The 57,671-nt window shown below is 44.8% G+C and carries 48 protein-coding genes and 1 other RNA gene (1 of these 49 cut by a window edge); 39 read left to right on the top strand and 10 right to left on the bottom strand.

Annotation, left to right across the window (positions count from 1 at the left end; translation table 11 throughout):
• The 4 genes from L1D23_RS07440 to sspB all read left to right on the top strand — a co-directional run.
• Nucleotides 1–1,008, top strand: partial view of a cytochrome bc complex cytochrome b subunit gene (locus tag L1D23_RS07440; RefSeq protein WP_239865137.1) — the 3' portion only. The gene continues 258 nt to the left of window position 1, outside the view; the window shows 1,008 of its 1,266 coding nt (coding positions 259–1,266); the start codon falls outside the window, past its left edge; the stop codon is at nucleotides 1,006–1,008.
• Entirely contained in the window at nucleotides 1,005–1,742 is a 738-nt protein-coding gene (locus tag L1D23_RS07435; RefSeq protein WP_239865135.1) for a cytochrome c1, read from the top strand. Before L1D23_RS07440 ends, L1D23_RS07435 begins: the two co-directional genes overlap by 4 nt.
• A gap of 97 nt (nucleotides 1,743–1,839) precedes the next feature.
• The gene (gene sspA, locus L1D23_RS07430; RefSeq protein ID WP_239837723.1) at nucleotides 1,840–2,475 is read left to right on the top strand and encodes a stringent starvation protein SspA; all 636 of its coding nucleotides are present in this window, start codon (nucleotides 1,840–1,842) and stop codon (nucleotides 2,473–2,475) included.
• Between the two features lie 11 nt (nucleotides 2,476–2,486).
• On the top strand, nucleotides 2,487–2,972 hold the full coding sequence (gene sspB, locus L1D23_RS07425; RefSeq protein WP_239865132.1) for a ClpXP protease specificity-enhancing factor: 486 nt from the start codon (nucleotides 2,487–2,489) through the stop codon (nucleotides 2,970–2,972).
• 46 nt (nucleotides 2,973–3,018) lie between these two features.
• Here the strand turns inward: sspB and L1D23_RS07420 are convergent, their stop codons facing one another.
• Genes L1D23_RS07420 through L1D23_RS07405 form a run of 4 tightly spaced genes read right to left on the bottom strand, consistent with a single transcriptional unit; the run spans nucleotide 3,019 to nucleotide 6,352 of the window.
• Nucleotides 3,019–3,588, bottom strand: a complete 570-nt coding sequence (locus L1D23_RS07420; protein ID WP_239865130.1) for a BON domain-containing protein — start codon at nucleotides 3,586–3,588, stop codon at nucleotides 3,019–3,021.
• Nucleotides 3,589–3,591: 3 nt separating this feature from the next.
• On the bottom strand, nucleotides 3,592–4,182 hold the full coding sequence (locus L1D23_RS07415) for a phosphoheptose isomerase (protein WP_045976171.1): 591 nt from the start codon (nucleotides 4,180–4,182) through the stop codon (nucleotides 3,592–3,594).
• Between the two features lie 3 nt (nucleotides 4,183–4,185).
• Nucleotides 4,186–4,554: a YraN family protein gene (locus L1D23_RS07410; RefSeq protein WP_239837720.1), complete on the bottom strand. Its 369-nt coding sequence runs from the start codon at nucleotides 4,552–4,554 to the stop codon at nucleotides 4,186–4,188.
• The gene (locus L1D23_RS07405) at nucleotides 4,538–6,352 is read right to left on the bottom strand and encodes a penicillin-binding protein activator (protein ID WP_239865128.1); all 1,815 of its coding nucleotides are present in this window, start codon (nucleotides 6,350–6,352) and stop codon (nucleotides 4,538–4,540) included. The genes L1D23_RS07410 and L1D23_RS07405 overlap by 17 nt, the downstream gene beginning before the upstream one ends.
• 63 nt (nucleotides 6,353–6,415) lie before the next feature.
• Here L1D23_RS07405 and rsmI point away from each other — a divergent pair, with 63 nt between their 5' ends.
• From rsmI to L1D23_RS07295, 22 genes are all read left to right on the top strand, one after another.
• Nucleotides 6,416–7,279, top strand: a complete 864-nt coding sequence (gene rsmI / locus L1D23_RS07400) for a 16S rRNA (cytidine(1402)-2'-O)-methyltransferase (RefSeq protein ID WP_239865126.1) — start codon at nucleotides 6,416–6,418, stop codon at nucleotides 7,277–7,279.
• Nucleotides 7,280–7,390: 111 nt separating this feature from the next.
• Nucleotides 7,391–7,785, top strand: an RNA gene (gene rnpB, locus L1D23_RS07395) — RNase P RNA component class A.
• 184 nt (nucleotides 7,786–7,969) lie between these two features.
• On the top strand, nucleotides 7,970–8,920 hold the full coding sequence (gene rsmH, locus L1D23_RS07390) for a 16S rRNA (cytosine(1402)-N(4))-methyltransferase RsmH (protein ID WP_239865124.1): 951 nt from the start codon (nucleotides 7,970–7,972) through the stop codon (nucleotides 8,918–8,920).
• Between the two features lie 5 nt (nucleotides 8,921–8,925).
• Nucleotides 8,926–9,243, top strand: a complete 318-nt coding sequence (gene ftsL, locus L1D23_RS07385) for a cell division protein FtsL (RefSeq protein ID WP_239865123.1) — start codon at nucleotides 8,926–8,928, stop codon at nucleotides 9,241–9,243.
• Entirely contained in the window at nucleotides 9,240–10,970 is a 1,731-nt protein-coding gene (locus L1D23_RS07380; RefSeq protein ID WP_239837715.1) for a penicillin-binding transpeptidase domain-containing protein, read from the top strand. The genes ftsL and L1D23_RS07380 overlap by 4 nt, the downstream gene beginning before the upstream one ends.
• Before the next feature lie 12 nt (nucleotides 10,971–10,982).
• On the top strand, nucleotides 10,983–12,461 hold the full coding sequence (gene murE, locus L1D23_RS07375) for a UDP-N-acetylmuramoyl-L-alanyl-D-glutamate--2,6-diaminopimelate ligase (RefSeq protein ID WP_239865122.1): 1,479 nt from the start codon (nucleotides 10,983–10,985) through the stop codon (nucleotides 12,459–12,461).
• A 4-nt stretch (nucleotides 12,462–12,465) separates the two neighbouring features.
• Complete coding sequence (gene murF, locus L1D23_RS07370; protein WP_239865414.1) at nucleotides 12,466–13,824, top strand: UDP-N-acetylmuramoyl-tripeptide--D-alanyl-D-alanine ligase; 1,359 nt, start codon at nucleotides 12,466–12,468, stop codon at nucleotides 13,822–13,824.
• Nucleotides 13,821–14,903, top strand: a complete 1,083-nt coding sequence (mraY, locus tag L1D23_RS07365) for a phospho-N-acetylmuramoyl-pentapeptide-transferase (protein ID WP_239837713.1) — start codon at nucleotides 13,821–13,823, stop codon at nucleotides 14,901–14,903. The genes murF and mraY overlap by 4 nt, the downstream gene beginning before the upstream one ends.
• 17 nt (nucleotides 14,904–14,920) lie before the next feature.
• Nucleotides 14,921–16,240 carry a UDP-N-acetylmuramoyl-L-alanine--D-glutamate ligase gene (murD, locus tag L1D23_RS07360; protein ID WP_239865121.1) on the top strand — a complete coding sequence of 440 codons (1,320 nt, stop codon included), beginning with the start codon at nucleotides 14,921–14,923 and terminating at the stop codon, nucleotides 16,238–16,240.
• 13 nt (nucleotides 16,241–16,253) lie between these two features.
• Nucleotides 16,254–17,453, top strand: coding sequence for a cell division protein FtsW (gene ftsW / locus L1D23_RS07355; RefSeq protein WP_239865120.1), 1,200 nt, complete (start codon nucleotides 16,254–16,256; stop codon nucleotides 17,451–17,453).
• Nucleotides 17,440–18,501: an undecaprenyldiphospho-muramoylpentapeptide beta-N-acetylglucosaminyltransferase gene (gene murG, locus L1D23_RS07350; protein ID WP_239865119.1), complete on the top strand. Its 1,062-nt coding sequence runs from the start codon at nucleotides 17,440–17,442 to the stop codon at nucleotides 18,499–18,501. Before ftsW ends, murG begins: the two co-directional genes overlap by 14 nt.
• Nucleotides 18,502–18,513: 12 nt before the next feature.
• Nucleotides 18,514–19,974 (top strand): UDP-N-acetylmuramate--L-alanine ligase, encoded by a 1,461-nt coding sequence (murC, locus tag L1D23_RS07345; protein WP_239865117.1) that lies wholly within the window; start codon nucleotides 18,514–18,516, stop codon nucleotides 19,972–19,974.
• Nucleotides 19,975–20,156: 182 nt separating this feature from the next.
• On the top strand, nucleotides 20,157–20,939 hold the full coding sequence (locus tag L1D23_RS07340) for a cell division protein FtsQ/DivIB (RefSeq protein ID WP_239865115.1): 783 nt from the start codon (nucleotides 20,157–20,159) through the stop codon (nucleotides 20,937–20,939).
• Complete coding sequence (ftsA, locus tag L1D23_RS07335; protein ID WP_239837707.1) at nucleotides 20,932–22,194, top strand: cell division protein FtsA; 1,263 nt, start codon at nucleotides 20,932–20,934, stop codon at nucleotides 22,192–22,194. Before L1D23_RS07340 ends, ftsA begins: the two co-directional genes overlap by 8 nt.
• A 30-nt stretch (nucleotides 22,195–22,224) precedes the next feature.
• Nucleotides 22,225–23,460 carry a cell division protein FtsZ gene (ftsZ, locus tag L1D23_RS07330; RefSeq protein ID WP_239865113.1) on the top strand — a complete coding sequence of 412 codons (1,236 nt, stop codon included), beginning with the start codon at nucleotides 22,225–22,227 and terminating at the stop codon, nucleotides 23,458–23,460.
• 100 nt (nucleotides 23,461–23,560) lie between these two features.
• A complete protein-coding gene (gene lpxC / locus L1D23_RS07325; RefSeq protein WP_239837705.1) occupies nucleotides 23,561–24,478 on the top strand; it encodes a UDP-3-O-acyl-N-acetylglucosamine deacetylase in 918 nt (305 codons plus the stop codon).
• Nucleotides 24,479–24,862: 384 nt separating this feature from the next.
• Nucleotides 24,863–27,589, top strand: a complete 2,727-nt coding sequence (gene secA / locus L1D23_RS07320; protein ID WP_239865111.1) for a preprotein translocase subunit SecA — start codon at nucleotides 24,863–24,865, stop codon at nucleotides 27,587–27,589.
• A gap of 61 nt (nucleotides 27,590–27,650) precedes the next feature.
• A complete protein-coding gene (mutT, locus tag L1D23_RS07315; protein WP_239865108.1) occupies nucleotides 27,651–28,049 on the top strand; it encodes an 8-oxo-dGTP diphosphatase MutT in 399 nt (132 codons plus the stop codon).
• Nucleotides 28,050–28,177: 128 nt separating this feature from the next.
• On the top strand, nucleotides 28,178–28,987 hold the full coding sequence (gene dapB, locus L1D23_RS07310) for a 4-hydroxy-tetrahydrodipicolinate reductase (RefSeq protein WP_239865106.1): 810 nt from the start codon (nucleotides 28,178–28,180) through the stop codon (nucleotides 28,985–28,987).
• Between the two features lie 532 nt (nucleotides 28,988–29,519).
• A complete protein-coding gene (gene carA / locus L1D23_RS07305) occupies nucleotides 29,520–30,659 on the top strand; it encodes a glutamine-hydrolyzing carbamoyl-phosphate synthase small subunit (RefSeq protein WP_239837701.1) in 1,140 nt (379 codons plus the stop codon).
• Nucleotides 30,660–30,675: 16 nt separating this feature from the next.
• Nucleotides 30,676–33,906 (top strand): carbamoyl-phosphate synthase large subunit, encoded by a 3,231-nt coding sequence (gene carB, locus L1D23_RS07300; RefSeq protein ID WP_239865104.1) that lies wholly within the window; start codon nucleotides 30,676–30,678, stop codon nucleotides 33,904–33,906.
• A gap of 182 nt (nucleotides 33,907–34,088) precedes the next feature.
• A complete protein-coding gene (locus L1D23_RS07295; protein WP_239837699.1) occupies nucleotides 34,089–34,871 on the top strand; it encodes a TSUP family transporter in 783 nt (260 codons plus the stop codon).
• Nucleotides 34,872–34,877: 6 nt separating this feature from the next.
• Here L1D23_RS07295 and L1D23_RS07290 read toward each other — a convergent pair whose 3' ends face one another.
• The gene (locus tag L1D23_RS07290; RefSeq protein WP_239837698.1) at nucleotides 34,878–35,729 is read right to left on the bottom strand and encodes a LysR family transcriptional regulator; all 852 of its coding nucleotides are present in this window, start codon (nucleotides 35,727–35,729) and stop codon (nucleotides 34,878–34,880) included.
• A 99-nt stretch (nucleotides 35,730–35,828) separates the two neighbouring features.
• The gene (grcA, locus tag L1D23_RS07285) at nucleotides 35,829–36,206 is read right to left on the bottom strand and encodes an autonomous glycyl radical cofactor GrcA (protein WP_239865102.1); all 378 of its coding nucleotides are present in this window, start codon (nucleotides 36,204–36,206) and stop codon (nucleotides 35,829–35,831) included.
• Between the two features lie 320 nt (nucleotides 36,207–36,526).
• Between grcA and nfo the strand changes: the two genes are divergently transcribed.
• From nfo to L1D23_RS07270, 3 genes are all read left to right on the top strand, one after another.
• Nucleotides 36,527–37,411 carry a deoxyribonuclease IV gene (gene nfo, locus L1D23_RS07280; RefSeq protein ID WP_239865100.1) on the top strand — a complete coding sequence of 295 codons (885 nt, stop codon included), beginning with the start codon at nucleotides 36,527–36,529 and terminating at the stop codon, nucleotides 37,409–37,411.
• A gap of 243 nt (nucleotides 37,412–37,654) precedes the next feature.
• On the top strand, nucleotides 37,655–38,341 hold the full coding sequence (gene ung, locus L1D23_RS07275) for a uracil-DNA glycosylase (protein ID WP_239837695.1): 687 nt from the start codon (nucleotides 37,655–37,657) through the stop codon (nucleotides 38,339–38,341).
• Between the two features lie 99 nt (nucleotides 38,342–38,440).
• Entirely contained in the window at nucleotides 38,441–38,992 is a 552-nt protein-coding gene (locus L1D23_RS07270) for a hemerythrin domain-containing protein (protein ID WP_239865098.1), read from the top strand.
• Nucleotides 38,993–39,048: 56 nt separating this feature from the next.
• Here the strand turns inward: L1D23_RS07270 and L1D23_RS07265 are convergent, their stop codons facing one another.
• Entirely contained in the window at nucleotides 39,049–39,231 is a 183-nt protein-coding gene (locus L1D23_RS07265) for a DUF3545 family protein (protein WP_239837693.1), read from the bottom strand.
• 705 nt (nucleotides 39,232–39,936) lie between these two features.
• Here L1D23_RS07265 and L1D23_RS07260 point away from each other — a divergent pair.
• The 10 genes from L1D23_RS07260 (at nucleotide 39,937) to deoD (ending at nucleotide 49,681) form a co-directional block, all read left to right on the top strand.
• Nucleotides 39,937–41,367 carry a sodium:alanine symporter family protein gene (locus L1D23_RS07260; protein WP_239865096.1) on the top strand — a complete coding sequence of 477 codons (1,431 nt, stop codon included), beginning with the start codon at nucleotides 39,937–39,939 and terminating at the stop codon, nucleotides 41,365–41,367.
• Between the two features lie 104 nt (nucleotides 41,368–41,471).
• Nucleotides 41,472–42,245, top strand: coding sequence for a peroxide stress protein YaaA (gene yaaA, locus L1D23_RS07255; protein ID WP_239865094.1), 774 nt, complete (start codon nucleotides 41,472–41,474; stop codon nucleotides 42,243–42,245).
• Between the two features lie 12 nt (nucleotides 42,246–42,257).
• Nucleotides 42,258–42,407 (top strand): DUF5363 family protein, encoded by a 150-nt coding sequence (locus L1D23_RS07250; RefSeq protein ID WP_239837690.1) that lies wholly within the window; start codon nucleotides 42,258–42,260, stop codon nucleotides 42,405–42,407.
• A complete protein-coding gene (locus tag L1D23_RS07245; RefSeq protein WP_239865093.1) occupies nucleotides 42,407–43,180 on the top strand; it encodes a TatD family hydrolase in 774 nt (257 codons plus the stop codon). Before L1D23_RS07250 ends, L1D23_RS07245 begins: the two co-directional genes overlap by 1 nt.
• A gap of 204 nt (nucleotides 43,181–43,384) precedes the next feature.
• Nucleotides 43,385–44,647, top strand: a complete 1,263-nt coding sequence (locus L1D23_RS07240) for a NupC/NupG family nucleoside CNT transporter (protein ID WP_239865091.1) — start codon at nucleotides 43,385–43,387, stop codon at nucleotides 44,645–44,647.
• A gap of 354 nt (nucleotides 44,648–45,001) precedes the next feature.
• Nucleotides 45,002–45,172, top strand: a complete 171-nt coding sequence (locus L1D23_RS07235) for a DUF1427 family protein (protein ID WP_239865089.1) — start codon at nucleotides 45,002–45,004, stop codon at nucleotides 45,170–45,172.
• A 264-nt stretch (nucleotides 45,173–45,436) separates the two neighbouring features.
• Nucleotides 45,437–46,213, top strand: a complete 777-nt coding sequence (deoC, locus tag L1D23_RS07230) for a deoxyribose-phosphate aldolase (RefSeq protein ID WP_239865086.1) — start codon at nucleotides 45,437–45,439, stop codon at nucleotides 46,211–46,213.
• 82 nt (nucleotides 46,214–46,295) lie between these two features.
• A complete protein-coding gene (deoA, locus tag L1D23_RS07225) occupies nucleotides 46,296–47,624 on the top strand; it encodes a thymidine phosphorylase (protein WP_239865084.1) in 1,329 nt (442 codons plus the stop codon).
• A gap of 58 nt (nucleotides 47,625–47,682) precedes the next feature.
• On the top strand, nucleotides 47,683–48,903 hold the full coding sequence (locus tag L1D23_RS07220; RefSeq protein WP_239865082.1) for a phosphopentomutase: 1,221 nt from the start codon (nucleotides 47,683–47,685) through the stop codon (nucleotides 48,901–48,903).
• 67 nt (nucleotides 48,904–48,970) lie between these two features.
• Entirely contained in the window at nucleotides 48,971–49,681 is a 711-nt protein-coding gene (gene deoD / locus L1D23_RS07215; RefSeq protein WP_239865080.1) for a purine-nucleoside phosphorylase, read from the top strand.
• Nucleotides 49,682–49,921: 240 nt separating this feature from the next.
• Here the strand turns inward: deoD and L1D23_RS07210 are convergent, their stop codons facing one another.
• Genes L1D23_RS07210 through L1D23_RS07200 form a run of 3 tightly spaced genes read right to left on the bottom strand, consistent with a single transcriptional unit; the run spans nucleotide 49,922 to nucleotide 57,556 of the window.
• Complete coding sequence (locus L1D23_RS07210) at nucleotides 49,922–50,359, bottom strand: hypothetical protein (protein WP_239865078.1); 438 nt, start codon at nucleotides 50,357–50,359, stop codon at nucleotides 49,922–49,924.
• Nucleotides 50,360–54,712, bottom strand: coding sequence for a DUF637 domain-containing protein (locus L1D23_RS07205; protein WP_239865076.1), 4,353 nt, complete (start codon nucleotides 54,710–54,712; stop codon nucleotides 50,360–50,362).
• Nucleotides 54,713–54,730: 18 nt separating this feature from the next.
• A complete protein-coding gene (locus L1D23_RS07200) occupies nucleotides 54,731–57,556 on the bottom strand; it encodes a filamentous hemagglutinin N-terminal domain-containing protein (RefSeq protein ID WP_239865074.1) in 2,826 nt (941 codons plus the stop codon).
• Between the last annotated feature and the right edge of the window lie 115 nt (nucleotides 57,557–57,671).

Here is a 57,671-nt window from a genome sequence, read left to right as displayed (position 1 = left end):
CACTCGACAGGTGCTTCGGCATTCTTTGTCGTGGTCTATCTGCACATGTTCCGCGGTTTAATCTATGGCTCTTACCAGAAGCCTCGTGAGCTACTGTGGATCTTCGGTATGCTTATCTTCTTAGTGTTGATGGCTGAAGCCTTCATGGGCTACCTACTTCCATGGGGTCAGATGTCCTACTGGGGAGCCCAGGTAATCATTTCACTATTTGGTGCGATTCCTGTTATTGGTGACGATTTGACACTATGGATTCGTGGTGACTACGTTATTTCTGGTGCAACGCTGAACCGTTTCTTCGCTTTACACGTTATTGCATTACCAATCGTACTTCTGCTGCTTATTGTTCTACACGTATTAGCACTACACGAAGTGGGTTCAAACAACCCAGATGGTATCGAAACTAAGCTGCCTAAAGGCACCATGGGCGACGACTACAAGACGCAGTTCAAGTTCCACGATTACTACTCGAAGAAATACGATATCATCGATTCTATTCCGTTCCATCCTTACGGTACGGTTAAAGACATGGTTGGTGTAGCAGGCTTCCTGTTCTTGTTCTGTTACGTGTTGTTCTTTAACCCTGAGATGGGTGGATACTTCCTTGAGCCGCCTAACTTTGAAGCGGCAAACCCACTGAAAACACCAGAGCACATTGCTCCAGTATGGTACTTCACACCTTTCTACGCGATTTTGCGTGCGGTACCTGATAAGTTACTAGGTGTTATCGCGATGGGAGCGTCAATTGCGGTTCTATTCGTTCTGCCTTGGCTGGATCGTTGTAAGGTTCGCTCTTACCGTTACCGTAGTAAATTCCATTTGTTTAATATCATCCAATTTACGATCAGCTTTATTGCTCTGGGTATTCTTGGTGCGCTTCCTGCCACACCAACGTACACACTGCTAGCTCAGATCTTTAGCTTAGCTTACTTCATGTTCTTCGTACTGCTGTACTTCTACAGTAAGAACGAAGCGACTAAGCCACTACCAGAAAGGGTGACATTCAAATGAAAAAATGGATTATAATTCTATTTGCAATGCTGCCTTCTCTGGCGATGGCAGCGGGTGCAAACGTACCGTTAGACAAAGCAAACAATGACCTAAGTGATCAAGCATCACTACAAAACGGTGCCAAGCTGTTCATGAACTACTGTTTTGGCTGTCACTCAGCGCAGTATCAACGTTATGAGCGAGTTGCACGTGACATCGGTATTCCGGTCGAACTACTGAAAGAGAACCTGATTTTCGATCCTAATGCGAAAGTCGGTGATTTGATGGAAAACGCAATTCCTGATGAATCCGCAGCCAAATGGTTTGGTGCTACGCCTCCTGATCTAACTTTGGTTGCTCGTGTTCGTGGCTCTGACTGGCTATACACATACCTGCGTTCTTTCTACGAAGACCCATCTCGCCCGTTTGGTGTAAACAACGTTGTTTTCCCAAGCGTAGGTATGCCGCACGTTCTCGAAGAACTACAAGGGATTCCTAAACCAGTTTATGAGATTAAAATCGTAGAAGGCGAGGAGCATAAAGTTGTCGTTGGTGTTGAAACCGACGGGACTGGTGAGCTGAACCAAGAAGAGTATGACGATGCTGTTCGTGATTTGGTGAACTTCCTAGAATACTCTGGTGATCCAGTGAAACTAGAGCGTCACGCATTAGGCTGGTGGGTAATGGCATTCCTCGTTATCTTCACTATTGTGGTTGTTCTGCTTAAGAAAGAGTATTGGCGTGATGTGCACTAATTGTGCTATCATACCGTGCTAATTCCCAATTTTATTGTTGATAATGGAGGCTTAGCCTCCATTATTTTTTATATCTGTAAGTGTGCTGGAGGGCTCCATGGCTGTAGCTGCCAATAAACGTTCTGTGATGACTCTATTTTCAAGTGCATCTGATATGTATAGCCATCAGGTACGTATTGTACTGGCTGAAAAAGGTGTAAGTGTCGAAGTTGAACTGGTTGATGAAGGAAATCTTCCCGCAGAGCTGATTGAGCTAAACCCGTATAAATCAGTACCCACTTTAGTTGATCGTGAGCTAGCGCTTTACGATTCGAAAATCATCATGGAATATCTGGATGAGCGTTTTCCCCATCCTCCATTGATGCCTGTATACCCAGTTGCACGTGGTAACAGCCGTTTGATGATTTACCGTATTGAGAAAAACTGGTACTCACTGGCAGAGAAAGTGGTAAAAGGTAACGTTGAAGAAGCGGAAGCTGCGCGCAATAAACTGCGTAATGATCTGCTGACTCTCGGCCCTGTATTTGCAGAGTTTGAATACTTTATGAGTGAAGAGTTCAGTTTGATCGATTGTTACCTTGCTCCGTTATTGTGGCGCTTGCCTCAGCTAGGTATTGAACTCACTGGCCCAGGTTCGAAAGAGTTGAAAGTGTACATGAACCGCGTATTTGAGCGTGATTCATTCCTAGCTTCACTGACCGAGGCAGAACGTGAAATGCGTCTGAGTCGCTAATTGGAAGCGAAATGGACATAACTAATATGACACCTCGCCGACCTTATATGCTTCGAGCATTTTATGATTGGCTGGTAGATAATGATTTAACACCTCATTTAGTCGTTGAGGCAACCTTGCCTGGTGTTCGTGTTCCTGTTGAGTTTGTTCAGGATGGGCAAATTATTCTCAATATTGCTCCACGAGCAGTAGGTAACCTTGAACTAGGTAATGAAGCGATTACGTTTAGTGCGCGTTTCTCTGGTCGTCCTCACTCCGTTATTGTACCTCTGTATGCGGTCCAAGCCATTTATGCTCGTGAAAACGGTGCAGGGACCATGTTTGAGCCTGAAGAAGCATATATGGATGACTTTGATGGAGGTACATCTGGCGTTGAAGAATTTTCGGAAGAAGATTCAGGTTTGTCTTTGGCTACGGAAGCTTTTGAAGAAGAACCCACCCCGGATGACGAACCACCTAGACCTAAAGGCCGACCAAGCTTAAGAGTCATCAAATGAAGAAAGCAGCGTATTCGCTGCTTTTTTGTCTTTTATGAATTAAATTTTAATTTCCAGTCTGAAATGCTTTGATGACTTGTTTTACACCTGAAATATTACGTGCCACCTCTACAGCCACATCCGCTTGTTCTGGTGATACATAACCAAGTAAAAATACTTCTTTATCCTCGGTGATGACTTTCACTTTTACTCCATTAAGCTCACTATTTGTCAGTAGTGCTGATTTGACTTTGGTTGTGATCCAACTATCGTGACTGATTTGACCAACTGATAGCGGGGCTTTAATACGCACTTGGTTGTGGACTTTCTTAACACCTTTTAAATCTCTTGTCTTGCTTACAAACTGATTAAGAAGATCTTGGTTACTGGCTTGGCCCATTAATACCACCGTCCCGTCATACGAGCTTGCTGTAATTCTTACTTCTCGTTGAAAAGGTGGTTTGTTTGCAAGGCCGGCAACTTCAAACTCGATATTATTATCATCCCACATTTCTTGGGTTGTTCGGGTATCAGTCACCACATTAACAGTGGTTGCCGCTCCCGCTACAAATAAACCAGCGCATCCAGTGGTGCTAAGCAGCATACAAATGATGACAAAAGTTTTAAGATGTTTCATAACTTACTCTTCGTGAGCTGGAAATAGGACTTGATCGATAAGATCACATAAGCAGTGCAGCGTCACCATATGCACCTCATGGATCCTTGCTGTTCTGTGAGATGGAATTCGAATTTCAACATCATTCTCACCTAGTAAGCCAGCCATTTCACCACCGTCTTTTCCTGTGAAAGCAATGATGGTCATATCGCGTGTTACAGCCGCTTCCATGGCCTTAATGATGTTTTTGCTGTTACCACTGGTAGAAATAGCCAACAAAATATCACCGGCTTGTCCAAAAGCTCTAACCTGCTTTGAGAAGATTTCTTCATAATGGTAATCATTGGCGACCGCAGTTAAGGTGGTATTATCCGCAGTGAGGGCCATGGCAGGTAGACTCGGACGCTCCGTCTCAAAGCGGTTTAGCAGGCAAGAAACAAACTGTTGAGCGTTAGAAGAGGAGCCTCCATTACCACAGCATAGAATTTTATTACCATTAAGTAAGCTGGCGACCATTGCCTGAGCTGCATGGGTAATCGCATCGGGCAGGGCCTCTGCGGCTGCAATCTGAATTTGAATACTTTCTGTAAAGCTGTCTTTAATGCTGTCTAGCATCGATTATCCTTGAGTTATTGCGTTTTTTATCCAGTCGATCTGCTTACCTTGCTGGTGCATGGCCACTAAGTCAAATCGAAAATCAGTAGTATGTACGGATTTACCCTGCTTCATCAGCCAAGTGTTTGCAGCGTGAATAAGTTTGTTCATCTTGCATGGGGTGACGGTTTCTGCTGCATGACCGTAACGCTGGTTTGAACGATAACGTACTTCAATGAATACGATAGTCGAACCATCAAGCATTATAAGATCGAGTTCCCCACCTTTGGAATGGAAGTTTTTACCGATTGGGGAAAGCCCTTGGCGGATCAAATATTGCTCCGCCAAGGCCTCATAATGCTCACCGCTTTGACGTTTATTTAGCCACGCCATGTTCGGCCCAACTCATCTCACGTTGCACCACACAATCTTTGTTGATGCTTAACACTCCAGTATTACCCTGTAATGTATGCCCATCAACGACCTTCATTTGTGGTAACTGCTCCATCAGTAAGTAGGCGTCCATACCTAAAGCTTGTAAGCGCTTTTCTGCATTAGAATCTTTTGGCCACAGTTGCTCCATCTGGGCTTCAAGTGCCTCATTTGGCTGAATGAGCAGTGGAATATCACTGTACATGACGCCAGAGAGATCTTCATACTGTTGGCGACCGCTATTACTACGAGAGTTAGAAAACAGCTTTGGTGGCACTGTGTCGGGGTTTACGGCCACTTCGATGAATGGTTTGATCAGAGTTAGCTCGGAGCTGCCTGCAACAATGTAAACCGCATCAATATCGCGGCGGCTACGTGGTTGGCTTTCCAAAGGTATCGCCAGCAATGACTCCATTTGGGCAATATGCTGCTGACTCTCTTGTAGGCCAAAGACTTTATTGATATCGCGCTGTAATTGACGCTTATCGCCAAACAGGTTAACGGCTACTTTGTCTTTACTGTATTTCTTCCATTCTTCTTCAAATGCTTCAACAACACGTGTCCCTAATCGACCTTGTGGGGCGAGGATTAGTGGGTAGCGATAACCTTGAGTAAATAAGTGCTTGGCAGCTTGTGCTACCTCTTGATCAGGAGAGAGTGCCAAATAGCAGGTATTGTTGCCAGACTCTAAGTTATCAGGAATATTTAAAGCTAGAGTCGGTAATGGGCGAGAGAAGCTTGCTTGAGCTTGCTGGAGCTTTTCAATGTTGCTTTTGATTAGCGGACCGACCACGAAATCGACATTTTTCTCCACTAAAGTCCGCTCAAGTTGTTCAGGTGTTACGGTATTGGTATCAATGACTGTCAGGTTGGCGTTTTCATCGCGTTCAGTGTCATTCATCATTTCCAAAATAAAGCCATCACGAATGAGCTGGGCCTGCTTGGCAAACTTACCAGATAAAGGCAGTAGTAGTGCCGTGCTGACGGGCTTGACCACTTCAAGATTCAGGATATTGACAATTGCTTGTGGGGTATAGGTAGCCGCTGGGTGGCTTGGATTTTCTGCCAACCACTTTTCCAGTGTATTTTTGAGTTGTGGAATGTTACTGGATAGCGTTTTGGTATAAATAGCCAACTGTAACCAGCCATCAAGCACCTCTTCATCAGCTTCCGCAGAGAGTTCGGTTATCTGATCCTGATTGTATTGGTTGAGGTTGCTCCAAATGTTTTGGGCAATGGCCGTTTGTTTTGCTCTTTCAACGAACTCAGCAGACTGAGTCAGCTCACGAGCCGCTTCAAAGTACTGACCTTGTTGAGTCAATAGCTGCGCGCGTAGCTGGTGGTAGTCCTTCCATTGCTCGTCGGCTAAGTTCCATGATGGGTTAAACTTCAGCTGACTAAGTGCTTGCTCATACTGCTCTTGTTTATTCAGTATCTCTGCACGAGCAAGTTGCCACTCAGCTTGCTGTAAATGAGAAAGTTTTTGTCTAGATAAGCGTTTTACTAGCAAATCAGCCTGTGTTAAGTCATCCGATTCTATGGCTGCTTTTAATGCCATGATTAACCAGTCACTCTGAAAACTTCCTACGCTGCTGTCTGCCCGCATCAGGTAAGTTTGCATGGATTGGTTCGGATCTAGCGTAATATCAACGTTGGTTGGTGTTGAAGGTGCGGTAGAACAAGCTGCCAGTGTGACAGCAAGGGCTACAGGAGTCAGTAAGCGTGTTACACTGAGTCGCTTTTGGTTTTTCATGGCCATGAGTTATTAACTAATTCCGTATAAAATTGTGTCTATATTAATCGTTGAAGTGATGGTAAACAAATGACAGATAACAAAACCTTACCAACTGAGGTCCCAACTCTCTATATTGTCCCGACTCCAATTGGCAATTTAGGTGATATCACTCAACGTGCGCTCGATGTTTTAACCGGTGTGGATCTCATTGCTGCCGAAGATACGCGTCATACTGGCAAATTGTTGTCTCATTTTGGTATTTCGACAAAAACTTTTGCACTGCATGATCATAATGAACAGCAAAAAGCGCAAGTTCTGGTTGAGAAACTGTTATCTGGGTATTCAATTGCCTTAGTTTCTGATGCTGGAACACCTTTAATCAGTGACCCAGGGTATCACTTGGTTACAAAATGTCGTCAAGCGGGCGTTAAAGTTGTGCCACTTCCTGGTGCTTGTGCAGTGGTGACTGCGTTAAGTGCTTCAGGCTTACCGTCAGACAGATTCAGCTTTGAAGGCTTTTTACCGGCAAAAAGTAAAGGACGTAAAGATAAGTTTCTTGAGATTGCCAAAGCGGAGCGTACTTGTATCTTTTATGAATCTCCGCACCGTATTGTGGATTCTCTACAGGACATGTTAGAGATATTGGGGCCTGAGCGTGAAGTTGTATTAGCTCGTGAGCTGACTAAGACATTCGAAACTATTCACGGATTACCGTTAGGAGAACTCGTGGACTGGGTCAAAGCGGATGAGAATCAACAAAGAGGTGAAATGGCGTTGTTGATCCATGGTTACCGAGCGGCCGCAGAAGACACTCTTCCTGAAGAAGCAACTCGGACATTGGCTATCTTAACGAAAGAGCTGCCTTTGAAGAAAGCGGCTGCTATGGCGGCAGAAATCTATAACTTGAAGAAAAATGCCCTGTATAAATGGGGATTAGAACATCTCAATTGAGGCTACAGGTGATTCACACCTTCGCTCGTTTTCTAAGCACTTGCTCTTTGGTTGACGGTTAATCTGTGATCTCGCTAGACACTGAGTAGCAATCTCTATACAATCCGCCTCGGAGTTGACTGGGTAGTCGCTGCTTCATTGATGTCCTTTTAACCTTGTGTTGGGGAGACTGATGAAGGGGAGGAAAGTCCGGGCTCCATAGAGCAGGGTGCCAGGTAACGCCTGGGGGGCGCAAGCCCACGACAAGTGCAGCAGAGAGAAGACCGCCGATGGCTCGTAAGAGTACAGGTAAGGGTGAAAGGGTGCGGTAAGAGCGCACCGGACGACTGGCAACAGTTCGTCGCAAGGTAAACTCCACCCGGAGCAAGACCAAATAGGCTTCCACATTGCGTTGCTCGCGTAAGGAAGCGGGTAGGTTGCTTGAGCCAGTGAGCGATTGCTGGCCTAGACGAATGGCTACCACCGCGCAAGCGGAACAGAACCCGGCTTACATGTCGGCTCCACCTATTCGAGACCCATCGTAACGTCCGCGTTATGATGGGTTTTTTGCTTTTTGTTGACGAAATTAATTCTGCAAGCACTAAACTTAGCGCAATATCACGTGTTCGGAGTTGGGATGGGTGACGATCACCTTCTAAATCAGTACACTGGAAAGTTTGAGCGCGCCTGTGCGAGAGCGAGATAAAAACCATGACCGAAGAATTTAAGCACATTTCTGTATTACTGCATGAGTCTATCGACGGCTTAGCGATTAAGCCTGATGGCACCTACATTGACGGTACATTTGGTCGTGGTGGTCACAGCCGCCAAATTCTCGCGCAGTTGGGTGAAAATGGTCGCCTTTTTAGTATTGACCGAGATCCGCAAGCCATTGCTGAAGCAAAGACGATCGATGACCCTAGGTTCACCATCATTCATGGCCCATTTTCTGGTATGGCGACGTACGCAGAAGAGCGAGGCCTAGTTGGTCAAGTTGATGGTGTTTTGCTTGATTTAGGTGTTTCCTCACCTCAGCTTGATGATGCCGAACGCGGCTTCAGTTTTATGAAAGATGGTCCACTAGATATGCGTATGGACCCGACATCGGGTATTCCTGTCTCACAGTGGTTGATGGAAGCCGATCTTGATGACATCACTTGGGTTATTCGTGAGTTTGGTGAAGATAAACATGCTCGCCGCATTGCTAAAGCGATCGTTGCTTACCGTGAGAATGAAGAAAACGAACCGCTGACGCGTACAGGTCAGCTCGCTAAACTTATTTCTGACGCGGCGCCAAAGAGTTTTAAAGAGAAAAAGCACCCCGCCACGCGTTCATTCCAGGCGTTCCGTATTTACATCAACAGTGAGTTGGAAGAAATTGAGACTGCGTTAAAGGGAGCGGCGAGTATCCTAGCCCCTGAAGGCCGCCTATCAGTGATCAGTTTCCATTCACTGGAAGACAGAATGGTGAAGCGTTTCATTCGTAAAGAGAGCAAAGGTCCAGAAGTACCTCATGGAATTCCCATGACAGAAGCTCAGATCAAAGCGCTAGGAAGTGCGAACCTCAAGCCTATTGGCAAAGCGATCAAACCTTCGAAACAAGAAATTGATGTAAATACACGCTCTCGCAGTTCAGTACTGCGCATTGCGGAGAAACTCTAGCCCCGATGAGTAAAGCTACGCCTAATCTCGCCAAGCTAATTGCACTTGACCTATTTACCGTAGGTCGGGTGCCTTTGCTGGTATTGATCATGATCTTCGCATCAGCGATGGGGGTAGTATTTACCACCCATCACACACGTCAAGCGATTACCGAGAAAGATCAGGCTCTACAAGAAAGGGAAAGGCTAGACAATGAGTGGCGTAACCTTTTGATTGAAGAAACTGCCTTAGCGGAGCACAGCAGAGTGCAAGAAATTGCTAAAGATGAGTTGCAGATGAAACGTCCAGACTCAGAGAAAGAAGTGATTATCGACCTCCCATGAGTAAAACTAAAGTCTCCTCAGCTGCTAAGAAAAAAGCTGTTGCAGAACAGCCGAGCTTGATCCGTTGGCGTTTTTATTTAGTGCTGTTGTTTGTTTTTGGTGCTTTCGCGGCGCTGGTGACAAGAATTGCCTATATTCAAATCGTTGAGCCTGACAACCTTATTCAGCAAGGCGATTTACGTTCCGTTCGCGCGAAGACGATTCATTCGGCGCGAGGGATTATTTCTGATCGTAACGGTGAACCTCTTGCTGTTAGCGTGCCTGTGGAAGCCGTTTGGGCCGATCCCGCAACGATTTTCAAACGTAATGGTTTTGCCAACATGGATCGCTGGTATGCACTGGCCGATGTTCTTGGTCTTGACCGTCAAGACATGATCGACAAAATTCGTAACAATGCATCCCGACGTTTTATCTACCTTCAGCGCCAAGTAAGTCCTGCGATGGCACACTATATTCGTGAGCTTAAGCTTGCTGGTGTGGGGCTGAAAGCAGAATCTCGTCGTTATTACCCCACGGGAGAGGTCAGTGCTCACTTAGTCGGTGTGACAGGGATTGATGGTCATGGTCTAGAAGGGGTTGAACGCAGTTACGATAAATGGTTGACCGGTGAAGCGGGCAAGCGGATCATTCGCAAAGATCGATATGGTCGGGTGGTGGAAAACATTTCTTTGGAAGAGCATGAAGAAGGTAAACCACTGGAGTTGACCATTGATCAGCGTATTCAGGCAATTGCCTATCGATCGATTAAACAGGCGGTGGCGGATTATCGCGCCACATCCGGGACGGCAGTCATATTGGATGTGAAGACGGGGGCCGTATTGGCTATGGTCAATGCGCCATCCTACAACCCGAATAACCGCTCTGATCTCCAGTCCGCTAAAATGCGTAACCGTGCGATTACCGATGCGTTTGAACCCGGCTCAACGGTGAAACCATTTGTTGTATTGGCGGCACTTGAAAATGGCGTAGCGGATAAGGATACGATCATTGATACTGGCAATGGCCTGATGCCGATTGGGGGGCAAAGAGTCCGTGATACCTCCAAAGTCGGTAAGGCTGATTTAACCACTATCTTGAAAAAATCAAGTAATATTGGTGTGGCCAAGCTGGCACTGGATATGCCATTGGAAGCACTTCTTGGTATGTATAGTTCGGTGGGCTTTGGTGAAATGTCAGGGCTTAACCTTGTTGGTGAAACTCCGGGTATTTTTCCCAACCGACGCCGTTGGTCCAAGTTTGAAATCGCGACTTTAGCCTTCGGCTATGGTTTGACGATTACGCCTCTTCAGCTTGCGCATGCCTATGCTACGTTAGGTAATTTTGGTAAGTATCAGCCGATCCATATTATTGAAAATAACCAGCAAGATTTATCCCGCCAAGTAATCGATGAAGATGATGCGCATATGGTGCTGAATATGCTAGAGACGGTTACCCAACCTGGCGGTACCGCGACTAAAGCGGCTGTCCCTGGTTATCGTGTTGCAGCCAAAACCGGTACGTCACGTAAGGCGATAGCGGGTGGTTATGGTGACGAGTACTTTGCATATACGGCAGGAGTTGCCCCTGTTAGCAACCCACGAGTCGCTTTAGTCGTAGTTGTCAATGAACCTCAAGGGGACAACTATTATGGGGGCTCTGTTGCTGGTCCTGTATTCTCTGAGATATTGAAAGGAACGCTTCAGATCCTCAATGTCGCTCCTGATGAAAACCGATTTAAAGAAGAATAAGTGAGGCGTTAAATGTCCAAAGAACTCACGCTGGTCAATCTGCTTGCACCTTGGGTTGAATTGTCATCTCAGGACGGTGGCAAGATTGTAATTTCAAAGTTGGAGTTAGACAGCCGTAAAGTGATATCTGGCTCTACATTTGTTGCTATTAAAGGTCATGTTGTTGATGGCAGAAAATTTATCGGCTCTGCTATTGAGCAAGGAGCAAATGCGATCATTGCTGAAGCTGATGAGCGGCAAGTTCATGGTTCTGTTGAGTTTTTGGATGATGTTCCCGTCATATATATCGCGCATTTGACTCGTCATCTGTCTGAACTCGCGAATCGCTTGTTGCCGCTTAAACACAATCAATTGATTGCGGTGACAGGGACCAATGGCAAAACGACCATTACTCAGCTGATTGCTCAGTGGTTAGAGTTAACAGGGCGGCGAGCAGCGGTGCTTGGAACAACGGGCAATGGCTTTTTAGACTCACTAACGCCGACCGCTAATACCACGGGCAATGCACTTGACATTCAACAAACGCTAGCGGATCTAGAAAGCCAGGGTGCGCAGTATACGGCAATGGAAATCTCATCCCATGGCTTGGTTCAAGACCGTGTCAAAGCACTGAGTTTTGCGGTTGGAGTCTTCTCTAATCTCAGCCGTGATCACCTTGATTACCACGGTACGATGGAAGAATACGCCCGGGCTAAGCTATCTTTATTTACTCATCATGATTGCGCTCACGCTGTGATCAACATTGATGATCCTGTCGGCGCTGCTTGGGCAGAGCAGCTCGAAGGTTGTACTCCGGTTTCTTTATCTCCGATACCAAACGGCAACGGACTCTTTGCCACTGATGTTAAATATTCTGAAGCAGGCATTACGTTGTCGTTTTCTGGGCAGTACGGCGAAGGCCATTTTACTGTGCCACTGATCGGAGCTTTTAATGCCAGTAATGTGTTGGTGGCTTTTGCGGCTTTACTGTCTTTAGGGATTGAGAAACAAGCATTAATGGACTGTGCCAGTCAGCTAAAGCCGGTATTAGGCCGTATGGAACTGTTCCATGCCAAAGGGAAAGCCAAAGTCGTAGTGGATTATGCCCATACGCCTGACGCTTTAGAAAAAGCGCTGTCCGCCTTAAAAGTACATTGCCAAGGGCGACTCTGGGTCATATTTGGCTGTGGGGGGGATCGGGATACAGGTAAACGCCCGATGATGGCGTCTATTGGTGAAGCTTTAGCCGACGTGGTCATCTTAACGGATGATAATCCCCGTAGCGAATCGCCTTCAGCAATAGTAGAAGATATGCTGGTGGGTATGGTTTCACCTGATGGTGCGATTATTGAACATGACCGTTATAAAGCATTAGCGCATGCTTTGCAGAATAGTGAGGCAGAGGACATTATTTTGCTTGCTGGCAAAGGCCATGAAGATTATCAGGTGCTGGCGAATGAAACGGTTTACTATTCCGATCGCGAGTCTGCTGAGCAACTTCTGGAGCTATAACACTATGATTACTTTGATGCTATCTCAGCTTGTTGATGTGCTCGATGCTCAACTTATCGGTAATGATACCGCTATTCATTCCGTTTCTACTGATACTAGGACCATTGAGTCAGACTCTTTGTTTGTGGCGCTGGTTGGCGAAAAGTTTGATGCTCATAACTTTGTCCAGCAAGCGGTTGAATCGGGTGCCAGTGCTTTATTGGTCAGTAAAGCGGTGGATGTTCAAATACCACAGTTATTAGTGGAAGATACTAAAGCTGCGCTGGGTAAATTAGGTCAATTTGTTCATCAAGTCTGTCAGACACCGACTGTTGCGATTACGGGTAGCTGCGGTAAAACGACGGTTAAAGAAATGGTTGCGAGCATTATGGTGCAAAAAGGCCAAGTGCTGTATACCGCAGGCAATTTTAACAATGATATTGGCGTGCCACTCACTTTACTGCGTTCTCAGCCGGAAGATGATTTTGCCGTGATTGAGCTGGGCGCGAATCACATCGGTGAAATTGCTTATACCACACGACTTGTCAATCCTGATGTTGCATTGGTCAACAATGTTGCTGCTGCTCACTTAGAAGGCTTTGGTTCAATGGACGGAGTCAAGCAAGCGAAAGGTGAAATTTATCAAGGCCTAAAACCGGGGGCGGTCGCGATTGTCAATTTAGAAAGCAATGGCGGTCACTACTGGCAGGAAGTGTTATCTGACAAAACGGTGAAGACATTCTCACTGTCCGATAACAGTGCAGAATATAAAGCGCGTAATGTAATAATGAGCGAAAATGGTAAGGCATCTTTTACCATTGATACACCGAATACATCATTGAATGTTAAGCTCGGTATTATTGGACAACACAATGTGGCCAATGCGCTTGCCGCAACAGCTCTAGCAATGGAGCTTGGGGCTACGCCAGAAATGATCGTGTCTGGCCTTGCTAACTTATCAAAAGTGAAAGGCCGAGTTGAAACTGTCGAACTAACCGATAGCATAAGGTTGATTGATGACAGTTATAATGCCAGCGTTCCTGCTATGAAAGCGGCTGCAGACTTATTAAACAGCTTTGATGGTATACGCTGGTTGATTGTGGGCAATATGGCTGAGTTAGGTGAGGAAAGTCTTGCACTTCATCGTCAAGTCGGTGAACATGCGGCCCCATTTAAATTTGAACACGTGCTTACTTATGGCGCTGACGCCAAAGCGATCAGTGACGTTTGTCAAGGAAAGCACTTTGATACTCATGACAGCATGATTGAGTTTATTAAGCAGCAGCTCAACCTGAATACAGGCTCTCAAACATTACTTGTTAAAGGAGCAAACAGTGCAGGAATGGGCAAGATCGCCGCTGCTTTAAAGGAGATGTATACATGATCATTTGGCTTGCAGAGCTTCTACAGCCATACTTTTCATTCTTCCGTTTATTCGAATACTTATCGTTTCGTGCCATTGTTAGTGTCTTGACAGCATTAGGTATCTCGCTCTGGATGGGGCCGCTTATGATCCGCCGTTTGCAGATGTTGCAAATTGGCCAGGTAGTTCGTAACGAAGGTCCCGAGTCACACTTTAGTAAACGTGGTACCCCAACGATGGGGGGAGTCATGATCTTGACTGCGATAACGACTACCGTTCTCCTTTGGACTGATCTCTCTAACCCATATGTATGGGCTGTGCTCGCGGTTTTAATTGGCTATGGTGCCGTCGGTTTTGTTGATGATTATCGTAAAGTGGTGCGTAAAAATACTGATGGTCTTATTGCTCGTTGGAAGTATTTTTGGCAGTCAGCAATTGCTTTGGTGGTTGCTTTTGCATTGTATGCTTACGGCAAAGATACGACGGCCACCCAGCTTGTTGTCCCTTTCTTTAAAGACATCATGCCCCAGTTAGGTTTGATGTATATCGTACTGACTTACTTTGTGATTGTAGGGACGAGTAATGCCGTAAACCTGACCGATGGTTTGGATGGTTTGGCTATTATGCCAACAGTATTAGTGGCCGCAGGCTTTGCCGCAATTGCCTGGGCAACAGGTAACGTTAACTTTGCGAATTATCTGCATATTCCCTATGTTCCTCATGCGTCAGAGCTTGTGGTGGTATGTACTGCTATTGTCGGTGCAGGTTTAGGCTTTCTTTGGTTCAATACCTATCCAGCACAAGTCTTCATGGGTGATGTGGGGTCACTGGCTCTGGGGGGCGCTTTAGGGACTATCGCTGTCCTGGTACGACAAGAGTTCGTTTTAGTGATCATGGGCGGTGTGTTTGTAATGGAGACACTGTCAGTGATTTTACAGGTTGGTTCATACAAGTTGCGTGGTCAGCGCATTTTCCGTATGGCGCCGATTCATCATCACTATGAATTGAAAGGATGGCCAGAGCCTCGTGTGATTGTTCGCTTTTGGATCATTTCAATTGTTCTGGTTCTTGTTGGCTTAGCAACACTGAAAGTACGTTAAGGAAAATCAACTTGACTATGGAACGCTGGCAAAACATAGAGAGTGTTGTGGTGGTAGGGCTCGGTATTACCGGGCTCTCAGTCGTTAAGTACTTAGCGAACTTGCCATATAACTTAACCATTCGTGTTATCGACACTCGAGATAATCCCCCAGGTAGAGAAGCGCTGCCTAAGCAAGTGGAGTTGCATTCTGGTGGCTGGCGCTTAGATTGGTTATCCGCAGCAGACTTGATAGTTGCTAACCCTGGGATTGCATTAGCGACTCCGGAATTAAAGCAAGCAAGAGAGGCCGGTATTCCAATTGTCGGCGATATCGAATTATTTGCATGGCAGGTCGAAAAGCCAGTTGTCGCAATCACTGGTTCAAACGGTAAGAGCACAGTGACCGACTTGATGGGGGTTGTTGCCAATGCTGCTGGTGTTAAGACCGTTATTGGTGGCAATATAGGGGTTCCTGCATTGGATTTATTGGAGCAAGAAGCCGAGCTATATGTACTCGAATTATCGAGTTTTCAGTTAGAAACCACGTCGAGCCTTAATCTTAAAGCGGCTGCATTTTTAAATTTATCTGAAGATCATATGGATCGCTATGATGATATGAGTGGTTATCGTCAGGCTAAGCTTCGTATTTTTGAGCATTCACAGGCGTGTATTGTCAATGCGGATGATCCTGCGACCTATCCTGAACAGGTCAATTTTCCTCTGATTGAGTTTAGCTTGGACAAAGCCTGTGATTTCCACCTCCAAACATTGGGTGGACGAGAGTATCTGTCTCACCGGGAGCGGAGTTTACTGGCTGCTGATGAGCTGAGCTTAGTCGGAAGACATAATGTCGCTAATGTTTTGGTTGTACTAGCGCTACTTACTCAGGTGGGCATTGATGTATCTCTTGGGCTTGAGGCGCTGAAATCTTACAACGGGCTGACACATCGATGTCAGGTGGTTGTGGATAATCAAGGCGTTAAGTGGGTAAACGACTCCAAAGCGACCAATGTAGCTAGCACCCTAGCGGCACTCTCAGGATTATCACTGACTGGTAAGTTGTATCTATTAGTGGGAGGCGATGGGAAAGGTGCGGACTTTTCTGAATTGCAACCTGCACTCAGTCAGCTAAATGTTCAGCTCTGTTGTTATGGTGCTGATGGTGATAAGTTTCTCCCTCTACACCCAGAGGCAAAACGTTTTGAGACTCTTGATGAAATTGTTCGATGGGTGAGTTCACAAGTTGAGTCGGGAGATATGGTTATGCTGTCTCCGGCTTGTGCGAGTTTTGATCAATTTAAGAACTTTATGGCTCGCGGTGATGCTTTTACAGCTTTAGCCAAACAATACGCATAGTGAAGCAACTTGGATGCAGATACGCCACTTTTTCTTGAAGACTCAACGCTGGCTGACCACTTCGTCACCGGAAGTTTTGTTCGATCGTCAACTAGTGTGGATTTCTCTCGGTCTGATGCTAACTGGCTTAGTAATGGTGACATCAGCGTCATTTCCGATCAGTTCCCGTTTAACGGATCAGCCTTTCCACTTTATGTTTCGTCATGCTGTTTTTTTGGTGTTGGCATTATCAACCGCTAGTATCATTTTACAGGTGCCACTGAAGAAATGGTCTGAATACAGTACATTGTTGCTAGGGTTATCCTTTTTTCTCCTGGTGGTTGTGCTCGTTGCAGGCAAATCAGTTAACGGTGCTTCTCGCTGGATCCCCCTTGGTTTGTTTAACCTTCAACCAGCAGAAGTGGCTAAGCTATCGCTGTTCATTTTTATGTCGGGTTACTTGGTCCGAAAACATGAAGAAGTGAGATCGAGCTTCTTTGGTGGCTTTATCAAACCCATCATGGTGTTTGGCACCTTAGCAAGTTTGCTGCTGCTTCAGCCTGATCTCGGGACAGTCATCGTAATGCTTGTCACCTTGTTTGGCATGTTGTTTATTGCTGGGGCAAAGCTCACTCAGTTTCTAGCTTTGATGGTGGTGGGGATCGCTTCTGTCGTGGGCTTAATTCTGATTGAACCCTACCGAATGCGTCGAGTCACTTCCTTCTTAGACCCTTGGGAAGACCCGTTTGGTAGTGGCTATCAGCTGACTCAGTCTTTAATGGCCTTTGGCCGAGGTGAGTGGTTTGGCCAAGGTTTAGGAAACTCTATTCAAAAATTAGAATATTTACCTGAAGCGCATACGGATTTTGTATTTGCAGTATTAGCTGAAGAGCTAGGCTTTATTGGTGTAGTTCTGGTGTTAATGCTGATTTTTAGCCTCGTTGTCAAAGCGATACTGATTGGTCGTAGAGCTTTCGATAGTGATTTATTGTTTGGTGGGTATCTCGCGTTCGGTATTGGGATCTGGTTTGCTTTTCAGACATTAGTTAATGTTGGGGCAGCAGCAGGTATGGTGCCAACGAAAGGGCTGACACTGCCTTTGATCAGTTATGGTGGTTCGAGCTTGATAGTTATGTCGACTGCGGTAGCAATATTACTTCGCATTGATCATGAATGTCGGCTTATTGCTTTGAATAGCGAGCCGAAACAGAAAGAAGAAAATGAAAAAGAATAAAAGATTGATGGTGATGGCTGGAGGCACTGGCGGCCATGTTTTTCCAGGTCTAGCGGTTGCAAAAAAACTACAGCAGCAAGGGTGGGAGATTCGTTGGCTCGGAACCTCTGATCGTATGGAAGCGGAATTGGTACCTAAGCACGGAATTGATATTGACTTTATTAAAGTCAAGGGGCTACGAGGTCAGGGACTGTCACGTATGATTAAAGCTCCTTTTCAAATCTTGAATGCCATACTGCAAGCAAAAAAACACATGCAACGCTGGCAGCCTGACGTTGTACTTGGTATGGGGGGGTATGTCAGTGGCCCAGGTGGTGTTGCTGCGAAGATGTTAGGTATTCCGGTCGTTTTACATGAGCAGAACGCTGTTGCAGGGTTAACTAACCAGTGGCTATCACGCATTGCGTCTAAAGTATTCCAAGCTTTTCCCGGAGCTTTCCCCAATGCCGAAGTTGTGGGTAACCCTGTTCGCCAAGACGTAGTGGCATTACCTAGCCCAGAGCATAGGATGTCAGAGCGAAGTGGTAAAATCCGGATTCTGGTTATGGGAGGCAGCCAAGGCGCGCAAATTCTCAATCGCACTATGCCTGAAGTGATGTCAAAACTTGGGGCTGAGTACGAAATTCGCCACCAAGCGGGTAAAAATAATCAGGTAGAAGTGGCAACGGCCTATGAGGCGCTTAACGTCACAGATGTACAAGCAACCGAGTTTATTGATGACGTTGCTGAAGCTTATGCGTGGGCTGACTTGTTAGTATGTCGCTCTGGCGCTTTAACTGTCTCCGAAGTCTCGGCTGCTGGTGTTGGGGCTGTGTTTATTCCGTTTATGCACAAAGACAGGCAGCAAGCACTAAACGCTGATCATTTGGTTGAATGTGGTGCTGCAAAAATGATTGAGCAACCTGATCTTACCGTCGAGAAATTAACCGAACAGATCCAGCGATTGGATCGCCAACAACTGCTTGATATGGCCAAAAGTGCCCGAGAAGCTGCCAAGCTGGATGCAGATACCAAAGTGGCTGATGCCATTATTGCGCTAACGAATTAACGAGAAATATTCATGACAGTTCAACATACTCAAGATTTAGCGCAAATTCGCGCCATGGTGCCAGAAATGCGTCGTGTGAAATCTATCCACTTCATTGGTATTGGTGGAGCGGGAATGAGCGGCATTGCTGAAGTGTTGCTCAACGAAGGTTATCAGATCACGGGGTCAGACTTAGCTGAAAACCCAGTGACAGAGCGTTTGACTAATAAAGGCGCCAAGATCTTCATTGGCCATGCTGAAGAAAATGTTCAACAAGCCAGTGTGGTTGTCGTCTCTACGGCGATTAATGAAGAAAACCCAGAAATTAAAGCAGCACGTGCGGCAAGAATTCCGGTGGTACGTCGTGCTGAGATGCTAGCGGAGCTGATGCGTTTTCGCCATGGTATCGCAGTGGCAGGGACTCACGGAAAAACCACGACCACGGCTTTGGTAACCCAGATATATTCGGAAGCGGGTTTAGATCCGACATTTGTGAATGGTGGCTTGGTTAAGAGTGCCGGGACGAATGCTCGTCTTGGCTCTAGCCGTATTCTCATTGCTGAAGCTGATGAAAGTGATGCGTCCTTCCTTCATCTTCAGCCTATGGTGAGCATTGTCACGAATATCGAAGCAGATCACATGGATACCTACGGTGGAGACTTTGAAACCCTGAAGCAGACGTTCATTGATTTTCTCCACAACCTTCCTTTCTACGGGCAAGCGATTGTATGTATCGATGATCCAGTCGTGAGAGCATTGATTCCGAGGATCAGCCGCCAAGTGATCACCTACGGTTTTTCTGAAGATGCGGATGTACGTATTGAAAATTATCATCAGGAAGGCCAACAAGGTAAGTTTACTGTCGTGCGTCAGGGGCGTGCCAACCTAGATATTACATTGAACATTCCTGGTCGCCACAACGCACTCAACGCCTCTGCTGCGATTGCTGTGGCAACTGAAGATGATATTGACGATGAAGCCATCTTACGAGCCATGGCTGGAACGCAAGGCACAGGGCGTCGTTTTGATCACCTTGGTGAGTTTGATACTGGTAATGGTAGCGCAATGTTGGTCGATGATTATGGCCATCACCCGACGGAAGTCGATGTCACGATTCATGCGGCTCGTAATGGATGGAAAGAGAAGCGTTTGGTAATGATTTTCCAGCCACATCGCTACAGTCGTACTCGTGATTTATACGATGACTTTGCTAATGTCTTAGAACAAGTTGATGTTCTTTTGATGTTGGATGTTTACTCTGCTGGAGAGAAGCCAATTGCGGGCGCTGATGGGCGTGCTTTATGTCGAACGATTCGTAGTCGAGGAAAAATCGATCCGATTTTTGTTTCCGATAGTAATACCTTACCTGCTGTTTTAGCGAATGTTTTGCAAGATGGTGACCTGGTTCTAACGCAAGGTGCAGGAGATATTGGCAAAGTAGCGAAACAATTGGCGGCTTTTGAGTTAAATATCGATAAGATGCATATGGTGTGATTGGAAACATGAGATTTCGATTAATTCGACTAATTAATGCAATTAAAGTGCGATTTCTCAATTTCAGTATTTGATACTTTCAATGACGCCAGTATAATCCGGAAGTTAAAGTCATTGCTTTTACCTTTTTAAGAAATTGAGATAGGGGTTAAAGTTGCGAATTGATAGCAGGGACAACGGTCTTGGTTGAGAGCACTTTAGATGAAGGCCGTCGTTTTACTGATTCTCCACTAGTGAATAAACATGCTTTTGGTAGCATATTTTTGCTGGTGGTTTTGCTATTGATAAGCTCTATCCTTTATTCCACGATATCTTGGATGTGGGATGATAAGCGTTTGCCTTTATCGAAAATAGTCTTGGAGGGAGATCTGAAATACGTTTCTTCCCTTGATGTGCAGCGTGCGTTTGCTACGTTGCAACATGTGGGCACCTTTATGTCTCAAGACGTGAAAGTACTCCAGAAGACTGTAGAGGCTATCCCTTGGGTTTCTCATGCATCGATTCGTAAACAATGGCCTGACACGGTCAAAGTTTTTCTGACTGAGTATGAAGCGGCTGCTATTTGGAATGGTAGTGAACTCCTTAATAGTCAAGGGCTTGTTTTTAATGGCGACATTGGCAAGCTAGAAGGAGAGCGTGTCAAGCTTTATGGTCCCGCAGGTACGAGCCAAGAAGTATTGGACGTATGGCGGCAAATTAACCCTAAGTTTGCAGTGCTGAATCTGAACATTTCCTCGTTATTACTGAATGATCGCCGTGCATGGCAGATTATCCTTGATAACGGTATCCGGCTTGAGCTGGGTAAAGAATCTTTAGAAGAGAGGGTGGAAAGATTCCTCTCTTTATACAAAAACTTAGGTAGCGACTCACAAAGAGTTAGCTATATTGACCTCAGGTATGATACGGGAGCCTCCGTCGGTTGGTTCCCTGAGCAAGAGTTAGAACAAGAGAGCACAGATGACTAAGACCGCTGATGACAACATTATTGTTGGTCTTGATATTGGTACTGCAACCGTATCAGCTCTGGTTGGAGAAGTACTGCCTGATGGTCAGATAAACATAATTGGCGCAGGAAGTAGTCCATCACGAGGAATGGATAAAGGTGGTGTCAACGACCTAGAATCTGTTGTCAAATCTGTTCAGAGAGCTGTTGACCAAGCTGAGCTAATGGCGGAATGTCAGATCAGTAATGTCTTTATTTCTATCTCTGGTAGACACATAGCTAGCCGAATAGAGAAAGGCATGGGAACCATTTCTGATGAAGAGGTTTCTCAGGAAGATATGGATCGTGCGATTCATACTGCCAAATCTATCAAAATAGGTGACGAACAACGCATTCTGCATGTAATTCCACAAGAATTTACGATTGATTACCAAGAAGGGATAAAAAATCCGCTAGGTTTATCAGGAGTAAGAATGGAAGTCAGCGTGCATTTAATCTCTTGTCACAATGATATGGCAAGAAACATTATTAAAGCCGTTGAGCGATGCGGTTTGAAGGTTGAGCACTTAGTTTACTCCGGTTTGGCTTCGAGTAATGCGGTGATCACTGAAGATGAACGTGAGCTCGGTGTTTGTGTTGTCGACATCGGTGCTGGCACTATGGATGTATCGATTTGGACTGGCGGAGCACTGAGACATACGGAAGTTTTTTCCTATGCAGGTAATGCGGTAACAAGTGATATTGCTTTCGCCTTTGGTACTCCAGTGAGTGATGCCGAAGAAATAAAAGTGAAATATGGCTGTGCTCTGAGTGAGCTAGTCAGCAAGGATGACACGGTTAACGTTCCTAGTGTAGGAGGTCGACCATCACGCAGTTTACAAAGACAAACTTTGTCTGAGGTGATTGAACCTCGTTATACTGAGTTAATGGGGCTGGTTAATCAAACTATCGATACTGTTCAGGAGAAGCTGCGCGAAGAAGGGATAAAACATCACCTTGCGGCTGGTGTAGTACTGACTGGTGGTGCTGCACAGATTGAAGGATTGGTAGAATGTGCGGAACGTGTATTCCGCAATCAAGTACGAGTTGGTAAGCCACTAGAAGTGAGTGGGCTAACAGACTATGTAAAAGAGCCGTATCACTCGACGGCAGTGGGTTTACTTCATTATGCAAGAGATAGTCAAATTAACGACGATACAGAGTACAATGAGCCTAAGCGCCAATCTGTAACGACATTATTTGGGCGTTTGCGTAACTGGATACAAAAAGAATTTTAACCTGAGCAGCAGGATAAACGGAGATAACACATGTTTGAACCGATGATGGAAATGTCTGACGACGCAGTAATAAAAGTCGTTGGGGTTGGTGGCGGTGGTGGTAATGCCGTTGAACACATGGTACGTGAATCCATCGAAGGCGTGGAGTTCATTAGCATCAACACTGATGCGCAAGCGCTTCGTAAAACAAGCGTTAATAGCGTAATCCAGATTGGTGGTGACATTACCAAAGGTCTGGGTGCAGGCGCTAACCCTCAGGTTGGGCGCGATGCTGCTCTCGAAGATCGAGATAGAATTAAAGAAGAGCTCGATGGTGCCGATATGGTATTTATCGCAGCTGGCATGGGTGGTGGTACAGGTACAGGTGCTGCTCCAGTGATTGCAGAAGTCGCAAAAGAACTGGGCATACTTACTGTGGCTGTAGTAACTAAGCCATTTAGCTTTGAAGGCAAAAAGCGTTTAGCGTTTGCTGAGCAAGGAATTGAAGAGCTATCTAAACAGGTAGACTCATTAATTACGATTCCAAACGAAAAGCTACTAAAGGTACTAGGTCGTGGTATCACTCTACTTGAAGCTTTTGCTAGTGCGAATGACGTACTTAAGAATGCAGTACAAGGTATTGCAGAGCTTATTACTCGTCCTGGCATGATTAACGTCGACTTTGCGGATGTTCGTACCGTGATGTCGGAGATGGGTCATGCAATGATGGGTAGCGGTGTAGCCAAAGGTGAAGACCGTGCTGAAGAAGCGGCTGAGATGGCTATCTCAAGCCCACTTCTTGAAGATATCGATCTCGCAGGTGCTCGTGGTGTTCTGGTTAACATTACAGCTGGCCTTGATATGCGTCTGGATGAGTTTGAAACGGTGGGTAATACGGTTAAAGCATTTGCTTCAGATAATGCTACAGTTGTTATCGGTACTTCATTGGATCCTGATATGGCTGATGAAATCCGAGTGACCGTTGTTGCTACTGGTATCGGTACAGAGAAAAAGCCTGATATCACTTTAGTTGCGGGCGGGAAAACGAAAGTAGCTTCTGTTTCTCAACCACAAACTCAGCCAGCGGCTCCAACTCAGCAGCCAGCTGTCAATAAAGTGGAAGAGAAATCGGCACCAAGTTTGCAAGAGAAACCTCAGGTGACTCCTCAGCCGACAAGTTCTGCTCCTTCAAGCTCAGGTGCTGGTCAACAAAGTGCTGCACCGAAAGCGGATAAGGACACTGGTTATCTTGATATACCAGCATTCTTGCGTCGTCAGGCTGACTAAAATTAAATCATAATTTGACACTGTTCAAAATTATGGTACGATTCGCGGTCAATATTGCTTATTGACCGTGTTTTGTAGCAATTAGTACTGAGGCAAGCAGATGATCAGACAACGTACTCTGAAAGAAATAGTGAAAACAACTGGTGTGGGTCTCCACTCTGGTCGTAAAGTCACACTTACTCTTCGCCCAGCGGCTGCAAATACAGGTATCATTTACCGCCGTACGGATGTAAATCCTCCTGTTGATTTTCCTGCAGACCCAGCTTCAGTTCGTGACACCATGCTTTGTACGGCATTGGTGAACGATGAAGGCGTGCGTATCTCAACCGTTGAGCACCTCAATGCAGCTCTTGCTGGTATGGGTATAGACAACATTGTGGTTGAGGTCGATGCTCCGGAAATTCCTATTATGGATGGCAGTGCTAGCCCTTTTGTATTCCTCCTTCAACAAGCTGGCATTGAAGAGCAAAACGTACCCAAACGCTTTATTCGTATTAAAAAGCCTGTTCGCTTTGAAGACGGTGATAAGTGGGCTGAATTTGTCCCTTTCAATGGCTTCCGTATGGACTTTGAAATCGAATTCAACCATCCCGCGATTGAATCTGATGAGCAGCATTTATTATTTGATTTTTCATCGCAAGGCTTTGTAAAAGATATCTCTCGTGCTCGAACTTTTGGTTTTATGCGAGATATCGAACATTTACAGTCTCAGAATCTATGTCTAGGTGGTAGCTTTGACTGTGCCATTGTACTGGATGAATATCGAATTCTAAACGAAGAAGGCCTTCGTTTTGATAATGAGTTTGTCACTCATAAAGTGTTGGATGCGATTGGCGATCTTTACATGTGTGGTCATCCAATCATTGGTGAGTTCCGTGCGTTTAAGTCTGGACATGGCTTAAACAACCAACTGCTGCGTTCTGTTCTAGCAGATCAAGAAGCGTGGGAGTGGGTAACGTTCGAAGAAGAAGCGACTTCTCCAGTTGCCTTCGCTGAGCCTAATGTGGTTGTTGCATAATAAATTTGAAGTTTTGAAAAGCCAGGCGAAAGTCTGGCTTTTTTGTTTGCCGCACGGCAAAAATCTGCCTGCTTAAAAGAAGAACCTTGTGGCTGACTTTAGAGTACGGTAAGCCGCGAAAATTGAAGAGATGCCTTATCAGCGTATAAACATCCACCATATAACCTCAAAAAATAAAGAATGCTTCAAACAAATAACCTTGTTATTGGTTGTTAGAGGCAAAATTCCTTAAACTAAGCGCCACTTAAGCCTTGAAATATATAGTTCTCATCGCAATATCTGGGTAAAGTGATTTATCTCAGTATTCTTAGTTCAAAACTGTTAGAGACTGAAGGCACAGAATGTAGATCGGGCCCGATCTAAGTAAAGAGAGATGCATAGCAAATGATAACTAAGCTACTGACAAAGGTAATTGGCAGTCGCAACGACCGCACGTTACGCCGCCTTAGAAAGATTGTAAAAGAAATTAATAATTATGAACCTACGTTTGAAGCGCTTTCTGACGAAGAGTTGAAAGCGAAAACAGTTGAATTCCGTCAGCGTCTTGAACAGGGTGAAACATTAGACAAACTTCTACCTGAAGCGTTTGCGACAGTTCGCGAAGCATCAAAGCGTGTATATGGTATGCGTCACTTCGACGTCCAGCTTATTGGTGGTATGGTGTTAAATGCTGGTCAGATTGCTGAGATGCGAACTGGTGAAGGTAAAACTCTGACAGCAACGCTACCTGCCTATTTGAATGCATTGAAAGGCGCTGTTCACGTTGTGACAGTCAATGACTACTTAGCAAAACGTGATGCTGAGACTAACCGTTCTCTGTTCGAGTTCCTTGGAATGACGGTTGGTGTCAACGTACCGAACATGCCTCCCCAAGAGAAAAAAGAGGCATATCAAACTGACATCTTGTATGGCACAAATAACGAGTTTGGCTTTGACTACCTGCGTGACAATATGGCCTTCCGCGCTGAAGATCGTGTTCAACGTGAGCGCTTCTTTGCGATTGTTGACGAAGTGGACTCCATCCTAATTGATGAAGCGCGTACGCCTCTGATTATTTCTGGCCCAGCAGAAGACAGCTCCGAGCTTTACACTCGTATTAATACTTTGATTCCTCACTTACAAAAGCAGGATCAAGAAGATTCGGAAGAGTATCGTGGTGATGGACATTACACGGTAGATGAAAAGTCGAAGCAGGTTCATCTGACAGAAACGGGTCAGGAATTTGTTGAAGAGCTGATGATCAAAAATGGTCTGATGGAAGAGGGAGATACTCTGTATTCGCCTGCAAACATCAGTCTGCTACATCACGTAAATGCAGCACTGCGTGCGCATGTGTTGTTTGAAAAGAACGTTGATTACATCGTCAACGAAAATGGCGAAGTGGTTATTGTCGACGAGCATACCGGTCGTACTATGCCAGGTCGTCGTTGGTCTGAAGGTCTTCACCAAGCAGTTGAAGCGAAGGAAGGCGTTAAGATCCAAAACGAGAACCAAACCTTAGCTTCGATTACATTCCAGAACTATTTCCGCTTGTATGAAAAATTGTCAGGTATGACTGGTACTGCGGATACGGAAGCATTCGAATTCCAATCGATTTATGGCCTAGAAACGGTCGTTATTCCAACGAATAAACCTATGATTCGTAACGATATGCCAGATGTGGTTTATCGTACTGAGGCAGAAAAGTTTGCTGCCATCATTGAAGACATTAAAGAGCGAGTAGAGAAAGGCCAGCCTTCGCTAGTCGGTACGGTTTCTATTGAGAAGTCAGAGCTTCTATCTAATGCGCTTAAGAAAGCTAAGATTAAGCACAACGTACTTAATGCTAAATTCCATGAAAAAGAAGCTGAAATTGTTGCAGAAGCAGGGACACCGGGTGCTGTAACAATCGCAACCAACATGGCAGGTCGTGGTACGGATATTGTGTTAGGTGGTAGTTGGCAAGCTCAAGTTGAAAAACTAGACAATCCGACTCAAGAGCAAATAGACAAGATTAAAGCGGATTGGAAAGAAGTTCACGATAAAGTCCTGGAAGCGGGCGGCCTTCATATTATCGGTACCGAGCGTCATGAATCACGCCGTATTGATAACCAGTTACGTGGTCGTTCTGGTCGACAAGGTGATGCGGGTTCTTCACGTTTCTACCTATCTATGGAAGATTCACTGCTACGCATCTTTACTTCTGACCGTATGGCAAGTTTGATTCAAAGCGGTATGGAAGAAGGTGAAGCGATTGAATCTAAGATGTTGTCTCGTTCCATCGAAAAAGCACAACGTAAAGTGGAAGGGCGTAACTTCGATATCCGTAAACAGCTGCTTGAATACGATGACGTTGCTAACGACCAGCGTAAGGTTGTTTATGAACTTCGTGATGAGTTGATGGTTGTTGAAGACATCAGCGAGATGATCGAGCAAAACCGTGCTGATGTGCTCACTGCTGTGATCGATGAATACATTCCGCCGCAGTCTTTAGAAGATATGTGGGATGTTGAAGGTTTACAAGAACGTTTGAAAAACGACTTTGATCTCGATGCACCCGTCAAGCAATGGTTGGAAGAAGACGATAAGTTATACGAAGAAGCACTTCGTGAGAAGATCCTGGAAACAGCGGTTACTGTCTATAAAGAGAAAGAAGCGGTGGTTGGTGAGCAGGTTCTGCGCAACTTTGAAAAATCTGTCATGCTGCAAACACTGGATACACTTTGGAAAGAGCACTTGGCGGCAATGGATCATCTTCGTCAAGGTATTCACTTACGCGGCTATGCACAGAAGAACCCGAAACAAGAGTACAAGCGTGAGTCATTTGAACTGTTTGAAGGGCTATTAGATTCTCTGAAGTCAGATGTGATCACGATTCTGTCGAAAGTTCGCGTCCAGCAGCAAGAAGAAGTGGAGCGTATGGAAGCACAGCGTCGTGCGCAAGCGGAAGAAGCGGCTAGACGAGCTCAAGCACAGCACGCATCAGCTGAAAATCAGCTTGCTGATAGTGAAAAAGCCGAAGACATTCATCAACCAATGGTTCGTGAAGAACGTAAAGTTGGTCGAAATGAACCTTGCCCATGTGGTAGCGGTAAGAAATACAAACAGTGCCATGGTCAAATTAGCAGTTGATCCTGTTCTAAGGTAAATATAAAGAGTCGCTTAGGCGGCTCTTTTTTTGAGGAAAAATACAATGAAACGTACGCATATTGTTGCTGCCATTATCTTTAACCGAGATAAGTCAGAGGTTTTTATTACGAAACGACCAGATGAAAAGCATAAAGGTGGCTTTTGGGAATTCCCAGGTGGAAAAGTCGAGTCTGGGGAGACGATCGAACAAGCCATTGTTCGTGAATTAGACGAAGAGGTAGGAATTCGAGCGACAGAGCTGAGTTTATTCGAACATCTCGAGTTCGATTATCCAGACAAGTCGCTTAAGTTCGATTTTATCTGCGTGATGGAATTTGAACACTCCCCTTACGGTAAAGAAGGGCAGCAAGGCGCTTGGGTTCCCGTTGCGGAATTAAGTCGTTACGCTTTTCCTGAAGCAAACATGCCAATCTTGCAGCGAGTCATGAAGGAATTTTCTTGATAGCCTATAGGTGGTTGATCATTTTTTAAAATTTAATCAGGAAAGATCAACACACTCTAGCCAGCTGCACTTAATGTTGGTAGTTTTAATCCACTACGCAAAAGTAATGAGAATAATGGAGAGGTGCAATGGTACGTATTGCAATTGCAGGAGCGGCTGGCCGTATGGGCCGAAACTTAGTTAAAGCGACTTATCTGAATTCACAGTCTCAGGTAGGGGCTGGCTCTGAGAGACCTGAGTCATCTTTAGTTGGTGTCGATATTGGTGAGTTATGTGGTGAAGGAAAGTTTGATGTCGTATTGACGGATGATCTGACAAAAGATATTGCTAACTTTGATGTCATCATTGATTTTACTGCGCCTTCGAGCACACTTGCTAATCTCGAATTATGTAAGCAGCATAACAAAAGTATTGTTATCGGAACGACCGGATTTACGGAGTTGGAACGTGAGCAAATAGATGAGTTCGCCAAGCATGTACCTATCGTAATGGCACCTAACTACTCAGTGGGCGTAAACCTAGTATTTAAGCTGTTAGAAAAAGCCGCCAAGGTAATGGGTGATTACTGCGATATCGAAATTGTTGAAGCGCATCACCGTCATAAGGTTGATGCACCGTCTGGCACAGCTATCGGCATGGGCGAAGCGATAGCTGACGCTATGGGCAACAAGCTCAATGACGTTGCTGTCTATGCTCGTGAAGGCATCATAGGTGAACGTACTAAAGATGAAATTGGTTTTGCGACCATTCGTGCTGGTGACATCATCGGTGAGCACACCGCTATGTTTGCTGATATTGGTGAACGTGTGGAGATTTCCCATAAAGCGACTGACCGTATGACTTTTGCTAATGGTGCTGTTAAAGCCGCCGTTTGGCTAGCTGAGAAGCCTGTGGGCTTTTATACAATGACTGATGTACTAGGTCTGAATGAACTGTGAGTTTAATTACTTGTTTGTCTCTTAGATTTAAAATTAGCTAAATCACTTAAAATAAATAATTATGCGCTGGGCTTGCCCGGCGCTTTTTGTATTAAACGAACGCAACTTAGTTCATCAACAAGTTACAGTACTCTTTTTTAGTTATGTTTGTTGTTTGTTTTGTGTCTTATGTTGTCTAATTGGTATTTAGGTCTTAAAAGTTGCATTCTTTTTTGCTTGTTCATCGTTTGCGCAGTTTTTAAGATAAAAACTGTGATCCATGATGATGGAAAAATAAGGCGTTTCATAAAACCTTCACCTGTTAGCAGGTAAATAACAACTAAAGTGATGTTTTTGGGCGTCTTGAAAGGTTTTTTCTTTTAAGTGCTCTAAATGTTTAATTTATTTTTATGTCTCTGTTGACACATTCATATCGCCTCATTAGAATACCGCCAATTTGTCTAAATAACCTAAAAACGCTTTTTTACAGCGTGAAGGAAGGCAGATTTGCAGTTTAATTTATTATTTTTGCATTTTTATTCTGGAGGTTGTCTTGAGTAAATCAGCACTGTTAGTCCTAGAAGATGGGACAGTGTTCCACGGTGTTTCCATTGGAGCAGATGGTTCGTCCGTTGGTGAAGTTGTTTTTAATACCTCGATGACGGGGTACCAAGAAATCCTCACTGATCCTTCCTATTCCCAACAAATCGTCACACTCACTTATCCTCACATAGGCAATACCGGAACCAATTCCGAAGACGAAGAATCCTCTTCCATTCATGCACAAGGCCTTGTGATTCGCGATCTCCCTCTAATCGCTTCTAACTTCCGCAGTGAACAATCCCTTTCTGATTACCTTAAATCGCAAAATATCGTCGGCATTGCTGATATCGATACTCGTAAGCTTACGCGCATTTTGCGAGAGAAAGGTGCGCAGAACGGTTGTATCGTTGCGGGTAACAATTTAGACGAGGCTCTAGCGCTAGCTAAAGCGAAAGAATTCCCTGGCCTAAAAGGTATGGACCTTGCGAAAGAAGTTACAACAAAAGAAGCGTATCAATGGAAACAAGGTTCGTGGACGCTCGAGGGTGGACTTCCTGAGGCGCAAGACGACAGCGAGTTGCCATATCACGTTGTTGCCTATGACTTCGGTGCAAAGCGAAACATCCTGCGTATGCTTGTTGACCGAGGCTGCCGCTTAACAGTCGTTCCAGCTGAAACCAGTGCAGAAGAAGTGTTGGCGCTAAACCCAGATGGCGTATTCCTATCGAATGGTCCTGGTGACCCAGAGCCATGTACTTACGCTATCGAAGCAACCAAAGTATTCTTAGAAAAAGGTCTACCTATTTTTGGTATCTGCTTAGGTCACCAAATACTAGCTTTGGCATCTGGTGCTAAGACAGTGAAGATGAAATTTGGTCACCATGGTGCTAACCACCCAGTTAAAGACCTAGATCGTAACGTTGTAATGATTACTTCTCAGAACCATGGTTTCGCTGCGGATGAAGCAACACTACCTGAGAATCTACGTGCAACTCACGTGTCACTATTTGATGGCTCTCTACAAGGTATCCACCGTACAGACAAGCCAGCATTTAGCTTCCAAGGTCACCCTGAGGCAAGCCCTGGTCCACACGACGCAGCACCACTATTTGATCACTTTATCGAACTAATCAAACAACACAGCGCTTAATTCGGAGTAGTAGAGAATGCCAAAACGTACTGACTTAAAAAGTATTCTAATTCTAGGTGCAGGCCCGATTGTTATCGGTCAAGCATGTGAGTTTGACTACTCTGGTGCTCAAGCATGTAAAGCACTGCGTGAAGAGGGTTACCGAGTTATCCTTGTAAACTCTAACCCTGCAACCATCATGACTGACCCAGACATGGCGGATGCAACTTACATTGAACCAATCCAGTGGGAAGTGGTTCGCAAGATCATCGAAAAAGAGCGCCCAGACGCAGTACTACCAACAATGGGTGGCCAAACGGCGCTTAACTGTGCATTAGACCTTGAGAAACACGGCGTACTTGCAGAGTTCGGCGTAGAAATGATTGGTGCGACAGCTGACGCTATCGATAAAGCAGAAGATCGTTCTCGTTTCGATAAAGCGATGAAGTCTATTGGCCTTGAGTGTCCTCGTGCAGATACCGCGAAGAGTATGGAAGAAGCTTACCAAGTTCTCGATATGGTTGGCTTCCCATGTATCATTCGTCCTTCGTTCACTATGGGTGGTACTGGTGGTGGTATCGCTTATAACAAAGAAGAGTTCGAAGAGATTTGTCGTCGTGGTTTGGACCTGTCGCCAACTAATGAACTGTTAATCGATGAATCGCTGATCGGTTGGAAAGAGTATGAGATGGAAGTGGTTCGTGACAAAGCGGACAACTGCATCATCGTATGTTCTATCGAAAACTTTGACCCAATGGGTATCCACACGGGTGACTCAATCACAGTGGCACCGGCCCAGACTCTGACGGACAAAGAATATCAGTTGATGCGTAATGCATCTCTAGCAGTACTGCGCGAAATCGGTGTTGAGACTGGTGGTTCAAACGTACAGTTTGGTATCAACCCGAAAGATGGCCGTATGGTTATCATCGAGATGAACCCACGTGTATCTCGCTCTTCTGCTCTAGCATCGAAAGCGACTGGTTTCCCAATCGCTAAGATTGCAGCGAAACTGGCCGTTGGCTTTACTCTTGATGAGCTACAGAACGACATCACGGGGGGCGCGACTCCAGCGTCATTCGAACCAACAATCGACTACGTAGTAACTAAGATTCCTCGCTTTAACTTCGAGAAATTTGCAGGTGCTAACGACCGTCTGACCACTCAGATGAAGTCCGTTGGTGAGGTTATGGCTATCGGCCGTAACCAACAAGAATCTCTACAAAAAGCGCTTCGTGGCCTTGAAGTTGGTGTGAATGGCTTTGACGAGATGGTTGATCTCGATGCGCCAGATGCGCTAACCACAATTCGTCACGAACTAAAAGAAGCTGGCGCTGATCGTATTTGGTACATTGCAGATGCATTCCGTGCAGGCATGTCAGTTGATGGCGTGTTCAACCTAACGGCAATCGACCGTTGGTTCCTAGTTCAAATCGAAGAGCTGGTTAACTTAGAGAACCAAGTTAAAGCCGGCGGCTTTGCTGGCTTGACTGAAGATGTGCTTCGTAAGATGAAGCGTAAAGGCTTCTCTGATGCACGTCTATCTTCAATTCTTGGCGTGTCTGAAAGTGAGATTCGTCGACTACGTGACCAGTACGATATCCACCCTGTATACAAACGCGTGGATACTTGTGCGGCAGAGTTCTCTTCTGATACTGCTTACATGTACTCATCTTACGATGAAGAGTGTGAAGCTCAGCCTACAGATAAAGACAAGATCATGGTTTTGGGTGGTGGTCCAAACCGTATCGGTCAAGGTATCGAATTTGATTACTGTTGTGTACACGCTTCACTTGCTCTACGTGAAGATGGTTTTGAGACTATCATGGTTAACTGTAACCCTGAGACAGTATCTACCGACTACGACACTTCAGACCGTCTGTACTTCGAACCTGTCACACTTGAAGATGTACTCTCTATCGTACGTGTTGAAAAGCCAAAAGGCGTTATCGTTCAGTACGGTGGTCAAACACCACTGAAACTGGCTCGTGCACTAGAAGCTGCAGGTGTACCAATCATAGGTACTAGCCCTGACGCAATTGACCGTGCGGAAGACCGTGAGCGTTTCCAAGCAGCGGTTGACCGTCTGGGCCTTCTACAGCCTGAAAACGCGACAGTAACGACTATCGAGCAAGCGGTTGATAAGTCAAAAGAGATTGGCTTCCCACTGGTTGTACGCCCATCTTACGTACTTGGCGGTCGTGCGATGGAAATCGTATACGATGAGCAAGACCTACGCCGCTACTTCAACGAAGCGGTGAGCGTGTCGAATGAATCGCCAGTGCTTCTGGACCGTTTCCTAGATGACGCAACTGAAGTGGATATCGATGCTATCTGCGACGGTGAGCGTGTGGTTATCGGCGGTATCATGGAGCATATCGAGCAAGCGGGCGTTCACTCTGGTGACTCAGCATGTTCACTACCTGCTTACACGCTAAGTCAGGAGATTCAGGATAAGATGCGTGAGCAAGTAGAGAAGCTAGCATTTGAGCTTGGTGTACGTGGTCTGATGAACACCCAGTTTGCCGTGAAAGACAACGAAGTTTACCTAATCGAAGTGAATCCTCGTGCTGCACGTACTGTACCGTTTGTTTCTAAAGCAACAGGTGCGCCACTAGCGAAGATCGCTGCACGTGTCATGGCTGGTCAATCTCTAGAGTCTCAGGGCTTTACTAAAGAGATCATCCCGCCTTACTACTCAGTGAAAGAGGTAGTACTACCGTTCAATAAGTTCCCAGGTGTTGACCCACTATTAGGCCCAGAAATGCGTTCTACTGGTGAAGTTATGGGTGTGGGTGCGACCTTCGCAGAAGCTTACGCTAAAGCTGAACTAGGCTGTGGCAATGTTTACCCAGAAGGCGGCCGTGCATTACTGTCTGTTCGCGAAGGTGACAAGCAGCGAGTCGTTGACCTAGCATCTAAGCTAACCAAGCTTGGTTATCAGCTAGACGCAACACACGGTACAGCGGTAATCCTAGGTGAAGCGGGCATCAACCCTCGTCTTGTTAACAAGGTACACGAAGGTCGTCCACACATCCTAGACCGCATCAAGAACAACGAGTACACCTATATCGTGAATACGACTGCAGGCCGTCAGTCGATTGAAGATTCAAAAGTTCTTCGTCGCGGTGCACTGGCTGAGAAAGTGAACTACACAACCACACTTAACGCAGCGTTTGCCGTATGTATGGCTCACACAGCAGATGCAAAAACGTCGGTTACATCAGTTCAAGAGCTGCACGCTAAAGTCGCTGAGAACGAAGCGTAATAACAATCAGTAGGCTCGCAACGGAGCCTATATGACAACCTCATTGCCCGCTCTTTTGAGCGGGCTTTTTTGTCTGTTTACTGTTGAAAAATAGGAATGAGTTAAAGTCTAATCTTTCTCTAAGAGAATTATTAACTTAGTGATATTTTGAGTGAAAGATATAGATAAACAATTGATAGACAATGGAACTCACACTCGAAATACTGACGATACTTTTCTTTGTAGCTACGGTTGCAGGCTTTATTGATGCTATGGCTGGTGGCGGTGGTTTGTTAACTCTACCAGCGCTTCTGGCCGCTGGTGTGTCGCCGACACAGGCGCTTGCGACCAATAAGCTGCAAAGCTCATTTGGCAGCTTTTCAGCCAGTTGGTATTTCGTTCGGAACGGCATCGTCAGTATTAAAGAGATGCGTCTTGCTATTGTCTGTACGTTTATTGGTTCGGCGGTTGGTGCTGAAGCTGTACAGTATATAGATACGGGTGTACTGACGAGTCTGATTCCGATTTTACTGGTCGCTATTTCGCTCTACTTTCTGCTGATGCCTAAAACCAAACAGCACTCTGGTGAAGCGAACATCTCAGAAGCCATGTTTGCTTTCAGTGTTGGAGGCGGAGTGGGCTTTTATGACGGTTTTTTTGGGCCGGGAACAGGCTCCATCTTTACGGTTTGCTTTGTTGCTTTAGGTCATTTTTCTCTGGTAGATGCCACCGCTCGTACTAAGGTTCTTAACTTCACGTCTAATATTGCCGCACTATTGTTCTTTATTTTTGCTGGACTGCCTATTTGGGAATTAGGTCTTGTGATGGCTATAGGAGGGTTTATTGGTGCTCAACTAGGGGCAAAAGTAGTGGTAGCGAAAGGACAGAAATGGATTCGCCCTTTAGTGATAACAATGTCGATGCTGATGGCTGCAAAGTTGTTGTGGCAAGAACACTCGGATTGGTTGTTCGCTTTATTGGCTTAAAACCGATTACTCTAGCGCCGATTTCGCAACGGAAGTCACGACATTATCGACTAAGTTTTTGATTCGTTGGTTCTTATAGGAAGAAGCTCGTAAGCAGACATGCAGAGGTCGATAGAGCGGCTGTAACTGAGCGAAATGATGGCAGTGACATTGGTCGATCTTAAGGGTTTTGATAACTGAGAGAGGAACCAAAGCAGGTGCAATACCAGCAAGTGCCAGTTGAGCCGCCGCAGCATAGGAATCCATTTCCATCACAGGTGTCATATTCAGCCTTTTGAGAATCTTTAACTGATACGTATTGGCGGTATTAGCAAGATCATTAGTAATGATGGTGTTTGGTAATTGCTCTAGTGGACGATCAGAAACAATAAAGAAAGGTTCATCGAGAAGGTGAAATGTTTTTAATCCATGTTGAGGTGGAAGTAAGCCTGCACAAATACCGAGGTGAGCTTTCCCGGACTGAACATGTTCCACGATTCTTGGTGTGTGATTGGTGGTGATGCGAATGTAAGGATCCGATTTAAAGTGCTGGCCAAGGATATCCGCAAGGTAACTGGCTACTAGAGTTTCAGAGCAATCAATGGTGACTAGGCTCTTTTCTGCCATCGATTGTTGCTCATAGATGCGTCCTCTCAGCTCATTGAACGTCGGGCCAATACTCTCGATAAGGTCGATCGCCTCTTGAGTAAGCTGAACATTCCTTCCATCCGGTACAATCAGTTTTTTCCCCAGCTTTTTCTCTAGGTTAGCAATGCGTTTACTGACGGCGGATTGGCTTATATAGAGCTGGCTTCCGGTTCGGCTCATTGTTTTTGCTTTACTTAGTGCTAACAGTGTTTCGATACCTTCCAGCAGCATTGAATTGTGTCCAAGAGAGTCTGAGAGAGGATACTGTACCTAATAAAAAAGCGGCGCTCAATGAACGCCGCTTTACAAATTAAATTCAAAATCTAAGAATTATAGAGACTCAGTAAATGTACGTGCGATGACATCGCGTTGCTGCTCAGTTGTCAGTGAGTTGAAACGAACTGCGTAGCCAGAAACACGGATAGTTAGCTGAGGGTACTTCTCAGGGTTAGCGACAGCGTCTTCTAGAGTTTCACGCTTAAGAACGTTCACGTTTAAGTGCTGACCACCTTCGATGCGTGGTTCTGCTTCAATTGCCACTTCACGGCTCTCATATTCGCCTAGCTCTTTAATTGCGACAACTTGGTCAGCTTCAAAGCCTGAGTTAGCAGCAACACATCGTGCTTCATTCTTTTCACTATCTAGTAGCCAGATAGAGTTTAATAGTGCGTCATTTGCCGCTTTAGTAATTTGAATACCTTGAATCATTACCATCTCCTATCCACATTTGTGGTGTTAATTTCCGAGTTTTATTGAGCTACGTATTGTATAGCTCAAAAGGAGTATTTTAGTTTTGATTTAAGTCAAATAACTACCAAAAGCATTACTCTTAAAAAGGTTACTGTTTTGATGTGAGTCAATAATTTGTTTTATAACAATGACATTTTATTATATTTTAATGTTTAAAATAATTTTCAATCTTATATTTGTTGTAAATTTACTACATTTAAGTATTTAGTATTGAGCGAATACCAATAAGTTGTTGTAATTCATGCAGCATAGTGAAAGTCAAAAGTGATAAAACAACAATGTTAGACAATTTGTACGGTAATAAGTTTATCGGGGCCCATGTTTCTGCCGCTGGTGGTGTTGATCAGGCTCCACTAAGAGCTAAAGAAATCGGAGCTAATGCCTTTGCTCTGTTTACAAAAAATCAACGTCAATGGGCGGCTAAGCCACTTGAAGAAAAAACGATTCACGCCTTTAAATCTAACTGCTTGAAGTTGGGGTTTAAGCCCGATCAAATCCTTCCTCATGATTCATACTTGATAAACTTAGGTGCTCCTGAAGAAGAAAAACTAGAGAAATCTCGAGCGGCGTTTATTGACGAGATGAAGCGATGCCATCAATTAGGGCTAACTTTGCTTAACTTCCATCCTGGCAGTCATTTAAAGATGATTTCGGAACAAGAGTGCCTAGAAAGAATCGCTGACTCGATCAACCTCGCTCATCAAGCCGTCCCTGATGTTATAGCTGTGATCGAGAATACCGCAGGTCAAGGAACTAACCTTGGTTGGCAGTTTGAGCACATTGCACAAATTATAGATAAGGTGAAAGATAAGCAAAGGGTTGGAGTTTGTATAGATACTTGCCACCTGTTTGCAGCCGGCTATGATCTTCGGAGTTATGAAGCGTGTGAGTCGACCTTTGCTGAGTTTGATCGAGTTGTTGGCATGCACTACCTCAGAGCAATGCACATTAATGACTCAAAGGCAGAGCATGCCAGCCGGGTCGATCGCCACCATGCTCTAGGTAAAGGAGAAATTGGATGGTCATGTTTTGAATACATAGCCAGAGATCCTCGATTTGATCATATTCCTTTGATTTTAGAAACAATTGAGCCGGAACGTTGGCCTGAAGAAATCGAATTTATTCGTCAGCATCACTTAGCATGGCTCAAAGAAATCGCCTGACCTAACAAAAGTGGCATCAAATTTTCATAGTGAGTGTAGGTACTCAGACAAATAAGGATGCCACTATGCCTTACACTTCTTTCTATACCATCGCTCGCTCAACACGTCTTCCTACACCCAACCGCCATGTCACGGGTCAAGGGCATTACAGGATCCCACAAAAAACTAGCTGACTTTATCACTTTGTTCCTTCATAACTTTTTGCGACAATTATTGTAGCGCAAACAGTAGAAGGAACAGAGCATGACCCCGTCATTGACATGGCATGATGTCATTGGAGCAGAAAAGCAGCAGGATTATTTTCAGCAAACATTGAATTTTGTTGAGTCGGAAAGAGCGGCCGGCAAAGTCGTTTTCCCTCCCGCTAAAGACGTATTTAATGCGTTTCGGGCGACAGAGTTTAATGATGTGAAAGTGGTGATTCTAGGCCAGGACCCTTATCACGGTCCGAAACAAGCGCATGGTTTGTGTTTTTCGGTACTCCCTGGTGTCAAGACACCACCTTCATTGGTAAATATGTACAAAGAGTTGGTTCAGGATATTGATGGTTTTCAAATCCCATCTCATGGCTACCTTCAAAGTTGGGCTGAGCAAGGTGTTCTGTTACTCAATACTGTTCTAACGGTAGAGCAAGGTAAAGCGCACTCTCATTCTAAAACAGGATGGGAAATGTTTACCGATAAGGTCATTGAAGCGATCAATCAACATCAATCTGGTGTTGTGTTTCTATTGTGGGGCTCCCATGCGCAAAAGAAAGGACGCTTTATTGATCGTAATAAGCATCATGTATTAGCTGCGCCGCATCCTTCGCCATTATCCGCACATCGAGGTTTCTTTGGTTGCCGTCATTTTTCTCAAGCAAATCAAATTCTTGAATCTCAAGGCAAACAAACCATAGATTGGCATCTTCCAATGCAAGTGAATGTATAGCCATTACATTGCCTAATTGCTTAACTTTCGAGCAATATCAATACTTGAACTGTGCTTCTCTTATACACTTACTAAAAATAGGTGTTAAGGAGAAGCACTATGATGATTGAAAGGATAAGGCGCGAACATGGTTACATGGTTCGGCTATTAGCAGTATTGAGGCAAAAAATTGCCTTGTTGAGACAAGAGCAGGCCATAAACTACAGTTTGGTTAAAGAAATTGTCGATTATTTGGCCCATCACTCTGAGCGTGTCCATCATCCTAAAGAAGATATCCTCTATCACTATTATTTGGAACATTATGGCCACCATCAAGATATTGAGAATCTAGAGATCGAGCACCAAACATTGTCGCTCAAGACGCATGCCTTTCTTGATACGGTAGATATGATTCTGCAGGATGCAGTAGTGCCTCAAGATATGTTTGTGCAGCAACTGGAAGGTTTTATATTGGATCAGAAGCGACATTTAGAGCTAGAGGAGCAGTCAATATTGCCACTCATTAATCAGAGATTTACTTTGCACGATTGGCAAGCCGTCGAAAAGTTGTGGAGTATTAATGAAGATGACCCAGTATTTGGCGACACTATTGCAGAGCAATATCAGCAACTTGCCAGTCGTGTTAGGCAGGGTGATCAAGAGTGTATATAGTTAGCAGAGATGTACCGTAATAAAAAGAGGCGCTACCAAGCGCCTCTTTTTAAATGTTAGTAATCTAGGTCTTCAATGTCATCAAAACCGATGTCCATATCTTTTAATTCACGCTGAAGCCTTTGCCTATCCTTAATTGCTTCAATTTCACGCCACTTACGCTTCGCAGGTTTGGAGCGTGTTGCCCGAGTTTTTGGAAAATCCATTTCCATGATTTCTTCAAAGTTTAAGCCTTCCATAAGCTACCTCTTTTTAATGATTACTCTTTGAAGGGGTACTGTTTAAATATCATTCTGTTTGGAGAGTAACTTTGATTCGTTTCTCATTTGTTACGATTCCATGAAGTTTTCATGCCATTTTAGACTTGGCTTCACAGAAATACGGCTTATATCTGATGGTTTTTTGTTCGAACAACCGATAGAAAACGATTAAATTCTCAAAAAACGTATGTTAACGCAGTGTGTAAAAAAACAGCGTTTTTCCTTGGTATGCAATTGTGTGTATTTAGTGCGGTTGAGTAATAGAATTTACAGATCGAATTGTTTCCTGAACTCTTCTCTGAGTCCTTGGTGATAAAGGAGTGTCAATTATTTGCGGCTATCGTATTTCGTATGGAGTTGTGTGTTCTTTATTGTTGTTAAATTTTAATGTTAATGTTCTGTTTTTGTGGTTTTTATGTTCTTTTTTGTGTTAATTATTGGTGATTTTATAGTGAAAAATAACATAAATAAGTGCTTGTTTGCATATTGATTTTTGATACCCTTGACTGCATTATCCGCCCGTCAAAAAATACGCTGATACGTAAAATGGAAGCATGAGGCGCGTTTTACATATCTAGGTTGCACAATAATTAAACCACAATACTGAGCAGAATTGACACTTGGTTTGCAACTGGATGGAAGGCAGGGAAGCAGAGATCAGCGAAAACTCACTACGAGGATCTTATGACAGATTTAATTAATTTGATGAATGACCTACTTTGGGGTTCTATTCTGGTTTATCTCCTAGTCGGTGTTGGTGTGTATTTCACTGTTAGATTGGGGTTTATCCAATTCCGCCATTTTGGTCACATGTTCTCAGTACTAAAGAACAGCCGTAAAGCGGATAAAGCTGGCATCTCATCATTCCAGGCATTGTGTACTAGCTTAGCGGCACGTGTTGGTACGGGTAATATGGCTGGTGTTGCTGTTGCGCTAACAGCTGGTGGTCCAGGTGCGATTTTCTGGATGTGGCTAATCGCTATGCTGGGTATGGCCACGTCGTTCGCTGAAAGCACCTTGGCGCAGTTATACAAAACCAAAGATGATGACGGTAACTACCGCGGTGGTCCGGCATACTACATGGAGAAAGGGTTGGGTATGCGCTGGATGGGCGTACTGTTCTCTATCTTCCTGATCATCGCTTTTGGTTTGGTATTTAACGCGGTTCAAGCTAACTCTATTGCTGGAGCTATGAATACGGCATTTGGTTGGGATGAAACCTATGTTGGTATTGCCGTTGTTCTGTTATCCGCTGTGGTTATCTTTGGTGGTATCAAGCGTATCGCTCGCGTAGCAGAAATGATCGTTCCTGCCATGGCGCTGCTTTACCTATTATTGGCACTGTTCGTTATGTTTATGAACATCGACAAGTTGCCGGCTGTACTGAGCTTGATCTTCAAGAGTGCCTTTGGCCTACAAGAAGCAGCGGCGGGTGGTTTAGGTTACGCGATTGCACAAGCAATGATTAATGGCATCAAACGCGGTCTGTTCTCAAACGAAGCGGGTATGGGTTCTGCGCCAAACGCAGCGGCATCAGCAACACCTTATCCTCCGCATCCAGCCTCTCAAGGTTACGTTCAGATGCTTGGTGTTTTCATGGATACCATAGTGATCTGTTCAGCGACCGTGGCGATTATTCTGATGTCAGGTGAGTATGTACCGCATGGCGAGATCACGGGTATTGAACTGACTCAGGCTGCGTTGAGTTCTCAAGTGGGCTCGTGGGGTGGCATCTTTGTTGCTGTGGCGATTTTCTTCTTCGCTTTCACGTCTATCATTGCTAACTACTCATACGCGGAAACAAACCTTATTTTCCTTGAGCATAACCATAAAGCCGGCCTAGGTGTGTTCCGTCTGGTTGTATTGGCAATGGTGATGTTTGGTGCTGTAGCATCACTACCTATCGTTTGGGCACTGGCAGATGTATCAATGGGTATGATGGCGATTGTCAACCTAGTGGCGATCCTACTTCTTTCAGGCATCGTGATTAAACTAGCAAAAGACTACAACCGCCAGTTAGGTGAAGGTAAAGTGCCGACATTTGATTCTAACGATTTTCCTGAGCTGAAATCTCAGTTGGAAGATGGTATCTGGGATCAGAGCAAAAAAGATTAATAGCCAATCTCTATTAAAACGATTCAAAAAGCCATGCAGACATTGCATGGCTTTTTTTGTAACCTATATCTAACCACATACAATTAAACAGATAGAGTAAAGTCATGTTAATCGTCGTTTCACCAGCGAAAACCTTAGATTACGAATCTCCACTGGCGACAAAGAAATTTACTCAGCCAGAACTGATCGAGTATTCAAAACAACTGATTGATGTGTGCCGCAAGCTAACGCCTGCCGATGTCGCGAGTTTGATGAAAGTTAGTGATAAGATCGCTGACTTGAACGTTGGCCGTTTTCAGGAGTGGAGTGAGACGTTTACCACAGAGAACTCACGCCAAGCGATTCTGGCTTTTAAAGGTGATGTATACACTGGTTTAGACGCGCAAAGCTTGTCAGACGATGACTTTGATTATGCCCAAAAGCACTTACGCATGTTATCTGGCTTATACGGTCTACTAAAGCCACTCGATCTGATGCAGCCTTACCGTCTGGAAATGGGGACGAAACTTGCCAATGAGAAAGGCAGTAACCTCTATCAATTCTGGGGTAATGTGATTACTGATAGACTTAATCAAGCCATTACAGAACAAGGTGACAATGTTCTGATTAACCTTGCTTCAAACGAATATTTTAAAGCGGTAAAACCCAAAGCTCTAGATGCTCAGGTGATTACGCCAATTTTCAAAGATTGCAAAAACGGTCAGTACAAGGTGATCAGTTTCTATGCGAAGAAAGCGCGCGGCATGATGGCGCGATACATTATTGAGAATCGCATTGAGAGCGTTGCGGATCTGACTAAGTTTGACACGGCAGGCTATTATTTTGTTGAGGATGAGTCTTCACCAACCGAATTGGTCTTTAAACGTGAAGAGCAATAAAGGATTCAAAAGATGATGTCTTGGTTTAAGCAATGGGTTGCACGATACGACGCGTGGTGTCAGTCGATGGGGCTAACACCAGAGAATAAACGCAGTTGTGTTCCTTATCGTACAGACCCAGTTCACCAAACTTCAGAACCCAACAAAAAGGCGCAAGGATAATGCGCCTTTTTGATACTCATTGCCATTTAGACTTTAAGGTATTTGAGAACGATTTCGCTGAACATATTGAGTCAGCAAATCTAGCAGGCGTAGAACGCTTTGTCGTTCCCTCTATTGGCCCATCAAACTGGAATCGACTTGAGCAACTCGCAGCCAAATATCCATCGATATATTATGCGCTAGGCTTACACCCTTATTTTCTCGATACTGATAGCCACACCCTCCAAAATCAACTGGCGGAGCTGCTCAGTCAACAACCTGACAAATGCATTGCTGTAGGTGAGTGTGGCTTGGATGCAGTAGTGGCTGTTGATAGACAGATTCAGGAACGCGTTTTGATGCAGCAGATTGAATTGGCGAAAACTTATAAGCTGCCACTTATCCTTCACTCCCGCAAAACACACAATCGCCTCCTACAATTGCTTAAGCAGTCTCGTTTTTCGTATGGAGGAGTTCTGCATGGTTTTTCTGGGAGTTATCAGCAAGCGATGCAGTTTGTTGAGTTAGGTTTTTACATAGGTGTGGGAGGGGTAATCACATACCCAAGAGCACAAAAAACGCGTAAAGCTGTTATTGATCTCCCTATTGACTGTCTTGTTCTCGAAACGGATGCGCCGGATATGCCGCTTTTAGGGCATCAGGGTAAGCCTAACCATCCAGCAATGTTAACTCAAACCTTGTCTTGTCTCGCAGATCTACGGAATGTCAGTAAGCAAACGGTTGCTGAAAACGTTTGGAAAAATAGCAATCAGGCGTTCGGTATTTGTGAATAGTTTCTAAATAAAATGTTCTTTTTATGATTTGTAGTTGGGTTAATGGTGATCTTGTTCACGTAATTAGGTGAATGAATGATGAATCTTATTAGAAACTGTGAAGACAGCATTACTTTATAGATGGACGGATGAGTATAATTGCCTCCGCTTTAGAGCTCCATTTTGTAACACGCCAACAAACAACATATAAGGAAGTCATAAACTATGAGCCTGTTTATGAGCCTAGTCGGTATGGCAGTATTGCTAGGAATTGCATTACTACTGTCTGATAACCGCAAAGCTATCAATCTAAGAACTGTGGGTGGCGCATTTGCTATCCAATTTATCATCGGTGGTTTCGTTCTTTACGTACCTTGGGGTCGTGACCTTCTAGCTGGCTTCTCTGCTGGTGTTCAGAATGTTATTGACTACGGTAAAGACGGTACTGGTTTTCTATTTGGCAGCCTAGTTAACTTCTCAGTTGACGGTATTGGCTTCATTTTCGCGTTCCAAGTACTTCCAACACTAATCTTCTTCTCTGCACTTATCTCTGTACTTTACTACATTGGTGTAATGCAATGGGTTATCAAGATTCTTGGTGGTGGTCTACAAAAGGCGCTTGGTACTTCACGTGCAGAATCAATGTCTGCAGCAGCGAACATTTTCGTTGGTCAAACTGAAGCACCTCTAGTGGTTCGTCCGTTTGTTCCTAAAATGACACAATCTGAACTATTCGCTGTAATGTGTGGTGGTTTAGCATCGGTCGCAGGTGGTGTTCTAGCTGGTTACGCTTCTATGGGTGTACCTCTAGAGTACCTAGTTGCTGCATCATTTATGGCAGCGCCAGGTGGTCTATTATTTGCGAAGATCATCAAGCCTGAAACTGAAACACCTGACGAAGATCTAGGTAAAGATATCGACGGTGGTGACGACAAGCCTGCTAACGTTATCGACGCAGCGGCTGGTGGTGCTTCTGTAGGTCTACAGCTTGCTCTAAACGTTGGTGCAATGCTACTAGCATTCATCGGTCTAATCGCACTTATCAACGGTATTCTAGGTGGCGTTGGCGGTTGGTTCGGTATGCCTGAGCTAACACTTGAAATTCTACTAGGTTACCTATTCTCGCCTTTAGCATTCCTTATTGGTGTGCCATGGGAAGAAGCAACACTTGCTGGCTCGTTCATCGGTCAGAAACTGGTTGTTAACGAATTCGTAGCCTACCTAAACTTCGTACCGTACGTTGGTGAAGCAGCACAAGTTGTTCCAGCAACTGGTGAAGTAATGTCTACTAAGACAGCAGCTATTATCTCGTTCGCTCTATGTGGTTTCGCAAACCTTTCTTCTATTGCGATTCTACTAGGTGGTCTAGGTGGTTTAGCACCAAACCGTCGTCACGACATCGCTCGTATGGGTGTTAAAGCGGTTTGTGCTGGTACGCTATCTAACCTAATGGCGGCGACAATCGCTGGCTTCTTCCTATCTTTCTAATTAAGTAAGCGAAAGATTATATAGACGCCGTTTTAAAAAGCCCCGTAGACACACACTGTGTGCTACGGGGCTTTTTTTGTTTTTCTTTCCCTGATTATTGCTTCCTAGGCCTGTTAGTAGGCTCTTGTCAGGGAAAGACTCGAATACAAGCTTTATTGAGTGTTTGGCTTGATTCGAGATAAGTCTGAAGTGGATTCAGACAGCCGGATTCATAGCGTTTGTGAGTCGATAAGAATTGAACAAACGTTGAACAGAATCTTTTTTGAGATACAAACCGTTTGCGCTCTATGAGCCACTACAGTTCTGCGACGAATATCTATAATGTATGTAAATATAGAGAGTAGGGTAAAACTCATGAATGATGTTTTCCTCGCAGCCCTCGCGGGCTTTGTCGTTGGAGTCCTGTTTTCTGCCATTAAGTTGCCCATTCCTGCACCGCCTGCACTAGCTGGTGTAATGGGAATCGTTGGGGTTTATCTTGGTGGCGTGACTTATCAATGGATTATTGAGAAGTTTTTTAGCTAGCGCTTGTTAATACAAGGAGTATGATCGGCGCTGGTTGTAACTATGTCTGGGCATCAGACAAAGGTTACAGATACCGTTAGACACCGCAATCGTAGATTGTTGTGCCATAGACCAAACTGGTACTGTGCGGTGACAAGGATAGCAATTGGGGGCAAATTCGCTGTTTACCCCTAAGTCTTCAGGGAACCAAGTCCGTTCATTAATGACTGCAAAACCGACATGAGGTTGAGCAGACACTTTTATGAATATTGATCGGAGATAGAAATGAGCGATTTAAAAGCAGCAGCACTACGTGCACTTAAACTTATGGATCTTACAACGCTAAATGACGATGACACTGATTCTAAAGTGATTTCACTATGTCATGACGCAAAATCAGCGGTGGGTAATACCGCTGCGATCTGTATTTATCCTCGCTTTATTCCTATTGCTAAGAAGACACTTCGCGAGCAAGGTACACCAGACGTTCGTATTGCGACAGTAACGAACTTCCCACACGGTAATGACGATATTGATATCGCTGTTGCCGAAACGAAAGCGGCCGTTGCTTACGGTGCAGATGAAGTGGACGTTGTATTCCCATACCGTGCTCTAATGGCAGGTAACGAAGAAGTAGGCTTCGAGCTAGTTAAGCAATGTAAAGCAGCGTGTGGCGATATTCTTCTAAAAGTCATCATCGAAACGGGTGAACTGAAAGAAGAAGCACTAATTAAGAAAGCCTCTGAAATTTCAATTAAAGCAGGCGCTGACTTCATTAAAACTTCAACGGGTAAAGTGCCAGTCAATGCCACACCTGAATATGCACGCATGATGCTAGAAGTTATTCGTGATATGGGCGTTGCAGAATCTGTTGGTTTCAAGCCAGCAGGTGGCGTGCGCACTGCTGAAGATGCGGCAGCATATCTAGCAATGGCTGATGAAATTTTGGGCGACAACTGGGTAGATGCTCGTCATTACCGTTTTGGTGCGTCAAGCCTGCTAACTAACCTACTGAATACATTAGAAGTAACAGACGAGACTGCAGACCCTGCAGCGTACTAATTAAAAGTCTGAATGTGGTGAGCGAAAGCTCACCACATTACCTTTTACTCTACTAACCACCTTATTTGTGTGGGAGGCCCTAATGTATTTACCTCAAGAAATCATTCGTAAAAAGCGTGATGGCGAAGTCCTGACTGCCGACGAAATTAATTTTTTCATCCAAGGTGTGGCTAAAAACACCGTCTCTGAAGGTCAAATCGCAGCCTTTGCGATGGCTATCTTTTTCAATGAAATGACAATGCCAGAGCGTATTGCACTGACGTGCGCGATGCGTGATTCCGGTATGGTTATCGATTGGAGCCATAAAGAATTTGGCGGCCCAATTGTAGATAAGCATTCAACAGGTGGTGTTGGTGACGTGACGTCATTGATGCTTGGCCCAATGGTCGCGGCATGTGGCGGTTTTGTTCCGATGATCTCTGGACGAGGTCTTGGGCATACTGGCGGTACGCTAGATAAGTTGGAGTCGATTCCTGGCTACAACATCACGCCAACCAATGAAGTGTTCGGTGATGTCACGAAAGACGCAGGTGTTGCCATCATCGGTCAAACCGGCGACTTAGCGCCAGCCGATAAGCGTGTTTACGCAACCCGCGACATTACCGCAACGGTGGACAACATTTCACTGATCACGGCTTCAATCCTGTCTAAGAAACTCGCTGCTGGCCTTGAGTCATTGGTTATGGATGTGAAAGTGGGTTCTGGAGCATTCATGCCAACCTATCAAGCATCTGAAGAACTCGCTAAATCTATCGTAGCAGTCGCAAACGGTGCAGGTACCAAGACAACAGCTATCCTAACTGACATGAACCAAGTATTGGCGTCTTCAGCGGGTAATGCTGTTGAAGTACGTGAAGCGGTTCAGTTCCTGACTGGCGAATATCGTAACCCTCGTTTACTCGAAGTGACCATGGCATCGTGTGCGGAAATGTTGGTGCTTGGCAAGCTTGCTGATAATACGGAAGAGGCACGCGCGAAGTTGATGGAAGTACTGGACAACGGTAAAGCGGCTCAGTGTTTTGGCAAGATGGTTGCGGGCTTAGGTGGCCCTGCTGATTTTGTTGAAAACTACGAAAACTATCTGGAAAAAGCAGAAATCATCAAACCAGTCTTTGCTGATGAAGACGGTATTGTATCGGCAATGGATACGCGTGCAATCGGTATGGCGGTTGTCTCCATGGGTGGAGGTCGCCGTGTTGCTACAGACGAAATTGACTACGCGGTCGGCTTTGACGGGTTTATCCGCCTTGGTGAAAAAGCATCGAGTAATAAACCGCTGGCTGTGATTCATGCACGTAGTGAAGAGCAATGGCTTGAAGCGGCGGAAGCGCTTAAACAGGCTATTACTATCGGTGGTGACTATACGCCTACGCCTGAGGTTTATCGTCAGATCCGCGCAGAAGACGTTTAATCAAAAATTACACTAAGGCCTCCATATAAAAAGATTAACGGAGGCCTGAGGAAGAGCAATGAAAAGAGCATTTATTTTAGTACTGGATTCATTTGGAATTGGTGCGACAGCTGACGCTGAAAAATTTGGTGATGTTGGTTCAGATACGTTAGGCCATATCGCTGAGCAGTGTGAGAAAGGTCTAGCAGACAACGCTGATCGTCAAGGGCCACTGACGTTACCTAACCTGTCAAAGCTTGGTTTAGCCATGGCTCACAAAGAGTCAACAGGTCACTTTGCGTCAGGCTTAGATACAGAGGCGGACATTATTGGTGCTTACGGCCATGCTGCTGAGCTGTCTTCAGGTAAAGACACGCCGTCAGGCCACTGGGAAATTGCTGGTGTGCCGGTTCTGTTTGACTGGGGCTACTTTACCGACAAAACAAACAGTTTTCCGAAAGAGCTCACCGATCGCATTCTTGAGCGTGCTGGTCTAGACGGTTTCCTTGGTAACTGCCATGCATCGGGCACTCAGGTTCTGGATGATCTTGGTGAAGAGCATATGAAGACAGGGCAACCTATCTTCTATACGTCGGCGGATTCGGTATTCCAGATTGCTTGCCATGAAGAAACTTTTGGTTTAGAGCGTTTGCTTGAGCTTTGTCAGATCGCACGTGAAGAGCTTGAAGACTACAACATCGGCCGTGTTATTGCTCGTCCATTCGTTGGGCCGGGTAAAGGCCAGTTTGAGCGTACTGGTAATCGCCGTGATCTGTCTGTTGAGCCACCTTCAGCGACGATTCTACAGAAACTTGTTGACGAGAAGGGCGGTGAAGTTCACTCGATTGGTAAGATTTCTGACATTTACGCTGGCTGTGGTATCACCAAGAAGACCAAAGCAACCGGCATTCCGGCACTTTTTGAAGCAACCAAAGAGGCTATAAAAGAAGCGGGTGATAATACTATCGTCTTCACCAACTTTGTTGATTTTGATTCCGCCTATGGTCACCGTCGTGATGTAGCTGGCTATGCTGCTGCGCTTGAGTACTTCGATGGTCGTATCCATGAAGTGATGGAGATGATGGAAGAGGACGATCTTCTGATCCTGACTGCCGACCACGGCTGTGACCCAACTTGGCCAGGTACTGACCACACGCGTGAGCACATTCCTGTGATTGTTTACGGCCAGAAAGTTCCAGCAGGTTCGTTAGGTTTACGCGATTCTTTTGCTGACATTGGCCAAACACTGGCGACGTATTTTGGTACATCACCAATGGATTACGGTAAGAACTTTTTATAATTTGAGATGGTTAGGGAGGTATCTTACCTCTCTAACAACGTTTAACTGAGTTAAGGAATTAACAGACATGGCAACTCCACATATTAATGCTGAAATGGGTGCATTCGCAGACGTTGTTCTTATGCCGGGTGACCCGCTACGCGCGAAGTACATTGCAGAAACATTCCTCGAAGATGTCGTTCAGGTCTGTGATGTGCGTAATATGTTCGGTTTCACTGGCACTTACAAAGGTCGTAAAGTGTCTGTGATGGGCCACGGTATGGGTATCCCATCTTGTTCAATCTATGCGACTGAGCTAGTCAAAGATTACGGCGTGAAGAAAATCATCCGTGTCGGTAGCTGCGGTGCAGTTAGCGAAGATATCAAGGTACGTGATGTTGTGATTGGTATGGGCGCTTGTACCGACTCTAAAGTGAACCGTATTCGCTTTAAAGGCCATGACTTTGCTGCTATCGCTGATTATAAGATGGTTCGCGCAGCGGAAGAGGCAGCGAAAGCTCGTGGTATCGAAGTGAAGGTGGGTAACCTGTTTTCCGCTGAACTGTTCTACACCCCAGATCCTGAGATGTTCGATGTGATGGACAAGTACGGTATTGTCGGTGTTGAGATGGAAGCGGCAGGCATCTACGGCGTTTGTGCTGAGTACGGTGCGAAAGCTTTGACTATCTGTACTGTGTCTGATCACATCAAAACGGGCGAGCAGACTACATCAGATGAGCGTCAGACTACGTTCAATGACATGATGATTATTGCGCTAGATTCAGTTCTATTAGACTGAGTTCTTGATAAAGTTAAAGCGGTAGTTTTTTAACTGAGCGTATATAAAAAGCCCCTTAGCATTTGAGCTAAGGGGCTTTAAGTTTATGAGCTATTAGGCATCAGAGGTTTGATGAGGGAATAACTGCTTATGCTCTGGGTCGAGAGCATAAAAGCTTGGAAACTCGCCTTTTACCAACCACAGCGGCATATATTCACTGTCAATGGTGGGCTCAAAGCACCTAATCTCACGGACTGTCACTTAATCAAGATAAGTCAAAATCTTCGCCTGCGGAAAATCCCGTTGGATATAAGACATCACTCGCTTTGCTACATCACTATCTTTATTGACATTCAAATAGTGTCGAATCGCTGAGCACGAAACTTCACTATCGAACAATACATCTATATTGATTGATTTACTTAGATAAATTCTTCGAACGTATGCTTCAATGTTACCAAAAAAATGCTCTTGGTCTTCTGGGTTATTTCTTAGCCTTTTTACAAACGATGTAAACTCGTGCACAAATAGATCAGCATCAATTTTACCGCACTGAATATCACGTAACACCAAGAACAGAGCAGGACCATAGTTGTGCACTCCGTAATCCCTATTTAAACATAAGTAGTTACCTGAGCCTTTAAAATATTGATCAACCTCATTATTCACCAATGCATACTCAAAAGATTCACTACTCATTTACAAATACTCCGATTCAGTAAAATGCGCCTTAAGGGCATCGATATCACCATTATGCTGAATTTTTTCTGCCCCCTCAATTGCAATTTCTTTTGCTCCACCTTTGGTAAAACCACCAGGCACCCACTCTTTGGGGTACGCGCCTATCTCATTCCCATTTGGCATAGAAAAGTGAAAGCGAGGGTCATTAGGGGCAATTTTAACATGCAAGATTCTCATGTCTGCTGCATCTATTAAATCAGTTTCTGACATTCCCAGACTAAGCCTTTCATTTAATACACGAATATCATTACCCGCAGCCTTATATTCCGCGACTATTTTGGCGATGTCAGACGGCAGTCCGGCAAATTTTCTCGGAGGTAATTCTGAGAACTTAGAACTTAGATGAGATTCTAACTGTATAAAGGCCGCGCCTTCTTCATTAAACAACGCTTCGTGAGCATCTACGTATTCTTTGCTCAAATAAGAACGGGGATCTTTAGGCCTATTTCCTCTTTCCAAATTAATGACAGTGTCATAATCTTTTTGAGACATAGGCACATGATCTGGTACTTTTGCCCCTGCTGAGTTAAAGATAGTCGGCTTTGGCTTACTAGAAGACGCTTTGTCATTGACTTTCTCTCGAAGCTGCTCTAACTGGTCAAGGTGGGGTGACATCTGACCATCAGTCTTGGCATGGTCGATCATCTTATCTAGCACATCGTCAGCGGACCAATCTTCTATTGCCTCAAGAATGGCCTCCTTCCCTTTTTTGACCAGCTTTAATCTCAAGATATGGTCTATTCCCATCTCAATCAGCTTATCAACCAATAATTCTTTGACTTTGGCTTCGATAACCTCATCGGTCAGGTTTTCGGGATTCTCTATAATATCCCAAACTTCTTCTACGGTTTCTTTAATGCTTTGCGCTAAGAGGGCGACCATTAACGTATTAAACGCAAATATCAGAGCCGGTATAAAGAAAGCATTATTTTCAGCTGAATTCCCGCCAGCAAACATAGCATGATCAATGTTGCTATGATTTGCTCCGGTTGCAAAGAGAGTGATCCCTGCGACTAATCGACCGATATCCCCCCCCATCTTTTGTATCTTCAGCAGATCTTGGGTTAGCTGCTGACGGTACGCCAGTGATTGCGGGTTAATCTCTGGATCATTCATGTCATTAAGAAACTTACTTGAGAAATTACGTGACTCAGATTCCAGTAATGCAAGCTTTTCCTCGAAGTCCGTATTGCTTTTGTATAGCTCCGCTGCAAACTCACCAATCACGGCACCAGCTGCACCACTTCCGCAACCTGATATATTTTCGTTACTATTACCCCCAGCTGTAATTTGACGTGCGGCACTAAGAGCACAGCCAAGCGCAGCGTGCGCGATGTAACCAGACGCGGTTGAAATAGGATTCTCACCCGTCTTGGCTTCACTGATCTTATTGGCTAATTTCTCACCAATTACAGAGATCGAAGAAGTCACGACAGCATTGATAACTATACTGTTAAAATCATCAATACCGCTTAAGCCTTCACCAGAAAGGACGCTGTTAACCTGAACGGCAACCACAGATGAAAGAACCGAGTTTGCCGATTGTTGAGCAATATCAACGACAACCTCATTGACGCCAACACCATTAAGCCCCTCAGAAACAAAATTTAAATCGAGTCCCTGCATAACACCTGCGGTGATCATTGATGTTGCCAGTCCACGAATTGAATCTTTGCTGGTCAACTGATCGAAGGTGTCTGATATATCACCACCATTTGCTAACAACGAGGCTGTCGCCTGCATCGCTAATGCGTTAATCCCAGCCGCCATAGCTGCCGATGTTGCGCCAGCAGACGCACTAACACCCGCGAGACCTGCAACGCCAGTTCCGCTTGTTGCTACAGCCACAGCCACTGCTAAAATCGCCATTGCTGCAGGTGTCAACCCAGACTGATCGTAGTCCCACTGCTCTACAACTAAATCAATTTCACTCCAGTTAGCTTCTGGGTGAGCATCTTTGACATCTTTTAACCAACTCAGCCCATCATTTTGTGCTAGCTGATCAATTAACGCGTTACGATCAAGGTGAGTCTGATATGGGTTTCTTGGCAATTCAACGGTGATGCCATTTCGTGCATCAAGAATTAATCCTCCTTGAGCGCGAAATTCAGTTATATGCGCAGTTTCTTTTGAAACCCCATGTCCTTTATTGCCAAAAGACAACGAACCTTCGAACGACTCCGATTTGCTGTAGAAGTATTTTTCTAGTTCAACTTCAATATCGATAGTGTCAGCAACAATCTTGGTCAAACCATGACTGGTTAAGCGAGTCGCTTTAAGCTGAACCGGCGCTGTCTCAGTTTTTAGAATTAGGTCATGACCTGCTCGCAATAACGTAGCAATCACCCGTGAGCGTTGTTCGCTTTCCTCTCGTTTTTCTGACGAACCAAAGACACCGCTTCCACCTGCTTCAAAAAGTTTGTGATAGCTTGCTTGATCCTGTGCGGCGAGTAGATATATACCTTGCCCTGCCAAGAGCTCAATAGTGCCCTCGCTCTCTAAAATAGAACCTTTCGATTTAAGAGTTTGCTTAGTAGCAATAGACAGCAGATCGATTGCGGACATTTTGGTTTGTATATTGGTCAATGATTGACTCGATTGACTCCAACCATGGCCGCTTTGTGCATCGCTATGGCGCACTTCAGCTGGAAGCAGTTGTACTGCACCGCCGGCATTGACCTTCAAGTCACCCTGGGAAGAGAACTGACCCCCGATGCTTACAAAGTGGCTGGCAGTTTGAATGTTAAGATCACCAAAAGATTCAATTTTCGCCAGTTGCTGAGCTTGCTCATTAAACCCGTAGGCGTGGTCATAACGGTAGACTAAGGTTTGGTTTTTCAGTGCATAAGCTGTGAGTTTAACGTCTCGGCCTTCTATCGTTCCAGAAAGGTTAGACAATAAACCGCCTACTTCAATCTGAATGCCTTCTTTGGCACTCAAATGCCCCTTATCATTGATAAAGCTATTACGAGTACGAATTAACGTATCTCGCATGGCAAGTACTTTACCGCCTTTATTGAGAAAATCTGTTGCCGTAATGGTACCTTCACCAAGACTAAATGTCGTGCCATCGACTTTGTTGGCTTTTACGGTTTGTGCAGTCAGATAGATTCTTGGTACCAAAACCTTAGAGCCATTAGCAAGAATTTCAAACTCAGGCCAAAGCATATCCTCAGTCAGACTATTCATTTGAGCTTGGGTCAGCTTTTGGCCAAAAATTAGGCCATTGGATCGTAAGTATTGGAAACCATTTTGATATAGTTCTTGCGCCATCTCTTCATAGGTGTCGTAGGCTTTAGGTGCGACAAGATAGCTGCGATTGAGTAAGACATTCAGTTGTTGACGTACAAGATCCCGCTGAATATAGGCAGAACCGATGTAATCTGGCGTTTCAGGCTCTCCGGTTTGGCAATCGTAGTTTTCAAAGCGGATAGTCGCATCTTCACTACTTTGCTTATAGAACTGCGCGAGCCCATCAGTTAGCTGTGTCAGTGGCGAAGAAAAGCGTTCATGGTAATGGCTGCTACTCTCGCGTGATTCATGTACCAAGTCAGACATACCTTTTGCTATGGCATGTTGCAGGGAGGCCTTGTCGTATTCAGACAAACGCGGAGTTGGAATACCACTTTTTACGCAACGAGATTGGGCATCAATGGTTCTTGAAGTGAGATAAACAAAAGGTATAAATACACGTCCCACACCGGGCAAGTGGCGTTTTTCTGGCCAAATGATGTCGTATTGCAGATTATCGATATCTTGCTGAGACAAGTTATCGCCAAATTGATGCCCTGTTTCTTGCATAAACGAAATCGCGTTTTGGTAGTACTCGGTCTGCATTTGCTCATAACTACCAAACCCTAGTTCTGAAATACGGCTGCTGCCTATCAGCTGCTTAAGCTGAAAACGTACGATTTCACGTTGCAATGCACCATTACCATAGGCTTTAGGTGTTGGTAACGGAACAAAGAAGGTAACATCACCACTTATGGGGGCCCAATCGATTTCTGGCTTAAATTGCGGGTAATCATTAAAGATGGTGGTAAGTAAATCAGTTAAACCATCTCGAATGTCCAATTGAGCAAGGTTTTGATTGTATTGCTCAATATAATTATCGACTTGAGCATCAAGCAAGTAGCGACTCGAAGACGCCAAATGATCTTCAAGTTGCTCAATAGTCTGATTGATGCGTATATTCGCCAGAGTCGGCGCTGTAAATGTCATTGTTAGTACCGGGAGCATCACACTCGCGGTGATTTTTTTCCAGCGAGGCAATTCATGGCTCAACTCGCTTAATTCGTTTTTATCCATCATCTTTTTTATTCGTTATTTTTAGAAGTCTTTACCGTAGGAAATATCACCTGTCGCCAATAGCCCTTGAATTTCGGTGTTAGGACGTTGGATATCAAACAGTGAAATAAGCTGACCATTAATTTGGTTTTTATCGACATGGAAGCTGGTGGTGGTCCAGCGGCGTATTTTGTGACTGATACATTTTCTAAACACACGTCTTGAACAATAACGCTCGGCATGGTGATGGGTAACTCTGCGGTCTACTCGCGCTTGGGTAACTAAACCCAGCGAGCGCAAACTGGCGATGTTGCCTGCTAGCGTACCCAACACCTCGACACTCCCTGCTTCGTTTATAAGTGCTGATGAAAAAGAACTGTCGCTTTGACCCTCAGCCTTTTTGCCTCCATCAATATAGAAGTTGCCGCCTACCAATAAGTAAGGTGGAGGAGACAAGGATTTCACGTATTGTGTGGTTTCTTTGATATGGGTATCTCGATGAGGGCGAGACTTATCGACATTGGTACTTGACTCAATAAAGTAGCGTTCGTTACTGACTCTTGGTGCACGGACACTTAAATTACCCGTCAACACTTCAAGTGCTGATGAAACGTTTTTGAAAGAGTTTGATGCTTCAATATAGAGGTTATTTTCAGCCGAGATTAGGGTTTCAAAGGTGTCTTTTAGATCAAAGACTATTGGTGCATCATTAGCTGCTCTGACATTTGAACGTTTTTTAAGCTGAGGGTTTACATTCAATACATTAGGCGCTTGCATCGCAATGTTAAAGCCGATGATAAGTGAACGGCGGTTATCGACATCTATTTCTGAAACCACTTTACCTTGTTCAGCACATTTTTTTTGCGCATTGGCTGCTAAACCAGAAGCTGTTCCGAGCTGAATCTGATTTTCATTAATATGAATATCACCACTACTACGTCGAGAGCTTGTTTTATTGGTTAGTGACCCCTCTGAATTGCTCAAAGGCGTAGGTGCTTGATCAAAACTGTTTTCAGGATATTCACACTGAAAACCTTCGAGCCAACCATTGGTAATCGACTTTTTGCTTACTAGAGTGACATCACTTGCTGCGAGTAGGCCTTGGTTGTAGTTATTGATGTTTTCTTCGCCGTTAATGTATAAGCTGTTTACCGCGATCAGCTCACCGCCAATATTGTTCACAAACTTAGCGGCAACTTTTATCTCATCGGCACTGAGCAAGCCTTGGCTTTCAAATTCGAATTCGGCCGCTACATTGACTAAGCCTGCTTTTATACTGGCGGCTTTAAAGCTGTCTAGCGGGCGAACTCTAACATTTTGACCTTGCAAATTGACATTGGAAGAAGTGGATAAGGTTGCGTCTTTTAATGTGATAGTAGCAAAGCTCTGAATATGAATATTGCCATTAGAAAGCAATAGCTGGGAACGACTTTCATCACCTTGGTGAGTTTGGTAGTCGCTAAGCACGGTAATATCGGCTTTGGTGTTGATATGATTTTCCACCACAATATCACTGTATTGATTGGTGGTTTGCAACCAAACACTGCCCGCATCAATCGGGTATTTGACTATCAATGGTACACTGTTCTCAACTACATCGACTTGGTTATTGCTTGTCGAATAATCATGGGTAACACGACCAGCAATAATTTGTACATTACCTTGTGAGGCAATTAACTCACCATTAGGATCAAGCACAATCTCACCATCGATGTTTCTATGCGCCTTGGCTAAAGTGGAGATAGGACCATCGAGATTGATACGGTTTGCCAACAAGGTGACCATTAGCGCATCATCTGTGATTAAACCATCAGAGCCACGTATTTGAATTTCACCTTGATTGGTTGAGATGCTCGTAAGCGCCCCGTGTCGGTCAAACTCGGCGTCGCCGGTTGCGATGGTGACACGCTGGGTATTGCTAAATTGACAGGACTGACAAATCACGCCCGCTTGACTAATAAAGAGCAAATCCGCCGCGCGGCCAAGCACTTCGATTTTACCAAGTACCATAGGGTCAATGCCGGTATGCTCAATGACGATTAACTGAGGCGGCGCTTGCTCAGCAAGGTTTGAATTCAGCTTGGGGTTGTTGACCAATGACAAGCGTTTCTCATCTTGGTTAAAATGTTCAAACCGCATATGGGATACATTGCTCTGGTTGCCTGCATCAATCATCAGTAGTTGATTTTCTGACTGACCGTAAATTGCGGTTGACTCAAGCTGCGCATTTGGGGTGATTTCGCCATCGCTAATGTAGCCTTTAAGCGATGTCTGCTCGGGCAATTTGCGATTTTCGATACAAGCAGGAAAGCCCAAACTGCGGCCTAGCGTTTGATTGCTCGCACATACTGGTTGAGCCGCAGCTGTGGTGTTTTTTCGGCAATAACCGCCGCTTGGCTTGAAGCCTCGTGGGCAGACTAAGGTTGGGCGCTTAGTGTCTACCTTTTTATACATGGGCTCGGGTTTGTCGCTATATACTATGTCTTTAAGCCAAGCAAAATCAAATGTATGCAATGTTTTATTTAAGCATGCTTTATAAAGTACTATAAGACTCGGTGTATTATACTTTTTACACGAGTCCGAAAATAAAATCTTCTCGCATTCTTTTCCTTTTTTACCATCGATCAAGTTATAACCACTCGGGCAGGAAAAAACCATAGGCTTATTTTCACTGCCGTAGCATCGAGCATTACTGTGATTAAGGCTAGCGTTGGCTGGGCAGGTATAGTGAGGTTCAAACTTAAATGAGCTTTGGCACACGCCATCTACTAAGGTGGCATTAGGTAAAGCACATTGAGTATTTGGCCATGCAACAGGTGGTGAGCCAACTGGTCCAGAACTGACGGTCAATGACACTGATAACAGCATCACCACAGCTCCAATAGGCAATAGTGAACAGACTTTCGTGAGTATTGATTTCATAATATTAGGTTGGTTACATCTGAAAAGTGAAAATCACAGCGCAATAGCATAATTACCAAGG

The sequence above is a fragment of the Vibrio sp. Isolate24 genome (assembly GCF_022398215.1).
In the GTDB taxonomy this organism is placed as follows: Bacteria; Pseudomonadota; Gammaproteobacteria; order Enterobacterales; family Vibrionaceae; genus Vibrio; species Vibrio coralliilyticus_A.
The sequence above is the reverse complement of the archived record's forward strand: the minus strand, read 5'-3'. Positions and strand labels throughout refer to the sequence as shown.

Bases quoted from the DNA above. Each gene is read 5' to 3' on its own strand.
- L1D23_RS07435 (WP_239865135.1), top strand. From the start codon at position 1,005: ATGAAAAAATGGATTATAATTCTATTTGCAATGCTGCCTTCTCTGGCG.
- sspA (WP_239837723.1), top strand. From the start codon at position 1,840: ATGGCTGTAGCTGCCAATAAACGTTCTGTGATGACTCTATTTTCAAGT.
- sspB (WP_239865132.1), top strand. From the start codon at position 2,487: ATGGACATAACTAATATGACACCTCGCCGACCTTATATGCTTCGAGCA.
- L1D23_RS07420 (WP_239865130.1), bottom strand. From the start codon at position 3,588: ATGAAACATCTTAAAACTTTTGTCATCATTTGTATGCTGCTTAGCACC.
- L1D23_RS07415 (WP_045976171.1), bottom strand. From the start codon at position 4,182: ATGCTAGACAGCATTAAAGACAGCTTTACAGAAAGTATTCAAATTCAG.
- L1D23_RS07410 (WP_239837720.1), bottom strand. From the start codon at position 4,554: ATGGCGTGGCTAAATAAACGTCAAAGCGGTGAGCATTATGAGGCCTTG.
- L1D23_RS07405 (WP_239865128.1), bottom strand. From the start codon at position 6,352: ATGGCCATGAAAAACCAAAAGCGACTCAGTGTAACACGCTTACTGACT.
- rsmI (WP_239865126.1), top strand. From the start codon at position 6,416: ATGACAGATAACAAAACCTTACCAACTGAGGTCCCAACTCTCTATATT.
- rsmH (WP_239865124.1), top strand. From the start codon at position 7,970: ATGACCGAAGAATTTAAGCACATTTCTGTATTACTGCATGAGTCTATC.
- ftsL (WP_239865123.1), top strand. From the start codon at position 8,926: ATGAGTAAAGCTACGCCTAATCTCGCCAAGCTAATTGCACTTGACCTA.
- L1D23_RS07380 (WP_239837715.1), top strand. From the start codon at position 9,240: ATGAGTAAAACTAAAGTCTCCTCAGCTGCTAAGAAAAAAGCTGTTGCA.
- murE (WP_239865122.1), top strand. From the start codon at position 10,983: ATGTCCAAAGAACTCACGCTGGTCAATCTGCTTGCACCTTGGGTTGAA.
- murF (WP_239865414.1), top strand. From the start codon at position 12,466: ATGATTACTTTGATGCTATCTCAGCTTGTTGATGTGCTCGATGCTCAA.
- mraY (WP_239837713.1), top strand. From the start codon at position 13,821: ATGATCATTTGGCTTGCAGAGCTTCTACAGCCATACTTTTCATTCTTC.
- murD (WP_239865121.1), top strand. From the start codon at position 14,921: ATGGAACGCTGGCAAAACATAGAGAGTGTTGTGGTGGTAGGGCTCGGT.
- ftsW (WP_239865120.1), top strand. From the start codon at position 16,254: ATGCAGATACGCCACTTTTTCTTGAAGACTCAACGCTGGCTGACCACT.
- murG (WP_239865119.1), top strand. From the start codon at position 17,440: ATGAAAAAGAATAAAAGATTGATGGTGATGGCTGGAGGCACTGGCGGC.
- murC (WP_239865117.1), top strand. From the start codon at position 18,514: ATGACAGTTCAACATACTCAAGATTTAGCGCAAATTCGCGCCATGGTG.
- ftsA (WP_239837707.1), top strand. From the start codon at position 20,932: ATGACTAAGACCGCTGATGACAACATTATTGTTGGTCTTGATATTGGT.
- ftsZ (WP_239865113.1), top strand. From the start codon at position 22,225: ATGTTTGAACCGATGATGGAAATGTCTGACGACGCAGTAATAAAAGTC.
- lpxC (WP_239837705.1), top strand. From the start codon at position 23,561: ATGATCAGACAACGTACTCTGAAAGAAATAGTGAAAACAACTGGTGTG.
- secA (WP_239865111.1), top strand. From the start codon at position 24,863: ATGATAACTAAGCTACTGACAAAGGTAATTGGCAGTCGCAACGACCGC.
- mutT (WP_239865108.1), top strand. From the start codon at position 27,651: ATGAAACGTACGCATATTGTTGCTGCCATTATCTTTAACCGAGATAAG.
- dapB (WP_239865106.1), top strand. From the start codon at position 28,178: ATGGTACGTATTGCAATTGCAGGAGCGGCTGGCCGTATGGGCCGAAAC.
- carB (WP_239865104.1), top strand. From the start codon at position 30,676: ATGCCAAAACGTACTGACTTAAAAAGTATTCTAATTCTAGGTGCAGGC.
- L1D23_RS07295 (WP_239837699.1), top strand. From the start codon at position 34,089: ATGGAACTCACACTCGAAATACTGACGATACTTTTCTTTGTAGCTACG.
- L1D23_RS07290 (WP_239837698.1), bottom strand. From the start codon at position 35,729: ATGCTGCTGGAAGGTATCGAAACACTGTTAGCACTAAGTAAAGCAAAA.
- grcA (WP_239865102.1), bottom strand. From the start codon at position 36,206: ATGATTCAAGGTATTCAAATTACTAAAGCGGCAAATGACGCACTATTA.
- nfo (WP_239865100.1), top strand. From the start codon at position 36,527: ATGTTAGACAATTTGTACGGTAATAAGTTTATCGGGGCCCATGTTTCT.
- ung (WP_239837695.1), top strand. From the start codon at position 37,655: ATGACCCCGTCATTGACATGGCATGATGTCATTGGAGCAGAAAAGCAG.
- L1D23_RS07270 (WP_239865098.1), top strand. From the start codon at position 38,441: ATGATGATTGAAAGGATAAGGCGCGAACATGGTTACATGGTTCGGCTA.
- L1D23_RS07265 (WP_239837693.1), bottom strand. From the start codon at position 39,231: ATGGAAGGCTTAAACTTTGAAGAAATCATGGAAATGGATTTTCCAAAA.
- L1D23_RS07260 (WP_239865096.1), top strand. From the start codon at position 39,937: ATGACAGATTTAATTAATTTGATGAATGACCTACTTTGGGGTTCTATT.
- yaaA (WP_239865094.1), top strand. From the start codon at position 41,472: ATGTTAATCGTCGTTTCACCAGCGAAAACCTTAGATTACGAATCTCCA.
- L1D23_RS07250 (WP_239837690.1), top strand. From the start codon at position 42,258: ATGATGTCTTGGTTTAAGCAATGGGTTGCACGATACGACGCGTGGTGT.
- L1D23_RS07245 (WP_239865093.1), top strand. From the start codon at position 42,407: ATGCGCCTTTTTGATACTCATTGCCATTTAGACTTTAAGGTATTTGAG.
- L1D23_RS07240 (WP_239865091.1), top strand. From the start codon at position 43,385: ATGAGCCTGTTTATGAGCCTAGTCGGTATGGCAGTATTGCTAGGAATT.
- L1D23_RS07235 (WP_239865089.1), top strand. From the start codon at position 45,002: ATGAATGATGTTTTCCTCGCAGCCCTCGCGGGCTTTGTCGTTGGAGTC.
- deoC (WP_239865086.1), top strand. From the start codon at position 45,437: ATGAGCGATTTAAAAGCAGCAGCACTACGTGCACTTAAACTTATGGAT.
- deoA (WP_239865084.1), top strand. From the start codon at position 46,296: ATGTATTTACCTCAAGAAATCATTCGTAAAAAGCGTGATGGCGAAGTC.
- L1D23_RS07220 (WP_239865082.1), top strand. From the start codon at position 47,683: ATGAAAAGAGCATTTATTTTAGTACTGGATTCATTTGGAATTGGTGCG.
- deoD (WP_239865080.1), top strand. From the start codon at position 48,971: ATGGCAACTCCACATATTAATGCTGAAATGGGTGCATTCGCAGACGTT.
- L1D23_RS07210 (WP_239865078.1), bottom strand. From the start codon at position 50,359: ATGAGTAGTGAATCTTTTGAGTATGCATTGGTGAATAATGAGGTTGAT.
- L1D23_RS07205 (WP_239865076.1), bottom strand. From the start codon at position 54,712: ATGATGGATAAAAACGAATTAAGCGAGTTGAGCCATGAATTGCCTCGC.
- L1D23_RS07200 (WP_239865074.1), bottom strand. From the start codon at position 57,556: ATGCTGTTATCAGTGTCATTGACCGTCAGTTCTGGACCAGTTGGCTCA.